We start from the raw sequence: 56,293 nt of genomic DNA on the forward strand, positions 1-56,293 counted from the left end.
CCGCCAGCGGAATGCCGTCGAACAGCGCGCGCATGTCGCCGAGATGGGAAATCGGCACGCCGACCTTGCCGACCTCACCGCGCGCCAGGGGATGGTCGCTGTCGTATCCGGTCTGGGTCGGCAGGTCGAAAGCAACCGAGAGGCCGGTCTGGCCCTTCGCGAGGTTGCCTCGATAAAGCTTGTTGGATTCGGTCGCCGTGGAGTGCCCGGCATAGGTGCGGAACAGCCAGGGTTTGTCGCGGCTCACCATCTTCCCGATCCTCTTTTGCACCTGCTCCATTATGTAGTGTGCGCTGCAACGCTGCCGCCGTCGACGGGAATTTTACCGGCCAAGCCACGGCTTTGCGAACCGCAGGCGGATACCCCCACAAGTTCATGCGCGGGGCATCAAGAGGGGGCTCGCCAGAGCTATTTTCTCTGCTACGCTGCAGCGCGAAATAACGTGGTTCCACAAAAATCCCACAGAGGAAGGAAGAGACGCTATGGGCCAGACTGCAGTCTCGAGCGCGTCAGCCGGCTCTGCGCTGAAGGATCTCTACGAAATCGGCGAGATCCCGCCTCTGGGACACGTCCCGGCCAATATGTATGCCTGGGCCATCCGTCGCGACCGGCACGGTCCGCCCGAGGATTCCTTCAAGGTCGAAGTGGTGCCCACCTGGGCGCTGGGCGAGACCGACGTTCTGGTGCTCGTGATGGCGGCCGGCGTCAATTACAACGGCATCTGGGCCGGCCTCGGACAGCCCATCACGCCGTTTTGACGTGCACAAGGCGCCCTATCATATCGCTGGTTCCGATGCCTCGGGCATCGTCTGGGCGGTGGGTGCGAAGGTCACGCGCTGGAAGGTGGGCGACGAGGTGGTCGTGCACTGTAACCAGGACGATGGCGACGACGAGGAATGCAACGGCGGCGATCCCATGTTCTCGCCGTCCCAGCGCATCTGGGGCTACGAGACCCCGGACGGCTCGTTCGCCCAGTTCTGCCGGGTGCAGGCGCGCCAGCTCATGCCGCGCCCCAAGCATCTCACCTGGGAAGAGAGCGCCTGCTACACCCTGACCATGGCGACCGCCTACCGCATGCTGTTCGGCCATCCCCCGCACACCGTGAAGCCGGGCGACTATGTGCTGGTGTGGGGCGCCTCCGGCGGCCTCGGCGTGTTCGGCGTGCAGCTTGCCGCCGCGTCCGGCGCCCATGTCATCGGCGTGATCTCGGACGAGACGAAGAAGGATTACGTGCTCGGCCTCGGCGCCAAGGGCGTGATCAACCGCAAGGACTTCAAGTGCTGGGGGCAGCTCCCCACGGTCAATTCCCCCGAATACATGGAATGGACCAAGGAAGCGCGGAAGTTCGGCAAGGCGATCTGGGACATTACCGGCAAGCGCGACGTTGACATCGTGTTCGAGCATCCCGGCGAGCAGACCTTCCCGGTCTCCACCCTGGTGGCCAAGCGCGGCGGCATGATCGTGTTCTGCGCCGGCACCACCGGCTTCAACATCACCTTCGACGCCCGCTATGTGTGGATGCGGCAGAAGCGCATCCAGGGGTCGCACTTCGCGCACCTGAAGCAGGCCTCCGGCGCCAACCAGTTCATCATCGACCGGCGGGTTGACCCCTGCATGTCGGAAGTGCTGCCGTGGGACCGCATTCCCCACGCCCACACCAAGATGTGGAAGAACCAGCACCCGCCCGGCAACATGGCCGTCCTGGTGAACGCCCCCCGCGCCGGCCTGCGCACGCTCGAGGACGTCCTGGAAGCCTCCGCCGCGCTCTGAGGCGGGGGAGGGGCTTTCTAGCACAGGGACAAGCGCGCTTTTTTCCCATCGGATCGTCGCGTCATGCGCGATCCGCTCCCTCTCCCGCTTGCGGGGGAGGGGGTGAAAGGCGGGGGAGGGCGGGGCCTGATGGCTGGGGATGTCTCGGTATGCAGCCAGGTTTTGGTTCGACCGACCCCTCGGATTTCACCCTCCCCCCTTGAGGGGGAGGGCAGGGTGGGGGGTATCTTTCCGCCTGGTTCGGCGCGGGTTTTCCTGGCGGCGCCATACCCCCCACCCCAACCCTCCCCCTCAAGGGGGGAGGGGGCAAAAAAGGGGTGAGAGTGCGGGGGGGTGAGAGTGCCGCCGCCATTCCCTCCCCCGCAAGCGGGAGCTCTGCGAAAGGGATCTCGCAAACGCCCTCGGTTCGCTAGATGCAAAGGCCGAGCTGCTTTTACCTCTCCCCGAGGGGGAGAGGTCGGCTGCGAAGCAGCCGGGTGAGGGGGCTCCGACATTTCAGGGCTGGAAAGGGTTGTCCCCCTCACCCCAGCCCTCTCCCCCGCGGGGAGAGGGGGCATGCCGCAGTCACTCGACAAACACCACCAAACCCGCGCCTACCCCTTTCGCAGCGCTCCCGCAAGCGGGAGAGGGGACGAGGCCGCGAAGGCGGCGTCGTTGACTCACTTGGCGGCATGGACAGGGCGGGGGTTCGCAGGCACAAGCGGCGCATGAGTATTGAACCCGCAGTCTGCATCATCGGCGCCGGTCCCGCTGGTCTCATGGCCGCCGAGCGGCTGGCCGAAGCGGGGCACAAGGTGGTCATGCTTGATCGCATGCCCTCGCCCGCGCGCAAGTTTCTGCTGGCCGGCCGCGGCGGGCTGAACCTGACCCACAGCGAGCCGCTGGACAAATTTCTCTCGCGTTATCGGCCGGCGTCGCCGCTCCTTCTGGACGCGGTGCGCGCCTTTCCGCCCGACTCCGCGCGGGCGTTCTCGGCGGAGCTTGGCGAGGAAACATTCGTCGGGTCGAGCGGCCGGGTTTTTCCTCTCAGCTTCAAGGCGTCGCCCCTGCTGCGGGCCTGGCTGCGCCGGCTCAGCGCGAACGGCGTGGAACTGCGCACCCGCCATCTCTGGCGCGGCTGGTCGCCCTCCGGCGCGTTGCTGTTCTCGACGCCCGACGGCGACGTGGAACTGAAGCCAGAGGCGACCGTGCTGGCGCTCGGCGGGGCCTCCTGGCCGCGTCTCGGCAGCGATGGCGGCTGGTCGGACCTGCTGCGCACCTGCGGGGTCGCGCTTGTGCCTTTCGCGCCGGCCAATGTGGGCGTTCGGGTGGCCTGGTCGCAGGTGTTCGCGGACCGCTTCGCGGGCGAGCCGCTGAAGCGCATTTCGCTGGCCTGCGGCGGTGTGGGCGTGAAGGGCGAGGCGATGGTCACGCGGGACGGGCTGGAGGGCGGTGCGGTCTATGCGCTCACCCGGGCGATCCGGCTCGCGATCACATCCGCCGGCCATGCCGACCTTGCCATCGACCTGCGGCCGGACCTGAGCGCGGAACAGATCGCCGCGAAGCTGCGGGCGGTGCCCACCAAGCAGTCCCTGTCGAGCCGGCTGCGCAAGGGCGCCGGTCTGTCGCCCGCGGCCGCCGCGCTGTTGCGGGAGGGAGGCGCCCTGCCTCCCGATACCGATGCCTTGGCGAGGCAGATCAAGGCGGTGAAGCTGCGCGTCACGGAAACCGCCGGCCTGGAGCGCGCCATTTCCACTGCTGGCGGCATTTCCTGGGATGCGCTCGACCGGCGCTTCATGCTGCACGAACTGCCTGGCGTCTACGCCTGCGGGGAGATGCTGGACTGGGAGGCGCCGACCGGGGGCTATCTGCTCCAAGGGTGCTTTGCCACCGGATGGGCGGCAGCGGGCGGCGTGTTGGCGCAGCTTGGTAGCGCCTCAGCCGGAGAAGCCGCCCTCTGAGAGATATGCCTGCTCGTCTGCCGTCATGGTGCGATCCAGGATCGGATTGCGATGGGGGAAACGGCCGAAGCGGGCGATGATGTCGTGGTGCTCCACGGCATATTTCAGGTCGTCCGCCGAGCCGTGCCGCTCATACAGAGACACGCACCGCTGCTGATCCTCAAGCGTCTCCGCGTGCATGAACGGCAGGTAGAAGAAGCTGCGCAGCAGCGGGTCCACCTCGGCGTCGAAGCCCTGGCCCAGCGCGCGGTCGGCCACCGCGCGTGCCGCCGCATCGGTCGCGAAGGCGCGCGGGGTGCCGCGAAAGACGTTGCGGGGCATCTGGTCGAGCAGCAGAACCAGCGCCAGCGCGCCGTCCGGCGTCGCCTCATAATCGGCAAGCACGGTTGCGCCGGCGCCGCGCCGCACCGCGTCCTCGTGCGCGGCAAGCAGACGGTCTTTGATCTGCGCATCGAACGCCGGGTCCGACTTGAACCAGCGGTCGCGACCTGCCGCGAGCCAGAAGGCGAGGATGTCGGAGGGGGAGGGCAAGTGAGCCACGGTATCGCTCATCGGCGTGCCCGTGCCGGGGGGAGTCCCGCAGGCGCGAGGGGATTGTCGGAGAGCGCGGCGGCATCGGGCGTGTCGATCTGCGGCACCCCCAGGAAGGCGCTGAACAGGCGGCGCACCACTGCCGGGTCGAGATCGCGCACGATCATGACGAGGCGGGTGCGATGGTCGTCGTCGGGCCATGCGGCGAGCCGTGCGGGGGGATGCATGATGTGCTGCACGCCATGAAGCACCACCGGCTTGGCCGGGTCGTCGGCGAGCTTCACGATGCCCTTCATGCGCAGCAAATTCGCCCCATAGGTGGCGCGAAGCAGTTCCAGGAACATATCCAGCGTGCCGGTGGAGACGGCGGCGTCAGTCGAGATGCTGAAGGCCTGTATGCGGGCATCGTGACGATTGACGTCCTGCGGGACATCGGTTTCCGCCGCCGCCACCCGCTCCTCCGCGAGCCAGCGCGAAACATCAGGGATCTTGCGCGAGGGGTCGTAGAGCCCGGCCTTGAGCAGCGCCATCGCGTCCGCTTCGCCTTCCGCCGCATCAAGCAGGGGGGCGGCGGGCACCAGCCGCTTCAGGCGGGCTTTCAGGGCGGCAAGGCCGGCGGGGTCGTGCGCCATGAGGTCGGACTTGGCGAGGACGATGCGGTCGGCCACCGCCGCCTGCTTCACCGCCTCCTCCTGCGCGTCGAGGGTCGCCGAACCGTTCACCGCGTCCACCACCGTCACCACGCCGTCGAGCCGGTAGCGCATGACGAGATAGGGGTGGCTCATGAGGGTGAACAGGATGGGCGCGGGATCGGCAAGGCCGGTGGTTTCCACGATCACCCGGTTGAACGGCGGCAGGCGGTTGTTGTCGCGCCCGCGCAGCAGATCTTCCAGCGCCGTGACGAGATCGCCGCGCACGGTGCAGCACAGGCAGCCGCTCGCGAGCAGGACGACGCCGTCCTGCACCTCGCGCACGAACAGATGGTCGAGCCCGATCTCGCCGAATTCGTTGATCAGCACGGCGGTGTCGGCAAGTGCCGGGTCCGCCAGAAGCCGGTTCAGCAGCGTGGTCTTTCCCGCGCCGAGGAAGCCGGTGAGTAGGGTGACGGGAATGGGCTCGGGCGGGCCCCGCCGCTCGGGAGCAGGCGCGGGCGTTTCGATATCGGTCACGAGATCGCCTTCAGGTACGGCTCACAGCGGGGCGCCGTGGAGGCGTGTCACAGCCTTTGCGGCGGGCGCGGCGCGCTGCGGATTTTCCGGCCGGCCTGGAGAATGAGAAAACCGGGCGTGACGCTCACGATGAAGATCACGTAGCCCAGGATAACCGCTGCGGTGCGCGATACCGCAAATCCGAGCACCCTGTGTCCGGCTTCATCTGGGCTTGGGGTCAGGCCCGGCAGGCTGAAATAAAGGCCGACCGCGATCAGCAGCCACCCCAGGGCTATGAGGCCTACACCGAGAGAGGGGTTCCGCCCGGTGAATTGGAATGCCATCGTCTTCCCCTATGGCTGGCGGCAGGAGGCTGGCGGCTGACCAGCCTGGGTCCGGCGTCCGGTCAGGTGCCGGGACGGGTGGGGGGAGGGGGGCCAAAGGTCAGGGGGGCGTCATCCCCGTCCTGGCTCTTGGGCTTCAGCTTCTGCGCCGGTGCTGCGCTCGCCGCTTTGTCGCCGGAGGCGGCGGGCTTCGCCGCAGGCTTCAGCGCCGTCGGGGCCGGCTTCGCGTCCGGTTTGGCACTGGCCGATTTGGCGTCAGCCGGCTTGGTGTCGCTGGACTTCGCATCGGGCTTGGCCGCCGGCTTCGTGGCGGTCTTGGGTGCGTCGGTGCCATTGGGCGTGATGACGGCGGTCTTCTGCTTTGGTTTCGCGTCTGTCTTGGCTTCGCCATCCGGCTTGGCGGCGGGCGGCGGCGCGGGCTTGGCTGCCTGGAGCGCCTCGTCCTGCACCGCCGCGGCGGCATTCGCCGGGCCGACGAACACGCGGATCGGCGGCATGGAGGGCGGCAGGTTTTGCAGCAGCGCCGCGCCTTCGCCCTTGCTGAAGCCGGCGGCGACCGCGGCAGAGACCGCATAAGAGGTCACGCCCTGGCCCTGGTTGTAGAGATTTTCGTCTTCGTTCTCGGCCGCAGCGACCGCGCGCTTGCGGTTGCAGACGTTCATGTCGGTGGGGGCGCCGTCCAGATTTGCGATGCTGTCCAGGGCGGGCGCGGAGGCGCCGAAGATCGACCAGGAGGGCTGGAAGCCCTTCTCGAACAGCAGCGCGGCCTGTTCCGTGCGCGCCACGGCGGACGGGGCGCCGAGGATAACCGCGATCAACCGCTTGCCATTGCGCGAGGCGGTGGCGACGAGGTTGAAGCCGGAGGCGCAGATGAAGCCGGTCTTCATGCCGTCGGCGCCGGGGTAGCGGTCGATCAGGCGGTTGTAGTTGCGCAGCACGATCTTGCCGAGGCGGATCGCGGGAATGCGGAACAGCGCCTCATGCTCGGGGAAATCATAGATCAGGTGACGCGCCAGGACCGCGAGGTCGCGCGCCGTGGTGATCTGGCCGGGGTCCGGCAGGCCGTTGGGGTTTTCATAATGGGTGCCGGTCATGCCGAGCCGCCGGGCGGTGGCGTTCATCTCCTGGATGAAATCGGCATAGGAGCCGCCCACGCCCTCGGCGATGAACACCGCCATGTCGTTGGCGGACTTCACCATCAGCATCTTCAGGGCGTTATCGAGGGTCAGCTTGGTGCCGGCCGCGAAGCCCATCTTGGTGGGCGATTGCGAGGCCGCGAACGGGGAGACCGTGAACAGGGAATCGAGCGTCACCCGGCCTTCCTTGACCGCGTTGAGCGCGACATAGACGGTCATCAGCTTGGTGACGGAAGCGGGATACCAGGGCTTCCCGGCCTCCTGCTGCTCCAGCACCTTTCCGGTCTCGGCTTCCACGAGGAGGATCGGGGTGGCGCGTGCGGCGCCAGCAAGCAGGCCCAGCGACAGCAGTGCCAAGGCAATTCGGTGCAGAAAGCCCATGCGGTGCAGAGCGGCTTTCGCGCGCAGACGGCTCAAGCCCGGCAAAGCTCGCTTCAAAGCTTGCTCCATGAAATGAAAACGCCCCATTTCACTCCTTAACCCTTTTCGCAGGCGCGGAAAAGCCGAAAGGGTTTCACGTCTCGGCTCAGCCTTAACGCTTAGGCTTCAGGTTTCCACGATCGGTCCCGGTGCGCGTGGTGTGTCCACCAGGAACTGGGCGCGGGCAAGGCCGGCGAAACGTCCGTTTCGGGCCACCAGATCGTCGAACGTGCCTTCTTCCACCACCCGCCCGCGCTCGAACACGAGAATCCGGTCGGCATTGCGCACGGTGGCGAGGCGATGGGCAATGACGAAGGTGGTGCGGCCCTTCATCACTTCATCGAGGGCGGCCTGCACTTTGGTCTCGGTGGCGGCGTCGAGCGCGCTGGTGGCTTCGTCCAGAATCAGGATGGGCGGGTCCTTCAGCAGGGCGCGGGCGATGGCGAGGCGCTGGCGTTCGCCGCCCGAAAGCGCCCGGCCGCGCTCGCCCACATTGGCCCTGAGGCCGTCCGGCCGCCCGTCCACCAGTTCCAGCGCCTGGGCGCGCTCCAAAGCGGTGCGCATCTCGGCTTCCGTGGCGTCCGGCCGGCCGACGCGCAGGTTGTCCTCGATGGACCGGTTGAACAGCATGGCCTCCTGGAACACCACACCGATCTGGCGGCGCAGCGAGGAGAGGGTGATATCGCGGATGTCGGTGCCATCGATGGTGATGCGGCCCGACTGCGGGTCGTACACCCGGTGCAAGAGGGCGAGCGCGGTGGACTTGCCGGCTCCGGTCGAACCCACCAGCGCCAGCGTCTCGCCCGGCGTCACCTGGAACGTGACGTCGGCGAGCGCCGAACGCTTGCCGTCATAGGAGAACGACACATCCTCGAACGCCACCGCGCCGACCACCGTGCCGATGTCGCGCGCGCCGGGGCGGTCGCGCACCTGGCCGATGGTGTCCAGAACGTCGAAGAATTCCGCGAGCGCGGGTGCGCTCAGCACCAGCCGGTTCACAAAGCTCACGGTCTGGTCCAGCCGGCCGATCAGCATGGTGGCGAAGGCGACATAGGTCACGATCTCGCCGATGTTGGCGAGCCCGTGCAGGTGCAGCCATGTGCCGATGATGAGGATGGCCAGGATGGTCAAGGTGGTGGCGGCCCGCGTCGCCATGGACACCAGCGCCCACCACGAGAGCACGGGCAACTGCGCCGAAAGAAGCTCGGTCGCGGTCTTGCGCAGCCCCGACACCTCCGCCTCGACGCGGGTGTAGCTCTGGATCAGCGCCACGTTGCCGAGGGCGTCGGTGGCATGTTCCGCGAGGCCGGAGCGGTGCCCCTCGACCACGCGCTGCATGGCTTCGGTCCGCCGCAGCACATAGGTGGTGATGATTGCGAAGGCGAACACCAGCACGATCAGCACGATGCCCAGCCGCCAGTTGATCCAGATCCCAACCGGGACCAGCACCACAAGCGCGACGATGGCCGCGCAATCCTCGCGGAAGAACGACAGCCACATGCTCCACAGCGTGTCCGTGCCCTGGAGCATGATCTTCAGCAGGCGGCCGGAATGGGTCTCGCCGTGAAACGAGAGGGGCAGTTGCAGCACATGCTCGAAATACTCGGTGAGCACGCCGAGCCGGCGGCGATGGGACAGACGATCCGCATAGAGCGAGACCGCGACGCCCGCCGCGATGGAGAACAGGCCGAAGGCGCCCCATGCCAGGAGCAGAGGGGTCAATTCGCCCCATCTCGGCGCCTGGTCCGGCGTCTGGGTGCCCGCAAGCGCATTGATGATCCGACCGAACAGGATCGGCTCGGCGAATTGCGCCAGCGCCAGCAACAGGTTGCCGATCGTGAGCCAAATGCCGAGGCGCCCTTGCGGCCCCAGCATTTGCAGCGCCCGGCGGTAGACACGCAGCAGGCGGCCCACGCTCAGGCCACCTTGTCGGCGATCATCGCCCCGATCGGTATGGCGGAGGTCGCAGCGGGGGAGGGCGCGTTGCAGACGTGCAGCATGCGCGGGCTTTCAAGGAACAGGAAGTCGTGGATCAGCGTGCCGTTCGGCAGCACCGCCTGGGCGCGGATGCCGGCCTCATAGGGCATAAGATCCGCGCGCGTCAGCTCCGGGCAATAGCGCTGGCATTCCGCGAGATAGCCGTCGATCGAGAGCGAGTTGCGCAATTCCTTCACGGTGGCGCCGGGGTGCTGGAACAGCGTGCGCCAGAAGCCGGAGAAGCCCGCCGTATCGAGCACGTCCGACAGGTCGAAGGAGAATTTGGGATACCCCTCCCGCGCCATGCCGACGATGGCGTTGGGGCCGACCGTGACCGTGCCGTCGATCATCCGCGTCATGTGGATGCCCAGGAACGGCAGGGTCGGGTCGGGCACGGGATAGATCAGGCTTTTCACCACGGTGTTGAGGCGCGGCGCCAGACGGAAATATTCGCCCCGGAACGGGATGATGCGATGCTCGATCTTGAGCCCCGCCATGCGCGCCAGCCGGTCCGACTGGAGCCCGGCGCAGGCCACCAGCTTGGCGCCGCGATAGGCGGTTCCGCCCGCCACCACCTCGACTGCGTCCGGGCCTTCCGTGATCGATGACACCTTGGTGCCGAGGAGCAGCGTGCCGCCGGCGGCTTGGAACACCCGGCCCATGGCCTCGCACACCAGGCGATAATTGACGATGCCGCTGGAGGGCACGAACAGGCCGGCAAGGCCGCTGATGCGCGGCTCCCGGCGCTGGAGTTCCGCTTTGTCGAGCCGCTCGACGGGGACGTTGTTCGCCGCCGCCCGCTCGTAAATGGCATCCATGCGGCCGATTTCCGCTTCGTTCACGGCCAGCACGATCTTGCCGCAGACGTCGAAGGGAATGTTGTGTTCGGTGCAGAACGCCTTGGTGGCCTCAGCGCCGCGCCGGCACAACTCGGCCTTGAAGCTGCCGGGCGCGTAATAGATGCCGGCGTGGATCACCCCGCTGTTGTGGCCGGTCTGATGCCGGCCGAGGGAGTCTTCCTTCTCCACAAGCAGGACGCCGGCACCGGGCCGGCGTTCCACGATCTGCATGGCAGTGGCGAGCCCGACGATGCCCCCGCCGATGACGATATAGTCGTAGAGCATCGCGCACCTCCCAGTGCTGCGCCTTTTTGCGCGGCGATCAGACGTCGACGCTGGCTTTCAATGCATTTTCCATGATGAATTCGCGGCGCGGCTCCACCAGATCGCCCATCAGGCGATTGAAGAGATCGTCCGCTGCGTCGAGTTCCTTGATCCGCACCTGGAGCAGCGAGCGGGCGTTGACGTCGAGCGTGGTTTCCCAGAGCTGGCCGGGGTTCATCTCGCCGAGGCCTTTGTAGCGCTGGAGGCTGAAGCCCTTGCGGCCGGCGTCGGTCACGGCGTCGAAGAGGTCCACCGCGCCGAACAAGGGGGTGCTGTCGCTCTTGCGGCGCAGGCTGACGGCGCCGTCGAACACGCCGTCGAGGTCGGTCGCGAGGTTATCGAGACGGCGCGCCTCGGGCGAGGCGAGGAAGGCGGCATCGAGCAGCGCGGTCTCCAGCACGCCACGAACGGTGCGCGAGAAACGCATGCCACTTTGGTCGGCGGTGCCGATCCAGCCGCGCTCGGTATCCTCCGCCAGGGCGTCGAGCCGTGCGGCCACCTTGAGCGCGGCGGCGCTGGCGGCCTCTTCATCGCTAAGGATTCCCGCCTTCAGCGCTCCGGCGAGCGCAGCCTGTTCGGCCACCGCCTTTTTATAGCGCGGATGCAGGCTGTTCAGCGTGCCACGAAGCTGACGGCTGCCTTCCACCACGGCTGCGAGGTCGGCGCCGGTGCGCACTTCGCCAGAAGCGAGGTAGAGGCCGGCATCGTCGAGGCCGGCGGTGATGAGGTAATCCTCAAGCGCCCGCTCGTCCTTGATGTAGCTCTCGGACTTGCCGCGCGTGACTTTGTAGAGCGGCGGCTGGGCGATGTAGAGGTGCCCGTTCTCCACGATCTCCGGCATCTGCCGGAAGAAGAAGGTGAGAAGCAGGGTGCGGATATGGGAGCCGTCCACGTCCGCGTCGGTCATGATGATGATCTTGTGGTAGCGCAGCTTGGCGATGTTGAAATCATCGCGGCCGATGCCGGTGCCGAGCGCGATGATCAGCGTGCCGATCTGCTCTGACGACAGCATCTTGTCGAAGCGCGCGCGCTCCACGTTCAGGATCTTGCCGCGCAGTGGCAGCACCGCCTGGAAGGCGCGGTCGCGGCCCTGCTTGGCGGAGCCGCCGGCCGAGTCGCCCTCGACGATGAAGATTTCCGACTTGGCGGGGTCACGCTCCTGGCAGTCGGCGAGCTTGCCGGGCAGGGAGGCGACATCCAGCGGGTTCTTGCGGCGCGTCAGGTCGCGGGCGCGGCGGGCGGCCTCGCGGGCGGCGGCGGCTTCCGCCACCTTGCCCACCACGGCGCGCGCCTCGGACGGGTTTTCCTCAAGCCAGGTGCTGAGCGCCTCGCCCACCAGGGATTCCACCACGGGGCGGACCTCCGAGGAGACCAGCTTGTCCTTGGTCTGGGACGAGAATTTCGGGTCCGGCACCTTCACGGAGAGAACCGCGGTCAGCCCCTCGCGGCAATCCTCGCCGGAGAGCGTGACCTTCTCCTTCTTGGTGATGCCGGAGGATTCCGCATAGCTCATCACCTGCCGGGTGAGGGCGGCGGCAAAGCCGGTGAAATGGGTGCCGCGATCGCGCTGCGGGATGTTGTTGGTGAAGCAGAGCACGTTCTCGTGGTAGCCGTCGTTCCACGACAGCGCGGCCTCCACGAGGATGCCGTCGCGCTCGGCGCGGATCACCACGGGCTTCGCCAGAACGGCCTGCTTGGAGCGGTCGAGATAGCGCACGAAGGCCTCGACGCCGCCCTCATACATCAGGTCCTCGACCTTGGGCTCGTCGCCGGCCCGCGCGTCGGTGAGGATGATGTGGACGCCCGAGTTCAGGAAGGCGAGTTCGCGCAGGCGGTGCTCAAGGGTCGCGTAGTCGAACTGGATGTGGGTGAAGGTCTGGGGGCTCGGCACGAACGTGACTTTGGTGCCGCGCTTGCCCGGGGCATCGCCGACCACCTTCAGCGGCGCTTCCGCGTCGCCGTGGCGGAAGCGCATGTAATGCTCTTTGTCATTCCGCCAGATGGTGAGATCGAGCGTGGTGGAGAGCGCGTTCACCACCGACACGCCCACGCCATGGAGCCCGCCGGAAACCTTGTAGGAATTCTGGTTGAACTTACCGCCGGCATGAAGCTGGGTCATGATGACCTCGGCGGCGGACACCCCTTCTTCGGAGTGGATGTCGGTGGGAATGCCGCGCCCGTCGTCTGTGACCGTCACCGAGCCGTCCGCGTTCAGCGTGACGGTGACTTCCTTGGCGTAGCCGGCCAGCGCCTCGTCGATGGCGTTGTCCACCACCTCGTAGACCATGTGGTGCAGGCCCGACCCATCATCGGTATCGCCGATATACATGCCCGGCCGCTTGCGCACGGCATCAAGGCCCCTCAGGACCTGGATCGACTGGGCGCCGTAGTCCTCGGGGGATGCAGCCGGTACGGGCTCGACCATGATGGTGTCTCGAATCGTTGAAAGGCTTGAATTCTTATACCGCAAACACGCGGTTATTTGGTGGCGAGCGCAACAGCGTTCAGGCGCCGCCCCGCGCCAGGATGCCAGCTGAAGAGTCTACCAAAATCCATGCCTCCCGTGTGCGCCCGCGCGCACGTACGGTCAACCCCGCGCGGGCGCGGGGCTGTGGTACCGGAACCGCAGATCGACGTTGGGTCTCAGCCGGCTTTGGCGCGCTGGGCGCTGGCGCCGTCCTGCTGGCCGATCTGCTCGAGATGGCTGTGGAGGGAGAGGTGGTCCAGGGTGCTCAGCGGCAGCGCGGCAAAGGCCAGCACCCGGTTGCGGATGTAGTGGAACGCGGTCTCGAAGGCGGTTTCCTTGTCGATGGGCGAGCCTTCGACCAGGGACGGATCCTCGATGCCCCAATGGGCGGTCACGGGCTGGGGATCGCCCGGCCAGACCGGAAGCGGCTCACCGGCCGCCTCGTCGCAAAGGGTGAAGACGAAATCCATTTCCGGCGCGCCGGGGACGGTGAATTCCCGCCAGCTCTTGGAGCGCAGGCCCTCGGTCGCATAGCCGTCGGCTTCCAGGGTCTCGATGGCATAGGGGTTTACCGCGCCGGCCGGGGTCGTGCCGGCGGAATAGGCCCGGAATAATTTGCCCCCGTCCTTGTTCAGGATGGCCTCGGCGATCAGCGAGCGGCCGACATTGCTGTTGCACAGAAACAGAACGTTGTACGGCTCGATATCCTGCGTCGCGCTCAATTCACCCTCCATCAATCCCTTCGGCCTTACGCCGCCCGCGCACACTTCCCACGGGCGACATGACGGGGATGTGACAGGGGATACTGAGGGGCCGCTAGGGGATCGCCACACCCACCGCCATGCAGGCGAGGACCCCGCCCGACAGGCGGTGCATGAACCGGGCGATGCCGGGGGAGTGGATGAAACCCCGCATGCGGTCCGCCAGCAGCACATAGCCCGCCAGGACGCCGGCGAGGATGGTGACCGTTACGGCGCTCATCACACCGAAGGCGGCAAGCGTCATCTCGTCCAGCGCAACAAGGGTGGGCAGGAGCGCGAGATAAAACGCGCCGGTTTCCGGGTTGCCGAGCGAGAGCGCGAGACCGCCTGCGAACAGTCCCAGCCGGTTCGGGGCCAGGGTGGGGCCGGCCGCGCCCGCGATGGCGACCGGCGCAGTCCAGGCGCGATAGGCCAGATATAGGAGATAGCCGGCGCCCAGCAGGCGCATGGCATAAAAGACATGATGGAAATCGGCTGCGAGGGTGGACAGCCCGAGGCTCGCGGCGGCCAGCCAGATCTCGTCCCCCAGCACCTGCCCGGCGATGAATGCGATGGCGCCGCCGCGCCCCTTGGCAAGGGTCCGCGCAATCAGCGCGATGGCGACCGGCCCCGGTATCGCGACTTCGAGGCCGAGCGTCGCGGCAAACAGGATCATGTCATCGGCGTTCATAGCCGGTGCTGTGCCCAGCGCCGCCGGACGGATCAAGCCCGTCGACGGACCTGTACCTGCGTAATGATTGGACCTAAGCCGAAAAGGCTCACATCACATAGACGCGGGTGCCGGTGGGGACGCGCTCATACAGGTCGATGATGTCCTGGTTCAGCAGACGCACGCAGCCGGATGACACCTGCTGGCCGATGCTCAGCGGCTCGGTGGTGCCGTGCAGGCGGAACAGGGTGTCCCGGGGGCCGTCGTAGAGATAGAGCGCGCGCGGGCCGAGCGGGTTTTCGTCTCCGCCGGGCAGTCCGCCGGCATAGGGGCCGTAGCGCTGCGGCTGGAGCCGGATCATGTTGGCGGTCGGCGTCCAGCTCGGCCACTTTTCCTTGCGGGCGATGGTGGCCCAGCCGCGATAGGAATAGCCCTGCTTGCCGACGCCCACGCCGTAGCGCATGGCCTTGCCGTCCTTCATCACGAGATAAAGGAACTTGTTTTCCACATCGACCACGATGGTGCCGGGCGGATTCTTGGTCGGGTAGTTCACGACCTGCCGGAAATACTTCCTGTCGATCTCGGAGGTGTCCACCGCCGGCACCGCGAACGGCTCACCGCTCACCGCGCCATACATGGACATGGGCGAGGGCGACCCATCGGTCTGGCAGGCCGCGAGGAGCAGCGGGGCGCCGAGGATGAGGAGACGGCGGCTAATTCCGGCAGGCTTGAGGCTGTCGCTGGCCATGGGTCCCCGATGTGCAATGCGAATCACTTTATCCATGCGTAGCATGCAGGCCGACGGCACAGGTTGCAGCGGGGCCACACCCCGAGAAAACCCTGATGCAGATCAAACCTTATCGCGAAAACGTGAATCGCGCTGAACCTCAGGGCATGGGCCGGACCTCGCCGGCGCGCACAACGAGCCGTTCCGCGCCTTCCAGCGCCTGAAACGCGGTCTCGTCCGCCCCGGTCATGAAGACCTGCGCGCCGAGCCGGGCAAGCGCCTGGAACAGGCCGGCGCGGCGGTCGGCATCGAGATAGGCAACCACATCGTCCAGCAGCACAACCGGTGCCAGCGCGTGCATGGCCGCCACCAGCCGGGCGTGCGACAGGGACAATCCGATCAGCAGGGATTTCTGCTCCCCGGTGGAGCAGCGCGCCGCCGGCAGGGTCTTGGGGCCGTGCGACACCAGCAGGTCGCACAGGTGCGGGCCTTCCAGCGTGCGCCCCGCCGCCCGGTCGCGCGGGCGGTTGTCGCGCAAGAGCGCGCGGTAGCGGTCCTCCACCTCCAGCGCCGGCCGCGCCGCCAGCAGGCGCTCAATGGCACCGTCCAGCGCGATCTCGGCGAACGGAAAGGGCGAGACATCGTCGCGCGCCGCGGCGATCTCCTGCGACAGCCGGGCCACCGTCTCAAGCCGGGCTGCGGCGACCGCGACGGCGAGTTCCGCCAGTTCATGTTCCAGCGCGTCCAGAACCCTGGCATCGCCGCTGGTCTCAAGCAGGCGGTTGCGCGAGCGCAGCGCCCGCTCCAGCGCGTTGACGCGGGTGCCGTGCTCCCCGTCCACCGCCAGGACCAGGCGATCGAGAAACCGGCGGCGGTCCGAGGGCGGGCCAAGAAACAGCCCGTCCATTTCCGGGGTGAGCCAGACCACTTTCAGGTGTTCGAGGAAGGCGACGGGCGAGGAGGCAGTTTCTCCGTCGATCCGGCTGCGGCGCGGCGAGCCGCCATCCGGGCGGGGCGCATCGATGCCGGTGCCGATCTGGGCGAGGCCCAGCGCGCCCGACACATGCGCGGCGACCGCCCATGAGCCATCGCCCGCCATGTTCGCCACATCCTCCACGCGCGCCCGGCGCAGGCCGCGTCCGGGGGAGAGGAAGGAGATCGCCTCCAGCAGATTGGTTTTTCCCGCGCCGTTCTGCCCGGTGATGACGATCGGCCCTTCGCCGATGGCGATCTGCGCGGCGGGGTAGGAGCGGAAGCGGGTCAGCACGAGCCGGCGGACGCGCGCCGCCGGCAGATGGGGTGCCGGCAAATTAGGTGCCGGGATACCGGGCGCGGCCTTTTTGGCGGGCGTGCTCACTCCCTCGGCTCAGACCCGCATGGGCATGAGCACGTAGAGCGCATCGGTCTTGGTGCTATCGCGCACCAGGGTCGGCGAGCCGGGGTCGGCCAGCTTCAGTTCCGCCGTGTCGCCCTCAAGCTGAGAGGTGATGTCCAGCAGGTACCGGCTGTTGAAGCCGATATCGAGCGGCTCGGAGGCATAGTCGACCTCCAGCTCCTCGGTGGCGCTGCCGGAATCCGGGTTGGTGACGGAGAGCACCAGCTTGCCTTCCGAAAGCGCCAGCTTCACGGCCCGGCCGCGCTCGCTGGAAACGGTGGAGACGCGGTCCACGGCGGCGGCGAAATCCGCCTTGTCGACGATCAGGATCTTGTCGTTGCCGGCGGGGATCACCCGGCCATAGTCCGGGAAGGTGCCGTCGATCAGCTTGGAGGTCAGCACGATGGCGCCCACTGCAACGCGGATCTTGGTGGCGGAAAGCGAAATGGTGACTTCCGCGTCCTTGTCTTCGAGCAGCTTCTGCACCTCGGCCACCGTCTTGCGGGGCACGATGACGCCGGGCAGGCCGGCGGCACCCTCGGGGGCTTCCAGTTCCGCCTGGGCGAGGCGATGGCCGTCGGTTGCCACCGCGCGCAGGGCGGGTTTCCCGAGGCTGCTGGATTCCGTGACGTGCAGATAGATGCCGTTCAGGTAGTAGCGGGTCTCCTCGGTCGAGATCGCGAACTGCGTCTTATCGACGAGGCGCCGGAACTCGGAGGATTTGAGCTTGAAGGTATGGCTGAATTCGCCCGCCGCGAGATCGGGGAAGTCGGCTTCCGGCAAGGTCTGTAGCGTGAAGCGGGCACGCGAGGCGCGCACCAGCAGCGATCCACGCTCGCCGCCGGCCTCAAGCTGCACCTGTGCGCCGTCTGGAAGCTTGCGCACGATGTCGTAGAGCACATGCGCCGGCACCGTGGTGGCTCCCGGCTGGCTGACCTCTGCGGACAGCGTCTCGACCACTTCCAGGTCGAGGTCGGTTGCCTTGAGTTCAAGCCCCTTCTCGCTGGCGCGCATCAGCACGTTGGCGAGGATCGGAATGGTGTTGCGGCGCTCGACGACGCGGTGAACATGGCTGAGCGACTTGAGCAGCTCGGCGCGTTCGACGATGACCTTCATGGCCGGACCCGTGACCCTTCGCTCAGGAAAATCATACGCGGGGACAACGGACGCCGCCCCGGCCCGCCTGCTCGCGCGAAGGCGAACTGCAGGGCCGCCGACATTGCCGCTGGTCCCGGCGCAAAGCAAGTGCGCCTGACGGTGTTTTCCCCGTGGGAGATGGCGGCGGGCCGATCCCTACTCGTTGATGAGGCGCTTCAGGGCTTCGATCTCGTCCGCGAGGGCGCGGTCGGTGGCGATCAGCCCGTCGATCTTGCGCACCGCGTGAAGCACGGTGGTGTGGTCGCGCCCGCCAAAACGCCGGCCGATCTCCGGCAGGGAGCGCAGGGTCAGGATCTTGGCGAGATACATGGCGATCTGGCGCGGCTTCACCACATTCGCGGTGCGGCGCTGGGACAGAAGGTCGGCGCGCGACACATTAAATTGCTTGGCCACCACGCGGAGGATGTCGTCCACGCGCACCCGCTTGGGGTCGCAGGGGCGAACCAGGTCGCGGATCGCGTTCTCGGCCATTTCCAGCGTCACCGGTTCCCCGGTGAGCTTGTTGAAGGCCAGCAGCTTATTCAGCGCGCCGTCGAGGTCGCGCCCGCTCTGGCCGATATTGCGCGCGATCAATTCCAGCACCGGGGGCGGCACGGAGAAGCCGCGATGCTGTTCGGCGAGGGTCTGCGAGCGGGCCTTCAGGATCTGGAGGCGCAGTTCCTCTTCAAGCGGGAACAGCTCCACCACGAGGCCGCCGGCGAGGCGCGAGCGCACCCGGTCGTCCAGCGCGTCCAGCTCGGAGGGCGGCCGGTCGGCGGCCACCATCACCTGGCGCCCGGCATCCATCAGGGCATTGAGCGTGTGGCAGAATTCCTGCTGCATGTTCTTGCCGGTCAGGAATTGCAGGTCGTCGATCAGCAGCGTGTCGATGCTGCGCAGGGCATCCTTGAAGGCGATCGCCGCATGGCTCTTAAGGGCCGCGACGAAGCCGTACATGAAGCGTTCGGCGGTGAGATAGACCACGCGGCGTCCACGGGCCGCCCCGGCCCACGCCGCGGCCTGGAGCAGATGGGTCTTGCCGAGGCCGACCGCCGCATGAAGATAAAGCGGATTGAAAATCGGCCCGGTGCCGGCGGCGGCGTCCGCCACCTGACGCGCTGCGGCGTGCGCCAGGGTGTTGGACTTGCCCACCACATAGGTTTCAAACGTCAGGCGCGGGTCGAGCGGCGAGCCGGCGCCAACGTCGGCGGAGGCACCCGAGGGACCGACCGGGGCGGGGCGCGGCTCCACCGGCTGCTCGACCACCACGGCGCGCGGCTCGCGGGCTTTGAGCGGCTGGCTGCGGATCGCTGCGGATCGCACGGCCACATCCACCTTGCAGGGCTTGCCGGTCTCTTCGCGCCACAGATCGGTGAGGCGCTCGGCGTAATGGCCTTGAATCCAGGACTTCAGGAAGCGGGTCGGCACGGACAGGTGGACGCCGTCCGGCCCCAGCTTGTCGAGTTCCAGCCGGGCAAACCAGGATGAATAGGATTCCTCGCCGATTTCCTCCCGAAGGCGTGCCCGCACGCGCTCCCACTGCTGCGCACCGATGTCAGTCGCGGTCGCGCCAGCGATGGCGGGTCCGAACTTCGCGACGTCCACGGCTTCGGGTTTCAGCATGAGATGTCGACCGCGCGTAGCGGCTCCCAGTTGGAAAAGCACGAACGTCGGCGCCGCGAGGCGCGCGTCCAGTGGCAGAAAGATCGAATGGTCGAAGGGGGGACTGTTGCCGGCGCCCTATAAGGCGGCGCGTGCTCGCTCGTCTCCGCTTTCCGAGCCTGCGTCCTCGCCAGAAGTAGGGGGCGGGGTGCAAACGAAAGCGCCGCATTCTGCGCCGATGCTTGAAGTCATAGCCGCCCCATCTACCGCGAACATTTCGTCCGACGGATCATTCTTTGAAAGATTATTGTGGTTTGAAACGCGATATCCCGAACGCTTACAAGTTCAAGGACAGAACTGGATCAGCAGACTTAGAGCAGAGCGCGCCTGAGGAGGCGGTACAATACAGAGGGAATATGAAAAAATTACGCATATCATACACCCTCCCCTGCCCACGAAGAGTCGTGAAACCTTCAATCTGTTGATGAAGTCGGGGGCAACCCCCGAAGTGAGATTGAACATACACAGGCGGTGAGGGCCGCGCAACGCCTTTCCCCGGCGCTCAGAATTGCGGGGGCAAGGGCGCCGTCCCGCACATTCCACACAGGTTTTACATCAGCCGGCAAACCTCTGAAGGGACAATGAGATTCAAGGGTTCCCTGAGGATGTATGGCACCCTTAGGATTTTTGTCCTGGGGTAATTTAATACCAAATAACCTGCATCGTATTTTGGCGATTTTGCCCTTGGCCCATAACCCTTTCCAGGGCCTCGGTTTTTCCTGCTCGGCGGAAATGCCTGTTTTCCCCTGCGTCCCACGCCTCAGCCGGGTTCAGTCCCTTGACGGCGGTATTGGAAGGCGTCAGGCCCCCATTTGGGGAATCGCCGGCGCTGAACGCCAAAGGCTGTTGCAAAAGTGCCACATTTGCTGTCGCGCGGCCGTTCAAGGCCGGTCGCCTCTGCGCTGGAAGGCGCGCGCGGGGTTGAGGCAGGTGCCGTAGGGGCATGTTGTCGAGAGGAGGGGAGGGCGGGGTCGTTCCCGCCGTGGTCCCCCTGGCGCGCTCCCCCTGGCCCCCCGGCCGCCGGCGGAATTATCCCGGAACACGGCACCAAAACGCAAGAAAGGGCCCGGCGCGAGCCGGACCCTTTGCTTGACTTAAACTGAATGCTCTAAAGCTTTGCTCAGGCGCTCAGCTTGCGGAGCTGGCTCACAAGGCGCGACACCTTGCGGGACGCCGTGTTCTTGTGAAGCACGCCCTTGGTCACGGCACGCATGATCTCCGGCTCGAAAGCCTTGAACGCGGCAGCGGCGGCAGCGGCGTCGCCCGTGGAGACGGCATCATCGAACTTGCGAAGGTAGGTGCGCACACGCGAACGGCGCGACCGGTTGACCTCGGTGCGACGCTCGATTTTCCGCGCCGCCTTTTTGGCGGAAGGCGTATTGGCCATCGGCCGTCCTCTATCTGTATGTCGCGCGCGAACTGTCCCGGATCGGTAGGCTGCGCAGCAGTGAATGGCTATATGTGCCGGCAAGCGGAGCCGCCAGCGAAGTGGGGGGCTTATAGGCGGCGGCGCTCGCCGCGTCAACAGTCCTGGCGCTCTCGGTGTATGCTCCGGGCGCGGGTAGGGCTTGCGACGCCGTGTTCCCTGGACGCAGGGCGGCGGGCTCGCTTATGTGCATTCACTGTTTATATAAGGTGACGCGCGCTCGGAAGGCCGCGTGCCCAAGAACCCGAGGGAGTAGGCATGAGCGAAGTTTCAGTGGCCGAACGGCCCGTGACTGACAGCCTTGTCACCGTCTTCGGCGGCTCGGGGTTCCTCGGCCGCTACGTGGTGCGCGCGCTCGCCAAGCGCGGCTACCGGATTCGCGTGCCCGTGCGCCGCCCGGATCTCGCCGGATTTCTTCAGCCGCTCGGCTATGTCGGGCAGATTCAGGTTACCCAGGCGAATGTGCGCTATCCCGATTCGGTGATGGCGGCGGTTGTCGATTCTGATGCGGTGGTGAACCTCGTCGGCATTCTCGCGCCCGGCGGACGCCAGAGCTTCGATGCCGTGCACGCTTTCGGCGCCAAGGCGATCTCCATCGCCGCAGCCGAAGTGAACGCCGCGCTGGTGCATATTTCCGCCATTGGCGCGGACCCGGACTCCGCGGTCGGCTATCTCAGAACCAAGGGCGAAGGCGAGATCGCGGCGCGTGAGGCGGTGCCTTCCGCCATTATCATGCGCCCCTCGGTGGTGTTCGGGCCGGAAGATCAGTTCTTCAACCGGTTCGCCGGTCTCTCCCGCTTCCTGCCGGCGCTGCCGCTGATCGGCGGCGGGCACACCCGCTTCCAGCCGGTGTTCGTGGGCGATGTGGCGGCTGCCGTGCAGCGCGCGGTCGAGGGCAAGGCGAAGGCGGCGGCCACCTATGAACTGGGTGGTCCCGAGGTGCGGACCTTCAAGGAATTGATGGAGCTGATGCTGCGCGAGATCGGCCGCAAGCGGCCGCTCGTGGACCTGCCGTTCGGCCTCGCCGATTTCGAGGCGCGCTTTTTGGAGAAGCTGCCTAAGCCGCTCTTGACCCGCGACCAGGTCGCCATGCTGCGCGTCGACACGGTGGTGAGCGCGACCGCCATCGCCGAGGGCCGGACCCTCGAGGGGCTCGGCATCTCCCCCGCGTCGCTGGCAAGCGTGCTGCCGAGCTATCTTTGGCGATTCCGTAAGGCAGGCCAGTTTACCCGCGTCGAAACCTGAAGACGGGCGCCTCCGGCGCCAACGTGTCCCACATGCGCGCGCGCCGACGATATCCTATATAAGCGTCGGAAAGCGGCATTGCCGGGAACGCTATCGGAACGCCATGGGCCTCGACGTCAAGATCTGCGGTGTGAACACACCCGAAGCGCTCGAAGCGGCGCTGGAGGCGGGCGCGGATTTCGTCGGCTTCGTGCATTTCCCCAAAAGCCCGCGCCATCTCTCCATACCGGCGATGGGCGCGCTTGCTTCGATGGTGGGCGGCCGCGCCGGCAAGGTCATCCTTACGGTCGATGCCGACGATGCGCAGCTGCGCGCTCTGGTGGATGCGGTCTCGCCCGATCTCCTGCAACTTCACGGCAGCGAAAGCCCCGAGCGGGTGGCCGCCATCCGCGCAATGTTCGGCGTGCCTGTCATGAAGGCGCTGCCGGTGCGCACGGCCTCGGATCTCGCGGATGTCCCGGCGTTCGCCGCCGTGGCCGACCGCCTGTTGTTCGACGCCAAGCCCGATCCCGGCGCGCTGCTGCCGGGTGGAAACGGACGGGTGTTCGACTGGAACCTGCTGCACGGCCTTGACCCGGGTCTGCCGGTCATGCTTTCCGGTGGGCTCGATCCCTCGAACGTCGCGCAGGCGCTTGCCAGCGTGAATGTCGGGGGGGTCGATGTTTCATCCGGGGTGGAAAGTGCGCCCGGAGTGAAATCGCCCGAGAAGATTTTCGGCTTCGTCCGCGCGGCGCGGGCGGCCCTATCCCAGACGCCTCAAAGCCCCACCTCCATCTTGGAAGGCCACGCTTCGTGACTGTGTTGAACTCCTTCCGCAACGGACCTGACGAAGGCGGCCATTTCGGCAACCACGGCGGGCGCTTCGTCGCCGAGACGCTGATGCCGCTGATCCTGCGGCTGGAGGATGCCTACGAGGCCGCGAAGATCGATCCGGCCTTCAAGGCCGAGATGGATTATTTCCTCACCCATTATGTCGGCAGGCCCTCGCCGCTCTATTTCGCCGAGCGGCTGACCGAGCACCTGGGCGGCGCCAAGATCTATCTGAAGCGAGAGGAGCTGAACCACACCGGCTCGCACAAGGTGAACAATGTTCTCGGCCAGATCCTGCTCGCCCGTCGCATGGGCAAGGAGCGGATCATCGCCGAGACCGGGGCGGGCCAGCATGGCGTCGCCACCGCGACGCTGTGCGCGCGGTTCGGCCTGAAGTGCGTGGTCTATATGGGCGCGGTTGACGTGGAGCGGCAGAAGCCCAACGTGTTCCGCATGAACATGCTCGGCGCCACCGTGGTGCCCGTCACCTCCGGCTCCCGCACCCTCAAGGACGCCATGAACGAGGCGCTGCGCGACTGGGTGACAAACGTGCACGACACCTTCTATTGCATCGGCACGGTGGCGGGGCCGCATCCCTATCCCGCGATGGTCCGCGACTTCCAGTCGATCATCGGCAAGGAAACCCGCGCGCAACTGTTCGAGGCCGAGGGCAGGGGGCCCGACAGCCTGATCGCGGCGGTTGGCGGCGGCTCGAACGCCCTGGGCCTGTTCCACGAATTCCTGGATGACGAGGGCGTCGAGATCTTCGGCGTCGAAGCTGCCGGCCACGGCGTGTCGACCGGCCAGCATGCCGCCTCCATCACCGGCGGTCGGCCGGGCGTGCTCCATGGCAATCGCACCTATTTGCTCATGGACGGCGACGGACAGATCGCCGAGGCCCACTCGATTTCCGCCGGGCTCGATTATCCCGGCATCGGCCCCGAGCATTCCTATCTGCACGATGTTGGCCGGGTGACCTACATCCCCTGCACCGACAACGAGGCTCTGGAGGGCTTCCAGCTCCTCTCCAAGCTCGAAGGCATCATTCCGGCACTGGAATGCGCCCACGCCATCGGTAAGGTGATGGAGATCGCCCCCGAGAAGCCGAAGGACCACATCATGGTGGTCAATCTCTCGGGCCGTGGCGACAAGGACATCTTTACCGTGGCCGAGCATCTTGGGGGGATGGCATGAAATATCGGGTGGCAGGCGCGCTCCTGCTCGGGGCGGGCTGCATCGGGGCGATTGCCCCGGCTTTCGCCGACCCCGCCGGGCTGAAGCTGACTTTCGGCAAGGTCGTCACCGATCCCGCAGGGGCATTCGTGAGCGTGCAGGTCGCAAACACCGGGACGCTGACCTTGAGCCAGATCGTGGTGACCTGCCAGTTCTTCGCCGGCAAGACGGCTCTGGGCTCGTCCTATACCACGCTGTTCTCGTCCTTCCCCGGCATCACCGGACAGGACCAGGTGCGCCTCATTGGCGCCACCACCGCCAACAAGGCCACCTGCGCCATCACCACCCCCGCCAGCTGATGACTTAAGCCTTTTCCACCTCTCCCCGAGGGGGAGAGGTCGGCTGCGAAGCAGCCGGGTGAGGGGGCTCCAGCGTTTCAGGACTTGAGAGGGTAGTCCCCCCCACCCTAGCCCTCTCCCCCGTGGGGAGAGGGAACAGGTTGTGCTAGCGACCCGGAAGCTCAAGTTCGAGGCGGATCAGTTCAAGGACACCCTCCAGATTGTCGTAGATGTCCTGGTTCGAGATACGCATGATCCTGAGGCGTTTTTGCTCAAGGAAACGGGTACGTACCTGATCTCGCCGTACATCCTCCACCTCGGAGTGCGTCACGCCGTCCACTTCGACCACGAGCGATCCGGCAAGGCAGATGAAGTCCACGACATAAGGGCCGACCGGGTATTGGCGGCGGAATTTCCATCCCAAAAGCCGTCGTCCGCGCAACGCGCGCCACAGCACAGCTTCGGCCGAGGTCTGGCGGCTGCGCAGGGCTTGTGCTTTTGTCCGTGTAGCTTCTATCGCCTTGCGCCGCTTCGCCGGCCTTTCCCATTCAAACGCAAATAGATTACACGGCCTCCATGACCACTCGCATCACCACCCGTTTTGCAGATCTTGCCGCCGCTGGGCGGCCGGGTCTTGTGACCTTCATCACCGCCGGGGATCCGGACGGGGCGACCTCGCTCGCCATCCTGAAATCCTTGCCGGGCGCCGGGGCGGATGTGATTGAGCTGGGGGTGCCGTTCACCGACCCCATGGCGGATGGTCCTGCCATCCAGGCGGCCGGCCTGCGCGCGCTCAAGGCCGGGCAGACGCTGGAGAAGACGCTGCAATTGGTGCGCGACTTCCGCACCGGGGACGATGCCACGCCGATCGTGCTGATGGGCTATTTCAACCCGATCTATGTCTATGGCGTCGAGCGTTTCCTGGCGAACGCCAAGTCCGTCGGCGTTGATGGACTGATCGTCGTCGACCTGCCGCCGGAAGAGGACGACGAATTGTGCCTGCCGGCGTTGGCTGCCGGGCTCGATTTCATCCGCCTCGCCACGCCCACCACCGACGATGCGCGCCTGCCGGCGGTGCTGAAGCACACGGCGGGCTTTGTCTATTACGTCTCGATCACCGGCATCACCGGCTCGGCGACCCCCGATGCCGACCTCGTCGCGGCGGCGGTCAAGCGCATCAAGACCCACACCTCGCTGCCGGTGGCGGTGGGCTTCGGCGTGAAGACGCCGGCGCAGGCAGCGGAAATCGCCGCCGGGGCGGATGCGGTGGTGGTGGGCTCCGCGCTGGTGGAGACGGTGCGGGTGTCTCTCGACGAGACCGGCGCTGCGACCGCGCGCACCTGCTCGGATGTGGTGAGCCTGGTGCGCAGCCTTTCTGAAGCCGTGCGCGGCGTCACCCGCACCGCCTGATCGCCCAACGCGGCGCAGTCACCCCTTCTTCGCCTGCGCGATCAGGGTTTCCATCGCCGCAACCGCCGCACTGCCGGTCAGCGCGCCCTCCCACAGGCGCGCGGCGAGTGTCTCGTACATCTGAAGGGCCTGCGCATCGGAACTGATGACGGCAACCCCATAGCGCAGGTTCAGCGGCGCTCCGAGGCGGAACGGGCTCGTCACAACCAGCTTCTGCCCGCCGCGCCGCAGGATCTGGAACCCGGAGGTCGGCAGGGAGCGGGCGGTGACGGCGATCTGGACCCCCATGGGCGGCTTTTCGATCAAGCGGCACAGGTGTTCGATCTCGCGTGCCGCCACCTGTCGCGGTCCGGCGGTGCGCGGGCGGGCATCCGGGGCCGCGTCGAGGCCGGAGGCAAGATAGACCGCCACTTCCGACAAGGGCACGACATTGACGAAGCCGCCCTGCCGGCGCCCCTGCGCGATCTTGCGCTTGCGCAACGCATCCCGCAGGCGGCGGTTCTCCGGCGGTGTGAGGGAATCCACCTCGTCGGCGCGGGAGATGGCCAGGAACAGCGCCTCGTCATAGGCGGCGCTGGAGAGCACATAGGCGAGCGGGCCGAACACTGTCGTGATGTGGTCGGCATCCTCTTCGAGCACCTGAAGGCGCTCAAAGAAATCCACCGCGCGGGGCAGATACTCCTGACCCAGGCCCAGCAGCGCGCTCAGCGACGTGCCGTAGAGCCGCGCCAGACGATCCAGCACGTCGAGCTTCACGATCCCGCCGCCCTCGTAGCGATAGAGCAGCGCGCGGGAGAGGCGGGCGCTGCGCGCCGCCTCCTCGACGGTGAGGCCCGACACCGCGCGATGATGGCGCAGGCGCCGGCCCACTTCGGCCAATTCGGTCATTACGAGAGCATCCGATTGCCTAAGGAGGCAGCAGCCTATCTCAAAAATGAGACGCGTGTTTCTTAAAGGAGAATAGCATCTAAATTAGCTGTCGATGCAGGCCGAGCGGTCTCCTAGCCTTGGTTCTGGACGGAGACCACGACATGCCTTTTGTGACCATCGACGGACGGCGCGTGCACTATGCCCATCGCGCGGGAGGGCCACGCACCATCGTGTTTCTGCACGGCGGCTTCGGCAGTTCATCGCAGCTCTGGTCCAATGCCATGGAGGCGCTGCCGGCCGAGTGGTCGGCCTATGCTATCGACAATTTCATCCACTCCGAGGCGCCGCCCGAGGGCTACAATGTCGCCGCCTTCGCCAAGCGCCTCGCCGGCTTCGTCGCGGCACTGGGGCTCGACCGGCCGGTGGTCGCCGGCCATTCTATGGGCGGGGTGGTGAGCCAGATTTCTGCGCTGGATTATCCGGAAGCGGTGGGCGGGCTCGTGCTGGTCTGTAGCGGTGCGACCATGGCGAACAACAAGGTTGCCAGGCCGCTGCTCGCGAAGCTGGAGACCGAGGGACACCGGCCGGGGGCGCTGCGCGCCATGAGCGAAAGCTGGTTTCGCTGGCCGCAGGGACCCTTCTTCGAGCGGTATGTGGAACTGGCGCAGACGGCGCCGCTCCAGGCCATGATCGACGCCCAGATCTCGCTCATCGAGGCAGACGTGAAGGCGCGCCTGGGCGAAATCCGTGTGCCGACGCTGGTGATGTTCGGGCCCTACGATACCGGGCGGACCATGGAACATGCCCTGATGCTGAAAGACGGCATCGCCGGCGCGCGGCTCGCGGTGCTCGAGGAGAGCGGCCACACGCCCATGGCCGATACGCCAGACGCCTTCAATGCCGCCCTCTCGCAATTCCTCGCTTCAATCCCCGCGCGCGATATCGCAGCCTAAGCTCCAGGAGATCGCCATGACTGTATCTCAGCTTTCCCTCGCTCAGCTTTTCCGCCACGCGCTTCCTCTCGCGTTCGTGGCCACCCTCCTGGCGCAACCGGCCGCCGCCGACGTGCTCGACGAGGTGAAATCCTCAGGCGTCCTCAAGGTGGCGGTGGTGCTGGACTATCCCCCGTTCGGCTCAATGCGCGCCGACATGAAGCCGGAAGGCTACGACATCGAGGTCGCCGGACTCCTCGCCAAGAGCCTGGGTGTGAAGGCGGAGCTGGTGCCGGTGACGAGTGCAAACAAAATTCCCTATATCCAGAGCCGCAAGGCGGACGTGCTGCTGAACATCGGCGCCAATCCCGAGCGCGCCAAGGTGGTGGACTTCTCCGCGCCCTATGCGCCCTATTTCATCGGTGTCTTCGGACCCGCCGACATCAAGGTCGCCTCCATCGAGGACCTGAAGGGAAAGACCATCGGCACGACGCGCGGTTCGTTCGAGGAAATGATCCTCACCAAGACCGCGCCGGAGGGCACCGACATCAAGCGCTATGAGGACAATGGCACCACCATTTCCGCCTTCCTCTCGGGCCAGACTCAACTGGTGGCGCTCGGGAATATCGTCGCCGCCAACATCGTCTCGCAAAAGCCGACGCGGATGCCGGAGCAGAAACTGCTGCTGCTGAATTCACCGGTACGTGCGGCGGTGCTGAAGGGGGAGGGGCCGTTGCTCGAAAAGGTCAATGCCGCCATCGCCCAGCTCAAGGCCGACGGCACGCTGCCGGGCATGGCAGAGCGCTGGCTGAAGCAGCCGCTGCCCGCCGGCTTCTGATCGATCGACATACAAAAAAGCCGCCCCGGAGGGCGGCTTTTTCTATCGAGCGGGCTTCGCTCAGAGGTTGCGGTTGACGGTGTCCTTCACCGCATCCTTGGCCTCGCCAACGGCCTTCTGGCCCTTGCCCTTCAGTTCCTGAACCTTGCCCTCGACTTCGAGCCGATCGTTGCCGACCGCCTTGCCGATACCCTGCTTGGCATTGCCAACGGCCTCGTTCGCGGTGCCCTTGATCTTATCAGCGGTGCTGCCCATGGGAACGTGTCCTTTCCAAAGCGGCCCAGAGTGGCCTCTCAGGTAAACAACCGCGCTGCCCGCGACCGGTTCCGCGTGAGTGCCGAAATCGCGCATGCCGCAGCGGCGGAAACGCCCGCCGGAGCGGGCGCGTCCGGCGCGCGTCAGACCAGTGCGGCGTCGAGCGTGATCTCGGCCTTCAGGAGCTTGGAGACCGGGCAGCCGGCCTTGGCCTTGCCCGCGAGTTCCTGGAACGCGGCATCGTCCACGCCGGGGATTTTGGCGCGCAGCGTCAGGGCGACGGCGGTGATGGCGAAACCATCCGCCTGCTTCACCAGGGTGACGTCGGCCTTGGTGTCCATGTGCTCGGCGGTGAAGCCGGCTTCGCCGAGGATCAGCGAGAGCGCCATGGTGAAGCAGCCGGCGTGGGCGGCGCCGATCAGTTCCTCGGGATTGGTGCCGGGCCTGCCCTCGAAGCGGCTGGCGAAGCCGTAGGGATAGGCATCGAGCGCGCCGCTCTTGGTGGAGATGGCACCCTTGCCGTCCTTGATGCCGCCGGACCAGACCGCAGAGCCGAAAGTGGTCATGAGATATTCCTTTTCTTGAAACCCGGACCCAACGGCGCGGGGATCGCCGCGCGCCGGTGGGTCTCAGACTATGCCGCGAACGCTGCGGCCACGCGACAAAGACGCTTAACGTGACCGCGAGGTTCATTTTATCGAGCCGTCAGCCACGCCTTCGCCAGCGCGACGTCGTTTTCGGTGAGCCCGTGGCCGGCCCGTAGCGTGCGGTGTTCCACCTCGGCGCCCGCTTCCTGAAGCCGCGCCGCGAGGCGCTCCGCATTTGCCGGGGGTATGATGGGGTCGGCATTGCCGGAGAGGATCAGCACCGGCTTGCCGGCAAGATCATGGGCGGGCGCCTCCTCCAGCGGCACCATGGCACGCAGCAGGACCGCCCCCGCCAAGACCTCGGGCCGGCGATACAGGATGGCGGCGGCAATGTTGGCGCCGTTTGAGAAGCCGACCGCGATCGGCGCGGGGCCGCCGCATGTCTCGCGCGTGGCGGCGATGAAGTCCGCCAGTTCGTCGGCGCGGCGGCGCACGTCCTCGGCGTCGAACACGCCTTCCGCGAGGCGGCGGAAGAAGCGCGGCATGCCGTGTTCGAGCACCTGCCCGCGCGGCGAGATCAGCGCCGCGCCCGGCGAGAGCATGCGGCCGAGCGGCAGGAGATCGTTCTCGTCTCCGCCGGTGCCGTGCAGCAGCAGAAGCGGCGCGCGGCCCTGAACCGTGGCGGGTTCATAGCGATGGACGAAGCTGGATGCGGTGAGCGTGGTCATGATGGGTCTCCGTGCGCGCTGCGAGGCGCGCGAAATGCGTGGAGTGCTCCCTCCCGATGATGTGTTGTTCCCTCTCCCGCTTGCGGGGGAGGGGTAGGGAGGGGGAAATGGTGCGAAGTGGTTGAGTGCAGGGCTTTTTTCTTAAGGCTCCCAGCCCCCTCCACAGCCCTCCCCCGCAGGCGGGAGAGGGGGCGACCGAGCGATGGCGACGGTGCCAGGGAGGTAGGTTGGGGCGTCGCCTCAACCGAGCACAGGAAGCACGCGCTCGATCTCGTCGCGCTTGCTTTCCAGCCCCGCCGGCAGCTTCAGCGACTGGCCGAGGGTGTCGGCCGGCTCGTCCACGGCGAAGCCGGGGATGTCGGTCGCGATCTCGAACAGGACGCCGTTGGGCTCGCGGAAATAGACCGAGCGGAAATAGTTGCGGTCTTTCTGCTCGGTGGTGTGGATGGCGTGGTTTTCCGCCAGCTTTCGCACCATCTCCATTTCGGCGGCATCGTCCGCCGCGCGGAACGCCACATGGTGCACGCTGCCCCCGCCGGCCCGGCCCTTCAGGAAATCGCCGGCAACCCGGAGGTCGACCACGCCGCCCATGGCGGCATTCGAGGTGAAGCGCACATAGGCGCCCTCGCGTGCCGCCTCCGCATAGCCGAGCACATCGGTGAGGATCGCGCCCGTGGGTGCCGCATCCTTCACCAGCAGGCTCACGCCGTGGAAGCCGCGGATGGCATAGTCCGCCGGAATATCCGCGACGCTCCAGGCGGGCTCCGCTTCCGCACCGGGAACTCCGACCAAGGCAAGGCGCATGCCGTCCGGATCGGTGAAGGCGAGGACCGTCTCGCCGAAGCGGCGCACCGGCGACGTGTGCCGCACGCCCTTCTCGACGAAGCGCTGCGTCCAGTAGCCTATGGCGCCTTCCGGCACGCGGAACGTGGTTTCCTGGGTCTCGCCGACACCGAGCCGGCCCGGCGCCACATGCTCCCAGGGGAAGAAGGTGATGATCGAACCGGGCTGGCCGGCCTCGTCTCCGTAATAGAGGTGGTAGGTGCCGGGATCGTCGAAATTGACCGTCTTCTTCACCAGGCGCAGCCCCAGGGTGCCGACATAGAATTCGACATTGCGACGGGCGGGGCCGGAAATCGCGGTGACGTGGTGGATGCCGTTGGTGGTCATTTTCAAATCCTCCAAATCGAAGGGAAATCTTCTAAGGATTGATTTAAGGAAAGCTCATCGGTTTCGCTACGGTATTAGGATTGCGTGAATGCAATGTGGATTGGCGCTCTTGCGCTTTTCCTCGTCGCCACGCCGCGCGCGCTCGGCGCGGGTTACGGCATTGCCGGAGCCTTTTGCTGCTCCGGCAATGCCCCCGGCGCATGGCCGCGCCGCCAGCCCTACGCTTGAAAAGATTTCGCTTTGTCTGAATTCGCTCTAAGACAGGCGCCAGAAGATAATTGCGCAGGCTGGGCCTGCAACAGACGTAAAAGGTCGAGAAGTCATGCCTGCCTATCGTTCCCGCACCTCCACCCACGGCCGCAACATGGCCGGAGCCCGTGGCCTTTGGCGCGCCACGGGGATGAAGGACGGTGATTTCGGCAAGCCGATCATCGCGGTGGTGAACTCCTTCACCCAGTTCGTGCCGGGCCATGTTCACCTGAAGGATCTCGGCCAGCTCGTGGCGCGTGAGATCGAGAAGGCCGGCGGCGTCGCCAAGGAGTTCAACACCATCGCGGTGGATGACGGCATCGCCATGGGCCACGACGGAATGCTCTATTCCCTGCCGTCGCGCGAGATCATTGCCGACAGCGTGGAATACATGGTCAACGCCCATTGCGCGGACGCCATGGTCTGCATCTCCAATTGCGACAAGATCACCCCCGGCATGCTGATGGCCGCCATGCGGCTGAACATCCCGGCGGTGTTCGTCTCCGGCGGGCCCATGGAGGCCGGCAAGGTCATTCTCTCCAACGGCGAGACCAAGTCGGTGGACCTGATCGACGCCATGGTCGCCGCCGCCGACAGCCGCGTGTCGGACGAGGACGTGAAGGTGATGGAACGCTCCGCGTGCCCCACCTGCGGCTCATGCTCGGGCATGTTCACGGCCAATTCCATGAACTGCCTCACCGAGGCGCTCGGCCTCGCGCTGCCGGGCAACGGCTCGGTGCTCGCCACCCATTCGGATCGCGAGCGCCTGTTCGTCGAGGCGGGACATCTCATCGTCGATCTTGCCCGCCGCTATTACGAGCAGGAGGACTCCAATGTCCTGCCGCGCAACATCGCGTCGTTCAAGGCGTTCGAGAACGCCATGACCCTCGACATTTCCATGGGCGGCTCCACCAACACGGTGCTGCATCTGCTGGCCGCCGCCAACGAGGGCGAGGTGGATTTCACCATGTCCGATATCGACCGGCTGTCCCGCAAGGTGCCGGTGCTGTGCAAGGTGGCGCCCGCCGTCGCCAACATCCACATGGAAGACGTGCACCGCGCCGGCGGCATCATGGCGATCCTCGGGGAACTGGACCGCGCCGGCCTGATCCATAATGACCTGCCGACCGTCCACGCCCCGACCATGTCCGATGCGCTGGACCGCTGGGACGTGGTGCGCAGCAAGAGCGAGACGGTGCACAACTTCTATCGCGCCGCGCCGGGCGGGGTGCCGACCCAGGTGGCGTTCAGCCAGTCGCGCCGGTGGGACGACCTCGATGTCGACCGCGAGACGGGCGTGATCCGCAACCTCGAACACGCCTATTCCACCGATGGCGGCCTCGCCGTGCTTTACGGCAACATCGCGGAAGAGGGCTGCATCGTGAAGACCGCGGGGGTGGACGCCTCCAACCTCACCTTCACCGGCCCGGCACGCATCTTCGAGAGCCAGGACGCGGCTGTGGAAGCCATTCTCGCCAAAGGCAAGGTGGTGGCCGGCGACCTCGTGCTGATCCGCTATGAGGGACCGCGCGGCGGGCCCGGCATGCAGGAAATGCTGTATCCGACCTCCTATCTGAAGTCGAAGGGCCTGGGGAAGCAGTGCGCGCTGATCACCGACGGGCGCTTCTCCGGCGGCTCGTCGGGCCTGTCCATCGGCCACATCTCCCCCGAGGCGGCCGAGGGTGGGGCGATCGGCCTGGTGGAAGAAGGCGACATCATCGAGATCGACATCCCGAACCGGCGCATCCACCTTCAGGTGTCGGAAGAGGTGATGGCGCATCGCCGTGCGGCCATGGAAGCCAAGGGCGATGCCGCCTGGCAGCCCGCGCCCCGCAAGCGGGCGGTGTCCCAGGCGCTTCTGGCCTACGCCGCGATGACGACCTCCGCGTCGCGCGGCGCAGTACGCGACGTGAAGGCGCTGAAGCGCTGAGCCTCGCGCCGCGCGGGTCCGCGCGGCATCCTGTTCTCAGAACCGTGAAAGGCGTGCCATGAGCCGGCTTCCAATGATTGCGCGCGACCAACTCGGCGATCTCGAACCTCTGTTCGCGCGGGTCGAGCGCCAGGGAGGAACGGTGCCGAACGCTTGGCGCATGATGGCGCATGTTCCGGACATCCTGCGCGCGTTCTGCGATCTCGCCTATGTGACGCTGCGGGTCGAGCGGCAGGTGCCTGCGGTGCTGAAATGGCTGGTGGCGCATGTCGCCAGCCGCGCCGCCGGCTGCCGCTATTGCATGCTCCACGCTGTCGCCAATGCCGACGGCCTGCCGCTGGCGGAAGGCGACCGCGAGAAGATCGAGGCTGTTTGGGAGTTCGAAACCAGCCCCTTGTTCTGCGAGGCCGAGCGCGCGGCGCTGCGGGTCGCGCTGGGCGCGGCCATGGTGCCGAACGCGGTCGAGGATGACGCATTCGAGGCGCTGAAGGCGCACTATTCCACCGAGCAGATCGTGGAGATCGTTGCGGTCATCTCCCTGTTCGGATTTCTCAACCGTTGGAACGATACGCTTCAGTCCGAACTGGAGGAAAAGCCCCTGGCCTATGCGGCAGAGCATCACCTCGACCAGCGCGGCTGGTCGCTGGGCGCCCACGGCCGAACGGACTAATCGCGCTTCTCGAGGAAGCGCGCCAACGGGCCTTCTCCCTCAATGGCTCATCGACAGGTGAGGCGCCCGTCCACATTGGCGATGTCGCGGCCGGGTCCGCACCAGCTTGCTGCCGTGTTGGAATCCACCCAGCGGCCGCGCGAGTCCTGACAGGTCGCCTTCAGCCATCCCGCGACCATGCGGATGTCGCGGCATGAGGACATATAGGAGCCGTTGGGCGGACGCTCGCTACCGAAAGCCGGCGCGGCTCCCTGCGCGGGCGCGGTCTTGCACACCAGCCGCCCGTCTTCATTGGCAATGTCGTTTCCTGGCGCGCACCAGCTGATCGCGGTATTCGCCTCGACCCAGCGGCCCGAGCGGTCCTGGCAGCTCGCCTTTAGCCAGCCCGCAACCTCGCGCACGTCGCGGCAGGAGGAGAGATAGCTGCCGGCGGGAACCTGCTGCGCAGCCGCGGGAAGGATCGACAGGCCGAGCAGCGCGACCGCTAAAGCAAAGAGTTTCACGCACCCACGCATCGTCACCTCCAAAGCCGATGACGCAATATCCGATCGACCCGCCACACCGCAACGCGGCCCAGAAGCGCAAGCTCGCCGCCGGGCCCATCGACAGCCCATGCCCGCTTCGCTACAAGCCGACACGGCTCAACGCAAAGACGCATCCATGACCATCCGCCTGCATAAGGGCGACCTGCCGGACAGCTTCCGTCCGGCATCGGTCGTCGCCATCGACACCGAGACCCTCGGCCTGAACCCGCATCGCGACCGGCTCTGCCTGGTGCAGTTGTCCAATGGCGATGGTACCGCCGACCTGGTCCAGGTCCCGCGCGGCGCCTCGGCGGCGAGCGCGCCGAACCTGGTGCGCATGCTGGCGGACCCCAATGTGGTGAAGCTGTTCCATTTCGCGCGGTTCGACGTGGCGGTGCTCGGCCATACCTTCGGCGTCGCCGTCGCGCCGGTGTTCTGCACCAAGATCGCCTCCCGCCTGACCCGCACCTATACCGACCGGCACGGCCTGAAGGATCTGGTGAAGGAACTGGTCGGCGTCGATCTCTCCAAGCAGCAGCAGAGTTCGGACTGGGCGGCCGAAGACCTGACCGAGGCCCAACTCCAGTACGCCGCCTCGGATGTCCTCTATCTGCATGCCTGCAAGGACAAGCTGGAGGCCATGCTGGCGCGGGACGGGCGCGCGGCGCTGGCGCGGTCCTGCTTCGATTTCCTCCCCACCCGCGCGATGCTGGATCTCTCCGGCTGGGCGGAAGAGGATATTTTCGCCCATTCCTGATTCCCACCGCGCGACTTGCGCGGGACATCCCTCCGGCCCATCTTGAAGGGCGCGGGATGTCGCGCGCCTTAGGGGAAGAATGAGCCAACCCGTATCTTCCACCGACACTGAACGGCGCGATGCTTCCGCGATCTTCAGTGCGCGCGAGGCGCCCAATTTCGTCCGTGCCCACAGGCATAGCGGACGCGTGCGGCTGGTGAAGCGCCTGTTGCCCGTGATGCTTGTCGGGGCGTTCGCGGCGATGGTGATCGTGCCTCTGCTGCATCAGATGGGCTTGAAGCTGGAATTGCCGTTCGAGATCGGCGGGCTGCATCTCTCCGGCACGCGGCTCACCATGGAAGTGCCCAAGCTCTCCGGCTTCACCGACGACGGGCGCGCCTATCGCGTCAACGCCGCGACCGCATCCCAGGATCTGGCCAAGACCGATGTGCTGGACCTGACGGATATCGACGCCCAGATCGAGCTGGCCAACAAGGGCTGGGCCAACGTGAAGTCGGCGACCGGTTCGGTCGATACCAAGAGCCAGATCATCCGGCTGGTGAACGGCGTTTACCTCACCGTCAATGGCGGGTATGCCGGGCGCCTGAAGGATGCTGAAGTGGATGCGAAGGCCGGAACTCTGGTCACCGACAACCCGGTTCTGCTCACCTATCGCGACGGCAAACTGGTGGCCGACCGCATGATGGTCTCCGATCGGGGTAACCGGGTACTCTTCGAGGGCAATGTGCAGTTGGATTTCCGCAGCGCCGATTTCTCCGACAAGCAGGGCGCCGCCGCTGCCCCGGCGCAGACCACCCCGGCTCCATCGGCTGCACCTCAGCCTTCAGGCCAGCCGCCGTCCGTCCAGCCTGCACCGAACCAATCCTCGCCCGCCCAATCCGCGCCGGCCACCAAGGGAGCCATGCGATGACCTCTCGCCTCGCCGCCGCCGGGCGCGCCGCTGCCCTGTTCAGCGTCTTCCTTCTGGCCGGCGCCGCGCCAAGTGTCGCGCAGCAGGCGGGGGCGCCGAGCGTGCCGAACGCGCTCCAAGGCTTCGCCAAGAACCGCGACCAGCCGGTGCGCATCAATTCCAATTCGCTTGAGGTGCGGGACAAGGACAAGACCGCGCTGTTCGCCGGCAATGTGGTGGTGGTGCAGGGTGACACAACCATGCGCAGCCCCGAGCTTCTGGTGTTCTACGAAGGCAGCGCCACGCCCACCGACAACCAGCCGCAGAGTTCGTCCTCCATCAAGCGCCTGGAGGCGCGCGGCGGCGTCGTGGTCCAGACCAAGGACCAGACCGCGACCGGGGAGACCGGCACGTTCGACATGAAAAGCAACACCGTGGTCATGACCGGAAAGCCGGTGGTGCTGACCCAGGGGCCGAATGTGATCCGCGGCCAGAAACTCACCGTTGACCTTGTCACGGGAGTGTCGAGGATAGAGGGTGGACGGGTCGAGAGCGTGATCGTGCCCGGCAGCGTGAAACCGGGCGATCAGCCGGCGGCGCCAAAGCGTTGATGCTGTCATCCATAAGCGGGCGTATCGTCGCGGCACGGCCGTTTTTCCCCGCGGCCTGAATTTTGCATGTTGCAAAGCTTGCCTTCAGGGAGGAAAACTAGGCCCTTCCGGCTGCAACCCGCGCGGATGGAGCTTTCAGCCTCCAAACGTTCTGAGCGGTTTGCGTCCGGCCTCATTCGAGGCGGCCTAAGATTCAGGCGTTCTGACTGAATTGGTGTCCGCCCCTGCGGGAAATCCCGACCGGAGGCGTCGCGTTGAACGTCCTAGCCATGTTCGGCTCCAAATCCTCGCGTCCCGCATCGGCAGCGGCTTCCGTCGATCCCGCCTGGGATGCGGAGCAGGACGGCGATGTCGCGAACCCGGATCTGGGTGGTCGCGAGCCGCGCGTCGACCAGTCGGAAGTGGCTCTGGCCGCCTACGATCTCGCAAAGAGCTATGGTGGGCGCAAGGTGGTGCGCGGCGTCAGCCTCAATGTGCGACGCGGCGAGGCGGTCGGCCTGCTCGGCCCCAATGGCGCCGGCAAGACCACCGTCTTCTACATGATCACCGGCCTGGTGAAGGCCGACGCGGGCCGCATCGAGCTTGAGGGCCATGATGTGACCTCCATGCCCATGTATCAGCGCGCTCGGCTCGGCATCGGCTACCTCCCCCAGGAGGCCTCGATCTTCCGTGGCCTGTCGGTGGAGGACAACATCCTCGCCGTGCTGGAAGTCACCGAACCGAACCGCCGCAAGCGGCGCGAAGAGGTCGACGCGCTGCTGGAGGAGTTCAAGATCACCCATGTGCGTAAATCGCCGTCCATAGCCCTGTCGGGCGGCGAGCGGCGGCGCGTGGAAATCGCCCGCGCCCTCGCAAGCCGGCCGTCCTTCATGCTGCTGGACGAGCCGTTCGCCGGCATCGACCCGATCGCGGTGGGCGACATCCAGGCGCTGGTGCGCCATCTGACCACGCGCGGCATCGGGGTTCTCATCACCGACCACAATGTCCGCGAGACCCTTGGCCTGATCGACCGCGCCTACATCATCCATTCGGGCGCCGTGCTGATGGAGGGCGACCGCGACTCCGTCGTCAACAGCGCGGACGTTCGCCGGCTCTACCTCGGCGAAGAGTTCCGCCTATGAGGGCCACCCGTCCACGCTACCGGGGGGGCACCGCCTGATGTCGCTCGCCCCGCGCATGGAATTCCGCCAGACCCAGTCTCTGGTGATGACGCCGCAGCTGATGCAGGCCATCAAGCTGCTTCAGCTCTCAAATCTCGAACTGGTCGCGTACGTCGAAGCGGAACTGGAGCGCAACCCGCTGCTGGAACGCGCGGCGGAAGAAGGCAGCGCGGACGCGCCGGACAGTCTTGAGATCCTTCCCACGCCCGAGCCTGAAGCCGTGCGCGAGGGCGACTGGCTGGTGGAGGATGCGGAACCAAGCCGCGCGTCCATGGAGGCCCGCCTCGACACCGACCTCGGCAACATTTTCCCCGACGATGTGCCTGTCGACCGGCCCGGCGCGGGTGGTCCGGGCGGCGGCACCGTCAGTGACTGGGGCGGCGGGGGCGAGCGGAGCGAGGACTACAATCCCGAAGCCTTCCTCGCCACCCAGACCACCCTTGCGGACCATCTGGAAGCCCAGTTGTCTCTGGCCGAGACCGATCCGGTGCGCCGCATCATCGGCCTCAACCTGATCGGCCTGATCGACGAGACGGGGTATTTCACCGGCGACCTCGCGGTGCTGGCGGACATGCTCCAGGTCAGCGTCGCGGAGGTGGAGGAGGTGCTGCGCCTCATCCAGACCTTCGAGCCCACCGGTGTCGGCGCGCGAACGCTGTCCGAATGCCTGGCGATCCAATTGCGCGAGCGCGACCGCTGCGATCCCGCCATGCAGGCCCTGCTGGCCCATCTCGATCTGCTGGCGCGCCATGACCGAAATGCGCTGCGCCGGGTTTGTGGTGTGGATGCGGAGGATCTCGCCGAGATGATCTCCGAGGTCCGCCGGCTGGACCCAAAGCCCGGCCTCGTGTTCAGCGGCGGCGTGGTGCATCCGCTGGTGCCCGACGTGTTCGTGAGGCCCGGACCGGAGAACACCTGGCTGGTGGAGCTGAACTCCGAGACTTTGCCGCGCGTGCTGGTGAACCAGACCTATCACGCCACCGTCGTGCGGGCCGTTCGGTCGCCCAAGGAAAAGAGCTTCCTGGCCGATTGCCTGCAAAGCGCAAGCTGGCTCACCCGTTCGCTGGACCAGCGGGCGCGCACCATCCTGAAGGTGGCGAGCGAGATCGTGCGTCAGCAGGAAGGGTTCCTGGACCATGGGGTGCGCCATCTGCGGCCGCTCAACCTGCGCACCGTGGCGGATGCCATCGGCATGCATGAATCCACCGTCTCGCGCGTCACCTCCAACAAATACATCTCCACCCCGCGCGGCGTGCTAGAACTGAAGTTCTTCTTCTCCTCCTCCATCGCCTCCTCAGGCGGCGGCGAGGCGCATTCCGCCGAGGCGGTGCGTCACCGCATCAAGGGTCTGATCGACGCCGAGAATGTCGATGAAATCCTCTCCGACGACACGCTGGTCCAGAAGCTGAAGACCGACGGCATCGATATCGCCCGCCGCACGGTGGCGAAGTATCGCGAGAGCATGAACATCGCCTCCTCGGTCCAGCGCCGCCGCGAGAAACAGGCGATCCGCGCCGACGCCACCTCGATGGCGTGATGGTGCTGGCCAAGTGAGCGCTTAGCGCGAACTTTTCAGACCGGCAGCGTGCCGTTCGCTTCCAGGACCGCGCCCGCCAGATACAGCGAGCCGCAGATCAGCACGCGCGGTGCCGGCACGGTGGGGAATGCTGACAGGCTATCCAGTGCGGCGCCGACATCGCGCGCGGTGGAGGCGGACATGCCGAGCGCGGCGGCGGCGGCGGCCACTTCGGCGCTCGCCAAGGCTTCATGATCGCCGGGGATCGGCACCGCGATCACCTCGCCCGCCAGCCCCGCGAAGGATGCCAGGAAGCCGGTGACATCCTTGGTGCCCAGCATGCCGATGATCAGCACCAGCGGCCGGGGATAACGCTCCTCAAGCTCCACCAGTGCACTCGCCACCACGGCGCCGCCGGCGGCGTTGTGCCCGCCGTCCAGCCAGAGTTCCGCGCCCTGAGGCGCCCGCTCTGCCAGTGGTCCGGGCGGCAGGCGCTGCATGCGCGCGGGCCATTCGGCGGCCCGGATGCCGGCTTCGATCGATGCGCCGGGAAGCCGCAGGCTGGGCACCGCCCGCAGCGCCGCGACCGCAAGCCCGGCATTGCCGAGCTGATGTGCGCCCATGAGGCGGGGACGGGGCAGGTCGAGAAGACCGTCCTCGTCGGAATAAACCAGGCGGCCGGCCTCCTCATGGACGGTCCATTGCTGGCCGCGCGCGAACAGGGGCGCCAGATGGCGCGCTGCAGCGCGCTCGATCACCGCCATGGCTTCGGACGGCTGCTCGCCCACCACCACCGGAACGCGGCGCTTGATGATGCCGGCCTTCTCGGCGGCGATCAGTGCCACGGTGGCGCCGAGGAATTCCACATGGTCGACGGAGACGGGCGTTATCACGCTGACCAGCGGCGTCTCGACCACATTGGTGGCATCGAGCCGACCTCCCAGCCCCACCTCAAGCAGCAGCACGTCGGCCGGCACCTCGGCAAACAGCAGCAGGGCGGCGGCGGTGGTGATCTCGAACAAAGTGATCGGCGCGCCGTCGTTTGCCGCCCCGACCCGGTCGAGGGCATCCGAAAGCGCGGCATCGTCCACCAGCGTGCCGGCGAGGCGAATGCGCTCGTTGAAGCGCACCAGATGAGGCGAGGTATAGACGTGGACCCGGCGGCCCGCCGCCTCCAGCGTGGCGCGCATGAAGGCGATGGTGGAACCCTTGCCGTTGGTGCCGGCCACATGCACCACCGGCGGCAACCGTCGCTCGGGATGTCCAAGGGCCGCGAGCAAACGATGCACGCGGCCGAGCGACAGGTCGATGCGCTTGGGATGAAGCGCCGAAAGCCGCTCCAGGATCGCGTCGGGGGCGCTGGAAGATGCGGGACGCGCCATGCTGTCGAAGATGCTTTCTAAGCCGCCGTCGGACGCGGGAGGAGGGCCTTGGGCGGAACCGCCGGGGCCTTCACCATCAGGCGGCAGAGGCGGCCAAGGGTTTCGCGCATCTGGTGGCGGTGGATCACCATGTCGATCATGCCATGGTCGCGCAGATATTCCGCCCGCTGGAAGCCCTCGGGCAGCTTCTCGCGGATGGTCTGCTCGATGACGCGCGGGCCGGCGAAGCCGATCAGCGCGCCGGGCTCGGCAATGTGGACATCCCCGAGCATGGCGTAGGAGGCGGTGACGCCGCCCGTGGTCGGGTTGGTCATCACCACCACGTAAGGCTTCTTTGCCTCACGCAGTTCCTGGATCGCCACCGTGGTGCGCGGCATCTGCATGAGGGAGAGGATGCCCTCCTGCATGCGCGCGCCTCCTGAAGCGACGAAGATGATGAAGGGTGTGCCCTTGGCGGCGGCGGTCTGGAGGCCGGTCACAACGGCCTCGCCTGCGGCCATGCCGAGCGAACCGCCCATGAAGTTAAAATCCTGCACCGCGATCGTCACGGGCAGGCCCTCCAGCAGGCCGGTGGCGACCTTCACGGCGTCCGTCATGCCGGTCTTGGTGCGGGCATCCTTCAGGCGGTCGGCATAGCGGCGCTCGTCGCGGAACTTCAGCGGGTCGGTGGTCACGTCCGGCAGCGCCACCTCTTCATAGGCGGCGTCATCGAAGGTGATCTTCAGGCGCGAGGCGGCATCCATGCGCATGTGATAGCCGGAGCCGGGAATGACGTAGAGATTGGCTTCCAGATCCTTGTGGAAGACCATCTGCCCGGTCTCGGGGCACTTGACCCACAAATTTTCCGGGACCTCGCGGCGGGCGAGGAAGTCGCGGATCTTGGGGCGGACAACGTTGGAGATCCAGTTCAACAGGCAGCTCCTGAAATACGGCCACCTTTGTAATCGCTGCGAGGCGCCGAAGGAAGCCGTCTTCGCTGCAGTGCAAATGCGGCGGGGGCATGTCTGACACCGTAAATGAGGGGACCCGTAAACGCGAAACCCTCCCCATGGGAATGGGAAGGGCTTCGTTTGCGGAGGTCTCGGGCGCTACGCGGCGGCGAGGCTGCTCTGCCGCTGTGGCGCGGCGGCGATGAGTTCGTGGACGAACTGAAGCTTCCTCACCACCGGCTCGGACAGGATGAAGGGGTAGAGGTCCGGCTGTCCCATGGAGCGGTTGACGCTGTTGAGCGCCACGGTGAGCGGCACCCAGGCGTCAACCAGATCCTGCGCATCGCGCGCCTGATAGGGGTCGAAGTTGAGTTCGACCTGGAGGTGGGCCAGGGAATGCATGCGCGGCTGCACGCGGATGCCGAAGGAGGCGGCGGTCTCCATCGCGTCCGCCATATGGAAATAATGCGCCCAGGTCTCGGCGAAATCCTCCCAGGGGTGGGCGGTCGCATAGGACGAGATGAAGGAGGATTGCCAGTCGACCGGAGGGCCGTTCTGGTAATGCTTCTGGAGCGCCTCATTGTAATCGGCGCGCTCGTCGCCGAACACCTCGCGGCAACGCTCCAGGGGCCCGCCGTCGCCATCGACCAGCAGATCCCAGAAATAATGCCCGAGTTCGTGCCGGAAATGGCCGATGAGCGTTCGGTAGGGCTCGCCCATGGCGGTGCGGCGCTTCTCGCGCTCAGCATCATCCGCCTCGGCGATGTTCAGCGTGATGAGGCCCTCGTCGTGCCCGGTCAGCACATGGTCTCCCCCGACCGTCTGGCTGTCGGCGAGAAAGTCGAAGGCGAGGCCGTGCTCCGGGTCCTCGATCCGGTCGTACACCGGCAACTGCCAGCGCATGATGGAATAGAAGACATGGCGCTTAGCCAGTTCCACCTTCTGCCACAGGCCAAGATTCTGCGGCTCGGTCAGGTCGGGCACGGTGCGGTTGTGCCGGCAGGCCTGGCAGAACGCATTGCCGCCTTCCGGCACCAGCCAGTTGCACACGTCATGCTCCGCATTGGTGCAGAACACGTAAGGCCGGGAGGGTTCAGCCAGCGCCTTGAAGGCGGCGCCGGCCGGCTCCACAGCACTCATGATGCAACGGTCCGGAAGGAAGCCGAGGCGATATCCGCAGCTCACGCATGCCCGGTTGTCGAAATGCACCGGGTTTTTACAATTCTGGCATTCAAAGAGCTTCATGTCCGCTCGCACATATTGGGTCGCACGCCAGCGCGTGCACGGCGTTAATACGATTGTGCAGCCAAACGGTTCCCGTATGCACACGCATGGCGCCCATGCGGAGCAATTTTTGCGCGATCGGGTTCGACAGGAGGGCTGCAGGCACATGCACCAAATCGCCATCGTCGGGCTGGGAATGGCCCACGCGCCGCATCTGGCGAGCCTGCGCGAACTCGCCAAGCGGGTCTCGATTGCCGCCTGTTACGCGCCGAGTGCGGAACGCCGGGCGGCGTTTTCAGCGGTAAACCCGGACCTGAACGTCACCGGCGATCTCGACGCCATCCTGGCCGATACCACCATCGACATGGTGTTGCTGCTGACCCCGCCGCGCACCCATCTCGACCTCGTCACGCGGTGCGCCAAGGCGGGTAAGCATGTGCTGCTGGAAAAGCCGGTGGAGGTGGACCTGCCGCGCGCCACCGCGGCGGTGGAGGCGATGGAGCGTGCCGGCCGCACGCTGGCCATCATGCTTCAGCATCGCTTCCGGCCCACCTCGCTGAAAGTGGCGAAGATGATGGGGGAGGGTGCGTTCGGGCCGTTGATTTCCGGCTCCGCTTCGGTGCGCTGGTGGCGCCCGGCGGATTATTATGCCCAGCCCGGCCGGGGCACCATCGCCCGCGACGGCGGCGGGGTTCTGCTGACCCAAGCAATCCACACGCTTGACCTGTTCCTGAGCCTGACGGGGCCGGTGGCGCGGGTTGCCGCCCTCACCGTCACGTCGCCGCTGCGGCCCATCGACAGCGAGGACATGGCTGCGGCGGCGGTGGCGTTCCGCAATGGCGCCATCGGCACCATTGATGCCACCACCGTCGCATACCCCGGTTTTCCCGAACGGCTGGAACTTGCCTGCGAGAGAGCGACGACCATCATCGCCGCCGACACGCTGGACATCTATTGGAAGGACGGCCGCCATGTGCGCGAAGAGGGCGCGCAAGGGGGCGGCGGCGGGGCCGACCCGATGGCGTTCTCCCACGAGGCGCACAAGGCGCTGATGGCCGACTTCCTCGACGCGGTGGACGAGGGCCGGGCGCCGCGCGCCAGCGGGCGCTCGGCGCTGGGTGTCCAGGCTCTGATCGACGCGATCCTCGCCTCCTCGGCAAGCGGCGCGCCGGTCGATTTGCCCGAAGCGGATGCCTGATGCGAATCAGAGCGCCTGGGCGGCGGCAAGCACAGCGTCGGCGTGGCCCTCGACCTTCACTTTCGGCCAGGTCGTGGCCACGGTTCCGCTACCGTCAATGAGCAGGGTGGCGCGCTCTATCCCCATGTATTTTCGCCCATACATGCTCTTCTCCACCCAGACGCCATAGGCTTCGAGCATGGTCCGGGTCTCGTCCGAGGCGAGCGGGAAATCCAGGTCGTATTTCGCCTTGAACTTGTCCTGAGCCTTCACCGGATCCGCGGAGACGCCGAGGATGCTGGCGCCGGCGGCATCGAAAGCGGCCCGCAAGGCGTTGAAGGCCATGGCCTCTTTCGTGCAGCCTGGGGTGTCGGCCTTGGGATAGAAGTAGATGACCAGCTTGCGGCCCTTGAAGTCTTCCAGGGACACATTGCCGCCGCCATCGCGGGGCAGCGAGAAGGGGGGAGCTTTGGAGCCTTCTGCGGGAAATTGCGACATCTGCCTTCCTTTCGACGTGTCTGCGGACTACCGGCAGGCTTACGCCCTTGCCTGATGCCAGGGATGATACATTCTGCGCCGCTTGGAAAGCCGGCGCGGGGGCGCCTTTGCGCAGCCGGAGGACGACTGAGGGATGAGGGACGAGACGGCTGAGCCCAAGCCGGCACGGCATGCGCGGCCTGGGCGCCTTCGGGGTATCGCCGGGGCGCTGGTTCCCCGTGGCCGGTTCGCCAAGGTCGTCGTATGGTCGCTCGTCTCTTTGGTGGCGCTGGCAGGCATCGGTGCGCTCGCGCTTTATGGCCTGATCGCGAGCGGTACCGTCACCGCCAACCTTGCTACGCCCTATATTGAGCGCGCCCTTGAGGAGCGCCTGGGTGGCAAATACGACGTCATCATCGGTTCCACCTCGGTCGAGACCATGAGCCACGGCGGCACCGTGGTGATCGTGCACGACATCAAGGTGGTCGGGTCGGCGGGCGAACTGATTGCCGCCGCGCCGAGCGCCGAGGTGGAGCTTGAAGGCAGCCTTCTCACCCTTTCGCCTCGCGCGCGACGCGTCGACCTGATCGGCGCGGAGATGACGGTGAAGATCGCGGCCTCGGGCGTTGTGGCAGTCGCCACCGGTAAGGGCGCCACGCCGCTGACCTCGACACCCGTCCCGGCGCGCGATGCGAAGCCCGCGCCCGGCGTTACTTCGGACGTCGCCGCCGTTGCCGAGGCGGAGCGGGACCGCACCGATCCCCTGACCCTGAGGGCGCTGGCGGGTTGGTTGAACGAACTGGAGAACGGCGGCCTGGACGGCGGCGCGCTTCAGGATGTGGGGCTGAAGAACGGCACGCTGAAGGTCGAGAACGAGTCCAGCGGCAAGAGCTATGCGTTCCAGCACATCTCCATCCGCATGTCCCGCCCGGAAATGGGGGGCGCGATTCTGAGCTTTGCGTTCCAGGGGCCGAGCGCGACGGCGACGCTGGTTGCCACCATCGGGCCCGTCAGGGAGCGCGAGCGCACCTTCGACATGGTGCTGAAGGATGTGGCGACCCGCGATCTGGTGCAGGCGTTCACGCAGGACTGGCGGCGCTTCTACATGGACCTGCCGCTCGGCGCGCGCCTGAAGGCGCGTCTCGCCACCGACGGGCGGGTGCTGGCGGCGAAGATGGATGTCGAGTTCGGCGCCGGCCAGATCGGCAACGGCGAGGACCCGCTTGAGCGTTTCACCGTCGATTACCTGCGCCTCGGCCTGACCCTGGACCCGGTGCGGCGGATCATCGTGATCGATCCGCTTGCGGCGGGGAAGAACGCCAACAAGGTGGCGCTTCAGGGCGAGATCAACATTCCAGCCTCCGCCAGCGAGGTGTGGACCTACAATTTGCGTCAGCAGCAGATCATCCTGGCGGGGCCGGAAATGCCCGATCCGCCTCTGGTGATCGACCAGATGCGCGTCAACGGGCGCTACCAGCCCGCCGACAAGCGGCTGACGTTTGAAAACGGCATGCTCTCCGGCGTCGGCGGAAGCCTCAGCTTCAGCGGCATGGCGGATTTCGGCGTGCCTTTGCCGATCATTAAGCTCGAAGCATCGGGTGGCAAGATGCCCTCGTCCACGGTGCGGCGCTTCTGGCCAGTCTCGATCGCCCCGCCGGCACGCGATTATGTGCTCCAGAACGTGACGGGCGGCACCATCGAGAGCACCAAGCTGAAGGTGAACATGCCGCTGGAGCTGATCGGGCAGAAGGAGGTTCCGCTGCCCGACGATGCGGTGCACCTGGAAATCTCCGGCACCGGCTTCACGCTCCAGGCGATGAAGGGCCTGCCACCGATCCGCGATGTCAAGCTCGCCGTGGTGGTGACCGGGCGCAGTGTGCGCGCCGACATGCCGGAAGGGGTGGTCATCACGCCCCAGAACCGCAAGCTCACCATGTCGGACGGCACCTTCCTCATGGCGGACTATTTCCCGCGTGAGCCGCGTGCCCAGATCCAGGTGAAGATCAACGGCCCGGCCGATGCCGGCATCGAACTGTTGGGCACAGAAGCCCTGAAGGGGCCAACCGGCACCGCCTATGATCCCTCGACCACGCGCGGCAAGCTTTCCGCCCTGGTTCAGATCAACATTCACTTCCGCCGCGTACAGGATCCCAAGGACACCGACTATTCGGTGGAAGCGACGCTGACCGATTTCGGCGTTGACGCGGTGTTTGCGAACCAGCGGCTGGAAGGCGCGACGGTGATTGCATTCGCGACCCCCGCCGGCATCCTGCTGCGCGGCGATGGCAGGATCGCCGGGGCGCCCGCCAGCTTTGAATATGAGAAGAAAAAAGATGTCGCGGACGCCAATGTGAAGGTGAACGCCACCCTGGATGATGCCTCTCGCGCCAAGCTGGGCATCAATCTGCCGGCCGTCACCGGCCCGGTGCTGGTGCGCTTGGTCGGCACCACGGACAATGTGATCACCAAGGCCAATATCGAGCTGGACCTGACGGGCGCGCGCATCGCCGATCTGGTGCCCGGCCTCACCAAGCCGCCGGGCAAGCCGCTGAAGGCGCGCTTCACCTCCACCGATGCCGGCAAAACGGTGAAGCTCAACGATCTGGTGCTGGAGGGCTCCGGCTCGCTGATCAGGGGGGCCGTCGAGATCGCTGATTCCGGCGACGTGCTCTCGGCCAATTTTCCGACCTTCCAGCTGAGCGACGGCGACAAGGCGAGCCTCACCGCCACCCGCTCCGGCGATGTGCTCAAGGTGCGCATCACCGGAGAAGTGGTGGACGCGCGGGGCATCATGAAAAGCCTCGTCGGCACGCCGGCTTCGGCACCGCAGAGGGGGCCTAAGCCCCGCAACCAGGACGTCGACGTCGAGGCAGTCATCGGCGCGCTCACCGGCAACAATGGCGAGGTGCTGCGCCAGTTCGACCTGACAGTGGGGCGGCGCGGCATCGAGATGCGCAATTTCACCCTGACCGCGCGGGCCGGGCGCGACGGGACCCTGAGCGGCGACATACGGCCGGTGAATGGCCGCAACGCGCTCATGATCACCACCTCGGATGCCGGCGCGGTGATGCGCTTCCTCGACATCTACGCCAAGATCGACGGCGGCGAGATGTGGGTCTCGGTGGACCCGCCACGCGGCGACACCAGCCCGCAGGAAGGTACGATCAACCTGCGTGACTTCGTGGTGCGCGGCGAAAGCGGACTCGACATTCTGGCCTCGGCCGCGCGCGATTCCTCCGGCCGCGCCGAACCGGGCACGGCGGCGTTCCAGAAAGCGCAGACCAAGTTCACCCGTACGCCGGGCAGCATAACCGTCCGCGAGGGCGCCATCTGGGGGCCGGTCGCCGGCGCCACCGTGGACGGGGTCGTTGATTTCGCCGCCGAGCGCATCGCGTTGCGCGGCACTTATGTGCCGGCCTACGGCCTCAACAACCTGTTCTCCAAGCTGCCGCTGATCGGCATGCTGCTGGGTGGCGGCCCGAACGAGGGGCTGCTGGGCGTGACGTTCGAGATCGTCGGCCCCTTGAGCGGTCCGCGCCTCACCATCAATCCGCTGTCGGCCGTGGCGCCGGGCTTTTTGCGCAAGATGTTCGAGTTCCGCGACACCTCCATCGCGCCTCCGCCCGCCCGCTAGGCGGCCGGCAGGAACCTAAACCGTGCGCGGGCGTTATTCCTGATATCAATTAAGAATCAGGAGTTTACCTCATGCGCCGCGTTCTATTCGCCCTTGCCGCCACGTCCCTTCTGGTGGCTCCGGTGCTTCCCGCCATGGCGCAAACGGCGGTCACGACGGAAACCTTCGTCGCAGCAAAGCCGACGGACGTGCTCAGCTATAATCTCATCGGCCTCAACGTGAAGAACACGCAGAATGAGACGGTCGGCGAGATCAAGGACATCATCCTCTCGCAGGGCGACGTCACCGGTTATGTTCTCTCGGTCGGCGGTTTCCTGGGTATGGGCGAGCACTATGTGATCGTGCGCCCGTCTTCTGTGAAGATCGCCTATTCCGAAAACGACAAGAAGTGGTCGGCGACCATGAACTCGACCAAGGAGCAGGTGAAAGCCGCGCCCCAGTTCAAGTATGAAGGCCGCTGGAAGCGTTGAGGCGTCCTCGCCTAAAACAGAAAAGGCTCCCGCGAGGGAGCCTTTTTTGCATCTTACGGAGGCTCAGAGCGGGCGCAGGAGGACGTGCTTCTTCTTGCCAAGCGAGAGCTTGATGACGCCTTCCGGCGTCAGATCGCACTGTGTCAGCACCAGCTTCTCGTCGGTGACCGTGGCGTCGTTCACCTTCAGCCCGCCGCCCTTGACCTGGCGGCGCGCCTCGCTGGTGGAGGCCACCAGCCCGGCGGTGACGAAAGCGGTGTTGGCGGCAATCCCTGTCGCAAGTTCGGCGGCCGGTATCTCGATGCTCGGCAGGTTCACCGCGAGCGCGCCGTCCTCGAAGGTGGTGCGGGCGGTTGCCTTGGCCTCGTCCGCTGCGGCGCGGCCGTGCAGCAGGGCGGTCGCCTCGGTGGCGAGGATGTCCTTGGCCTCGTTGATCTCCTGGCCCTGGAGGGCGCCGAGACGCGCGATTTCATCTAGGGGCAGTTCCGTGAACAGCTTCAGGAACCGCTCAACGTCGGCATCGCCGGTGTTGCGCCAGTACTGCCAATACTCATAGGGGCTCAGCAGGTCGGCATCGAGCCACACCGCGCCGCCCGCCGTCTTGCCCATCTTGGCGCCGGAGGAGGTGGTGAGCAGCGGCGTGGTGAGGGCGTGAAGCTCCGCGCCGCGCATGCGCCGGCCCAGTTCCATGCCGTTGACGATGTTGCCCCACTGATCCGAGCCGCCCATCTGCAGAATGCAGCCGTGGCGCGCGTTCAGCTCGACGAAATCGTAGGCCTGGAGGATCATGTAGTTGAATTCGAGGAAAGTGAGCGGCTGCTCACGCTCCAGCCGGAGCTTCACCGAATCGAAGGTCAGCATGCGATTGATGGTGAAGTGCGGCCCCACCTCGCGCAGGAGCGGGATGTATTTCAGCTCGTCCAGCCAGGTCGCGTTGTTTTCCATCACCGCGCCGGCGGAGAAATCCAGGAAGCGCGCGAACACCCGGCGGATCGAGGCGATGTTGTCCTCGATCTGCTGGTCGGTCAGCATCCGGCGCGCTTCGTCCTTCCCGGACGGATCGCCGATCTTGGTGGTGCCGCCGCCCATCAGCGCGATCGGCCGGTGGCCGGTGCGCTGAAGCGTGCGCAGCATCATGATGGACAGCAAATGCCCCGCATGTAGGCTGGATGCGGTGGCGTCAAAGCCGATATAAGCGGTGATCGGCCCGGCCGACGCCTTTTGGTCCAAGCCCTCCGGGTCGGAGCACTGGTGGATGTAGCCACGCTCTTGGAGCGTGCGCAGAAGGTCGGAACGGAACGCGCTCATCGTCGGGCTCAAATGTCGAAGCTGGGGGAAGGGCGCTTGCTGACTAAGCCATTCGAGGATGTCGCGCCACGTTTATGTGCGTGGAGCATCGCCGTGTTCGCCCGCAACGAGCGCCCGACGCTGATTTCCTGCCTCAAGCATATCGCCCGCGCGGTGGATGGGCGCGACGCCCATGTCAGCGTGATCCTGAACGGAAGCTCGGATGGATCGGCCCTGGCGCTCAAGGCTGCCGCGCCCGAGATCGGCGTGCCGTTCAGCGTCTATGAGATTGATTATGCGGACAAATCCAACGCCATCAATCAAGTTGTCCACCACCTGAGGCGCACAGCGGAAATCTGCTTTTTCGTCGACGCCTACGCGATGATCACCCCGGATTCACTGATCGATCTTGCTGAGACGCTCGCCGCCAATCCGCGCGCCATGGCGGCGGCTGCCGTGCCGAGCGCGGGCCGCAGCGCGGATGCCATGCGCGCGGAAATGATGATCAACCCCGGCATTCACGGCTCGCTGTTCGCGTTGCGCGGCGAATTTGTTGCCCGCATGGCCGAGCAGGACTTTCGCATTCCGGTGGGTCTCTACCGGGGCGACGGGCTGATCGGTTCGGCGCTGATGCACAACCTCGACGCCCTGGGCACGCCCTGGACCAAGCATCACATCGCCATCGCCCCCAAGGCAACATGGAGTTTCCGCCCGCTCTCGCCCTGGAACAGCGCCGACCGCAAGCGCCAGTGGAACCGCCTGCTGCGGCAAGGGCGGGGCGAGCTTGAGGACATGGCGATCAAACGGCTGATCTATCTCGGCAATTACGAGGCTTTGCCGGAATTCGCGAGCGAGCTGGTGCGCGACCTCCTGCGCAACGATCGCGCGGAGGCGCTGCGCTGCCTGCGCCGCCGGCCGCTGGGCGTGATGGCGCTGCGCGAGGCGTTCGCGGCCAAGGATCCGGCGCCGGGCGATCTGGTGCCGCGCCTCGTGGTGTCCTCCGAAGGCGGAACGGTCTGAGGTGCGCGCGCTCGGCCTGATGAGCGGGACGTCCATGGACGGCATTGATGCCGCCCTCATCGACACCGATGGGGAGCATGTGGACTGGCTCGGGCCGTCAGCGACCTTTCCATTCGATGCCGAGATGCGGCGGCTTCTGGTGCAGGCCATGGAGGATGCGCGCGGCCTCAACGCCCGCGACGCCCGCCCCGGCGCGCTGGGCGAGGCGGAGCGCCGCATCACGGATCTGCACGCGCAGGCGGTGATCGCGCTGCTGGCGCAGATGCGGCTTTCCCCTTGTGATATCGACGTGGTGGGTTTTCACGGCCAGACCGTGTTTCACCGTCCGGATGCCGGCCTCACCGTGCAGATCGGCCTCGGCGCGGAACTGGCACGGGCGCTCGGGACGCGGGTGGTGGCGGATTTCCGGGCCGCCGACGTGGCCGCGGGCGGGGAGGGGGCGCCGCTGGTGCCTGTCTTCCACCAGGCACTGGCCCGTTCCCTCCACCTGCCGCGCCCGCTGGCGGTGCTCAATGTCGGCGGGGTCGCCAATGTGACGATCCTGGAGGAGGGCGCGGACCCGATCGCCTGCGACACCGGGCCCGGCAATGCGCTGATCGATGATTTCGTGCTTTCCCGCATCGGGGTGGCGTTCGATGCCGACGGCGCGCTTGCCGCGACCGGAGAGGTGGACGAAGCGGCAGTTGCGTCTGCGCTCGATCACCCCTTTTTCCGGTTGCCGCCGCCCAAGTCCCTCGACCGCAACGCCTTCCGCGACCATGTGGCCGCGCGCGTCCGGCCGGAGCGCCTGTCGACGCCGGATGGTGCGGCGACCCTCACCGCCCTTACCGCCGCTACGGTGCACGCCGTCGTGGAATTCCTGCCCCGTCCGCCGGCGGCCTGGGTGGTGGCGGGCGGCGGGGCCCGCAATCCGACGCTCTTGGCCATGCTGCGCGCCCGGCTGGGACGCCCCGTGATGTCGGCGGATGCGGTGGGGTGGTCGGCGGATGGCCTTGAGGCCCATGCCTTCGGCTTCCTGGCGGTGCGGACCCTTCTCGGGCTCCCCCTCACTTTCCCAACCACCACGCGCGCCCCCGCGCCGTTGTGCGGGGGGCTGATTTTCGAGGGCCGTTGACGCCGGTCCGATGCGCGGCCAATAGGTTCGCTGGACTGACGATGCTGTGCCGCGGCGGCGGCGGGGGGACGCGATGAACAATAAGATGCACCGTGACATCGGGCTGGTGGGTCTGACCTTCGTGGCGGTCAGCGGCATCATCGGCTCAGGCTGGCTGTTCGCGCCCCTGCTCGCGGCCCAGCATGCCGGCCCGGCGGCGCTTGTCGCCTGGGGAATCGGCGGCGGCGCCATGCTGCTGCTGGCGCTCACCTTCGCCGAAATCTCCGCCATGTTGCCGGTGCCCGGCGGTGTTGCCCGCGTACCGCTGTTCAGCCACGGCAATCTCGTCTGCACCATGATGGGGTGGAGCGGCTGGATCGGCTACACCACGCAGGCGCCGATCGAGGTGGAGGCTATGCTGCGCTACCTCGGCCCCCATTCGGACTGGCTGTATCGCAACGGGCCGGGTTCGGACCTTTCGTTCGCCGGTATCTGTGTGGCGATGGGGTTTCTGCTGCTGTTCGTCATCATCAACGCCGTGGGCGTGAAATTCTTCGCCTATGTGAACAGCTCCATCACTTGGGCGAAGATCGCCATTCCCCTGGTGCTGGTGGTTACGCTGCTGGTGTCTCGCTTCGAGGTCAGCAACTTCACCGATCATGGCGGGTTCGCGCCGTTTCACTGGTCCGGCATCCTCAGCGCCGTGTCGTCCGGTGGCGTGATCTTTTCCTACATCGGTTTCCGCCACGCGGTGGACATGGCCGGTGAGGTGCGCAATCCCGGCTTCAACATTCCGGTGGCGTTGATCCTCTCGCTCTTCATCTGCTTCCTCATCTATGGCGGTCTGCAACTCGCCTTCATCGGTGCGCTGGAACCAAGCGAACTGGTGAATGGCTGGGCGCGCCTGTCGCTTTCCAGCGATTTCGGCCCACTCGGGGCGGTGGCGAGCGCGCTCGGGCTGATGTGGCTGGTGAGCCTGTTGAATGTGGGCGCCGTGGTCGGCCCCATGGGCGGCGCGCTGGTGGCGACCGGCTCCTGCGCCCGGCTCGGCTTCGCTCTGGCGGAGAATGGGCTTTTCCCGAAGCTGATCGCGCGCCTCTCCAGCCGGGGCGTGCCGCTCTCCGCGCTGATCATGAACCTGTGCGTGGCGGTGTTCACCTTCTTCCTCCTCCCGTTCGAGGAGGTGGTGAAGCTGAACTCCTCCGCCATCATGGTGTCGTTCATCGTCGGCCCGGTGGCAGTGGTGGCGCTGCGCCACCTTCTGCCGAAGGCGCGCCGGCCGATCGTGCTTCCGGCGGTTCATGTCATCGCCTGCGCGGCGTTCGTCATCACGACCCTGATCATCCTGTGGTCGGGCTGGGCGACGGTGTGGCGGCTGGGCATCTGCCTGACACTCGGCGCGATCCTGTTCTTCACCTACGCGCTGAAGCACATCAAAGGCACGCCGGACTATGCGCAGGCGGTGTGGCTTGCCCCCTACTTTGCAGGGATAGGGCTGATTTCGGCGCTCAGCACTTTCGGCGGGGCCGGGATTTTGAGAGGAGGGCTGGACTCGGCCCTCATCGTCATCCTGTCGGTCGGCGTGTTCTTCTATGCCATCCGCTGCCGGCTGCCGCAGGACAAGTTCCGGGTCTATATCTCCGACGAGATACTGGCCGAGCAGGAAATCGGCGACCACGGCATCGCCCGGGCGCGCAAAGCGCTGGACCAAATACCCTGATAAAAAAAGCGGGCGTCCGGCTTTTCGCCGCCGCCCGCTACTGACATCTATGTGGGTGTCAGGCCGCGCTTTCCTTGCGGGTGCCGGGCAGGCGCTTGTCGAGGTAGGTGCCGATGGTGCCCATCAATTCGTCGACCTTGCCGTCGAAGAAGTGGTTGGCGCCCGGAATGATCTGCTGCTCGATCACGATGCCCTTCTGGGTCTTCAGCTTTTCCACCAGGGTGGCAACGGCCGTGGTGGGCACCACCGCATCCTTGTCGCCGTGCACGAACAGGCCGGACGAGGGGCAGGGGGCGAGGAAGGAGAAGTCGTAAAGGCTCGCGGGAGCGGCCACCGAGATGAAGCCCTCCACTTCCGGACGGCGCATCAGGAGCTGCATGCCGATCCAGGCGCCGAACGAGACGCCGGCGATCCAGCAGGCGCGCGCGTCGGGGTTCACGGATTGTGCCCAATCCAGCGCGGCGGCTGCGTCGGACAACTCACCGGTGCCGTGGTCGAACGAGCCCTGGCTGCGGCCGACACCCCGGAAATTGAAGCGCAGCACCGAGAAGCCCCGGTTCACGAACTGATAATACAGGTTGTAGACGACCGGATTGTTCATCGTGCCGCCGAACTGCGGATGCGGATGAAGAATGATCGCGATGGGGGAATTGCGCGTCTTGGCGGGCTGATAGCGGCCTTCAAGCCGCCCCTTCTCGCCAGTGAAGATGACTTCGGGCATGGGACGTCCGCGACCTCTTGGGCGGCTCCGGCAAAGTCGGAAGGTGCGTCTCGGCCGAGCCGAGCAGTCATAACACCCGCGAGACGCCCACCCGTAGGCGCCTTGACTTGGCCGGAGGGGCCGCCTAACGATTTAGAATAATTCTAATTTTCCTCGTCAGGGCGCACAAGGTTATCGTCGCTGCATGACGCGGAACGGGTGAAGTTTGACGTATGACCGAGATCAGGCGCAATTGCAAGCTTGGGCGCCGGCAGGCTGGGGCCGGGCCGGTAACGCCCGCCTCGGAGCCGACGCTGGAGGTTTGCGCCATGAGGTTTGCGTCATGACCGATCCCATGTCTTCCCGCCGCCCTCAGCGGGTTTTCCTCGATCACAACGCAACGTCTCCGCTGCGCCCGCAGGCGCGCGAAACGATGGTGGAGGCACTGGGCGAGCCGGGAAACGCCTCCTCGGTCCATGCGGACGGGCGCGCCGCCCGGGCGCGGTTGGAGCGGGCGCGGGTCCAGGTGGCCGAGCTTGCGGGGGCGCCGAAGGCCGGCGTGGTGTTCACCTCCGGCGCCACGGAGGCCAACGCCCTGGTTCTGCATCCGGAACTGGACATCGCGGGCCGCCCTGTGACGTGCGACGTGCTGCTGCTGAGCGCCGCCGAGCACCCGTCCGTGCTGCGCGGCCATCGGTTTTCGGCGGAAGCGGTGGAGGTGCTGCCGGTGGATGCGCACGGGCGCATCGATATGACCCATCTCGAAGCGGCCCTCATGCGGCATGCGGGAGAAGGCCGCCGGGCCCTGCTGTCGGTGATGCTGGCGAACAATGAGACCGGACTCATCCAGCCGGTTGCCGAGGCGGCGCGCCTTGCGGCTGTTCACAATGCGGTTGTCCATTGCGATGCGGTCCAGGCGGCCGGGCGTCTGTCCCTCGACATGGAGGCGCTCGGCGTCGATTTTCTCACCCTGTCCTCCCACAAGATCGGCGGCCCCCAGGGGGCGGGCGCCCTGGTGGCGCGCCATCCCGACAGCCGGCCCCGCGCGGCGCTGATCGCCGGCGGCGGGCAGGAGCGGGGACGACGCGCCGGAACGGAGAATGTCGCGGCGATCGCAGGTTTCGGTTCAGCGGCGCAGGTGAGCGGCGCGGACATGGTGCGCGAATCGGCCCGGTTGCAGGGGTTGCGCGCGCGTCTCGAAAAGGGGATTGTGGAACGCTTCCAGGGCGCGCTGGTCGTGGGTGCGGGCGCGCAGCGTCTGCCGAACACGTCCAGCGTGATTTTTGCCGGATTAAAGGCTGAAACCCTGGTTATCGCACTCGATCTCGCCCATATCTCGGTGAGTGCGGGGTCTGCCTGCTCTTCGGGCAAGGTCGGACCTTCGCATGTGCTCGCGGCCATGGGCTTCGCGAGCGATGCAGCAAGCGGAGCCGTGCGGCTCTCGCTCGGCTGGTCGAGCAGCGAAGAGGATGTGGATTTGGCGCTCGCGGCCCTCGGCCGCGCGGTGCCGCGGCTTCGAAGCCACCCGGTACGGGCGGCATAGAGCGCATGGCGGTCGGCCTGCTCAGCGGGTCGCCCAAGATGGGCTTATGGGATTTACGGAACTTGACCCGCGGGCCTTGACCCCGCGCGGGAGAGGAGACGAGAAGATGCCTGCAGTTCAGGAGACGGTCGATCTTGCCCGATCGATCGATGTCGATCAGTACAAGTACGGGTTCGTTACCGACATCGAGAGCGAGAAGGCCCCGAAGGGCCTGTCCGAAGACACCGTCCGCTATATCTCCGCGAAGAAGAACGAACCGGAGTGGATGCTGCAGTGGCGCCTCGACGCCTATCAGCGTTGGCTGACCATGGAGGAGCCCACCTGGGCTCGGGTCAGCTATCC

Annotated in this window: 52 protein-coding genes and 1 pseudogene (1 of these 53 cut by a window edge); 24 read left to right on the forward strand and 29 right to left on the reverse strand. The window is 66.4% G+C overall.

What is annotated here, in order from left to right:
- A partial coding sequence (locus tag ADADO0_RS12445; RefSeq protein ID WP_511305476.1) for a methylmalonyl-CoA mutase family protein occupies positions 1–250 on the reverse strand: 250 nt, incomplete at its 3' end.
- Positions 251–482: 232 nt separating this feature from the next.
- On the opposite strand from ADADO0_RS12445, the pseudogene ccrA reads away from it, so the two are divergent.
- Both ccrA and ADADO0_RS12455 read left to right on the forward strand, forming a co-directional pair.
- Positions 483–1,770, forward strand: a pseudogene (ccrA, locus tag ADADO0_RS12450) (crotonyl-CoA carboxylase/reductase).
- A gap of 707 nt (positions 1,771–2,477) precedes the next feature.
- The gene (locus ADADO0_RS12455; RefSeq protein WP_511305477.1) at positions 2,478–3,710 is read left to right on the forward strand and encodes a BaiN/RdsA family NAD(P)/FAD-dependent oxidoreductase; all 1,233 of its coding nucleotides are present in this window, start codon (positions 2,478–2,480) and stop codon (positions 3,708–3,710) included.
- On the opposite strand, the gene ADADO0_RS12460 is transcribed toward ADADO0_RS12455, so the two are convergent.
- From ADADO0_RS12460 to rpsT, 15 genes are all read right to left on the reverse strand, one after another.
- A complete protein-coding gene (locus tag ADADO0_RS12460) occupies positions 3,687–4,262 on the reverse strand; it encodes a DUF924 family protein (RefSeq protein ID WP_511305478.1) in 576 nt (191 codons plus the stop codon). The genes ADADO0_RS12455 and ADADO0_RS12460 overlap by 24 nt on opposite strands.
- Positions 4,259–5,410, reverse strand: coding sequence for a CobW family GTP-binding protein (locus ADADO0_RS12465; RefSeq protein WP_511305479.1), 1,152 nt, complete (start codon positions 5,408–5,410; stop codon positions 4,259–4,261). Before ADADO0_RS12465 ends, ADADO0_RS12460 begins: the two co-directional genes overlap by 4 nt.
- A 47-nt stretch (positions 5,411–5,457) precedes the next feature.
- The gene (locus tag ADADO0_RS12470) at positions 5,458–5,733 is read right to left on the reverse strand and encodes a hypothetical protein (RefSeq protein ID WP_511305480.1); all 276 of its coding nucleotides are present in this window, start codon (positions 5,731–5,733) and stop codon (positions 5,458–5,460) included.
- A 62-nt stretch (positions 5,734–5,795) separates the two neighbouring features.
- Entirely contained in the window at positions 5,796–7,286 is a 1,491-nt protein-coding gene (locus ADADO0_RS12475; RefSeq protein WP_511305481.1) for a D-alanyl-D-alanine carboxypeptidase family protein, read from the reverse strand.
- A gap of 129 nt (positions 7,287–7,415) precedes the next feature.
- On the reverse strand, positions 7,416–9,203 hold the full coding sequence (locus ADADO0_RS12480) for a glucan ABC transporter ATP-binding protein/ permease (protein WP_511305483.1): 1,788 nt from the start codon (positions 9,201–9,203) through the stop codon (positions 7,416–7,418).
- 2 nt (positions 9,204–9,205) lie between these two features.
- The gene (lhgD, locus tag ADADO0_RS12485; protein WP_511305485.1) at positions 9,206–10,390 is read right to left on the reverse strand and encodes an L-2-hydroxyglutarate dehydrogenase; all 1,185 of its coding nucleotides are present in this window, start codon (positions 10,388–10,390) and stop codon (positions 9,206–9,208) included.
- Between the two features lie 37 nt (positions 10,391–10,427).
- The gene (gyrB, locus tag ADADO0_RS12490) at positions 10,428–12,854 is read right to left on the reverse strand and encodes a DNA topoisomerase (ATP-hydrolyzing) subunit B (RefSeq protein ID WP_511305487.1); all 2,427 of its coding nucleotides are present in this window, start codon (positions 12,852–12,854) and stop codon (positions 10,428–10,430) included.
- Positions 12,855–13,072: 218 nt separating this feature from the next.
- On the reverse strand, positions 13,073–13,618 hold the full coding sequence (locus tag ADADO0_RS12495; protein ID WP_511305488.1) for an arsenate reductase ArsC: 546 nt from the start codon (positions 13,616–13,618) through the stop codon (positions 13,073–13,075).
- A 94-nt stretch (positions 13,619–13,712) separates the two neighbouring features.
- Positions 13,713–14,327: a LysE family translocator gene (locus ADADO0_RS12500; protein ID WP_511305489.1), complete on the reverse strand. Its 615-nt coding sequence runs from the start codon at positions 14,325–14,327 to the stop codon at positions 13,713–13,715.
- 88 nt (positions 14,328–14,415) lie between these two features.
- Positions 14,416–15,054, reverse strand: a complete 639-nt coding sequence (locus ADADO0_RS12505; protein WP_511305490.1) for a L,D-transpeptidase — start codon at positions 15,052–15,054, stop codon at positions 14,416–14,418.
- A 139-nt stretch (positions 15,055–15,193) separates the two neighbouring features.
- Positions 15,194–16,327 (reverse strand): DNA replication/repair protein RecF, encoded by a 1,134-nt coding sequence (recF, locus tag ADADO0_RS12510; RefSeq protein WP_511305902.1) that lies wholly within the window; start codon positions 16,325–16,327, stop codon positions 15,194–15,196.
- Between the two features lie 72 nt (positions 16,328–16,399).
- Positions 16,400–17,524: a DNA polymerase III subunit beta gene (gene dnaN / locus ADADO0_RS12515; protein WP_511305491.1), complete on the reverse strand. Its 1,125-nt coding sequence runs from the start codon at positions 17,522–17,524 to the stop codon at positions 16,400–16,402.
- A 177-nt stretch (positions 17,525–17,701) separates the two neighbouring features.
- On the reverse strand, positions 17,702–19,168 hold the full coding sequence (dnaA, locus tag ADADO0_RS12520) for a chromosomal replication initiator protein DnaA (protein ID WP_511305492.1): 1,467 nt from the start codon (positions 19,166–19,168) through the stop codon (positions 17,702–17,704).
- A 681-nt stretch (positions 19,169–19,849) separates the two neighbouring features.
- On the reverse strand, positions 19,850–20,092 hold the full coding sequence (locus tag ADADO0_RS12525) for a hypothetical protein (protein WP_511305493.1): 243 nt from the start codon (positions 20,090–20,092) through the stop codon (positions 19,850–19,852).
- A gap of 235 nt (positions 20,093–20,327) precedes the next feature.
- Complete coding sequence (rpsT, locus tag ADADO0_RS12530) at positions 20,328–20,594, reverse strand: 30S ribosomal protein S20 (RefSeq protein WP_511305494.1); 267 nt, start codon at positions 20,592–20,594, stop codon at positions 20,328–20,330.
- Between the two features lie 297 nt (positions 20,595–20,891).
- On the opposite strand from rpsT, the gene ADADO0_RS12535 reads away from it, so the two are divergent.
- The 4 genes from ADADO0_RS12535 to ADADO0_RS12550 all read left to right on the forward strand — a co-directional run bounded on the left by ADADO0_RS12535 (position 20,892) and on the right by ADADO0_RS12550 (position 24,220).
- Positions 20,892–21,878, forward strand: coding sequence for a complex I NDUFA9 subunit family protein (locus ADADO0_RS12535; RefSeq protein WP_511305495.1), 987 nt, complete (start codon positions 20,892–20,894; stop codon positions 21,876–21,878).
- A gap of 103 nt (positions 21,879–21,981) precedes the next feature.
- The gene (locus ADADO0_RS12540; protein ID WP_511305496.1) at positions 21,982–22,674 is read left to right on the forward strand and encodes a phosphoribosylanthranilate isomerase; all 693 of its coding nucleotides are present in this window, start codon (positions 21,982–21,984) and stop codon (positions 22,672–22,674) included.
- Positions 22,671–23,882, forward strand: a complete 1,212-nt coding sequence (gene trpB / locus ADADO0_RS12545) for a tryptophan synthase subunit beta (protein ID WP_511305497.1) — start codon at positions 22,671–22,673, stop codon at positions 23,880–23,882. The genes ADADO0_RS12540 and trpB overlap by 4 nt, the downstream gene beginning before the upstream one ends.
- Complete coding sequence (locus ADADO0_RS12550; RefSeq protein ID WP_511305498.1) at positions 23,879–24,220, forward strand: hypothetical protein; 342 nt, start codon at positions 23,879–23,881, stop codon at positions 24,218–24,220. Before trpB ends, ADADO0_RS12550 begins: the two co-directional genes overlap by 4 nt.
- A 145-nt stretch (positions 24,221–24,365) precedes the next feature.
- Here ADADO0_RS12550 and ADADO0_RS12555 read toward each other — a convergent pair whose 3' ends face one another.
- On the reverse strand, positions 24,366–24,716 hold the full coding sequence (locus tag ADADO0_RS12555) for an endonuclease domain-containing protein (protein WP_511305903.1): 351 nt from the start codon (positions 24,714–24,716) through the stop codon (positions 24,366–24,368).
- Between the two features lie 59 nt (positions 24,717–24,775).
- Here ADADO0_RS12555 and trpA point away from each other — a divergent pair, with 59 nt between their 5' ends.
- On the forward strand, positions 24,776–25,609 hold the full coding sequence (trpA, locus tag ADADO0_RS12560) for a tryptophan synthase subunit alpha (protein ID WP_511305499.1): 834 nt from the start codon (positions 24,776–24,778) through the stop codon (positions 25,607–25,609).
- Positions 25,610–25,627: 18 nt separating this feature from the next.
- Here trpA and ADADO0_RS12565 read toward each other — a convergent pair whose 3' ends face one another.
- Positions 25,628–26,497: a helix-turn-helix domain-containing protein gene (locus ADADO0_RS12565; protein ID WP_511305500.1), complete on the reverse strand. Its 870-nt coding sequence runs from the start codon at positions 26,495–26,497 to the stop codon at positions 25,628–25,630.
- Positions 26,498–26,640: 143 nt separating this feature from the next.
- On the opposite strand from ADADO0_RS12565, the gene ADADO0_RS12570 reads away from it, so the two are divergent.
- Together ADADO0_RS12570 and ADADO0_RS12575 are read left to right on the forward strand one after the other, a co-directional pair.
- The gene (locus ADADO0_RS12570) at positions 26,641–27,432 is read left to right on the forward strand and encodes an alpha/beta fold hydrolase (protein WP_511305501.1); all 792 of its coding nucleotides are present in this window, start codon (positions 26,641–26,643) and stop codon (positions 27,430–27,432) included.
- 16 nt (positions 27,433–27,448) lie between these two features.
- Positions 27,449–28,249, forward strand: coding sequence for a transporter substrate-binding domain-containing protein (locus tag ADADO0_RS12575; RefSeq protein WP_511305502.1), 801 nt, complete (start codon positions 27,449–27,451; stop codon positions 28,247–28,249).
- A gap of 60 nt (positions 28,250–28,309) precedes the next feature.
- On the opposite strand, the gene ADADO0_RS12580 is transcribed toward ADADO0_RS12575, so the two are convergent.
- The 4 genes from ADADO0_RS12580 to ADADO0_RS12595 all read right to left on the reverse strand — a co-directional run bounded on the left by ADADO0_RS12580 (position 28,310) and on the right by ADADO0_RS12595 (position 30,989).
- Entirely contained in the window at positions 28,310–28,504 is a 195-nt protein-coding gene (locus tag ADADO0_RS12580) for a CsbD family protein (protein WP_511305503.1), read from the reverse strand.
- Between the two features lie 143 nt (positions 28,505–28,647).
- Positions 28,648–29,070, reverse strand: a complete 423-nt coding sequence (locus ADADO0_RS12585; protein WP_511305504.1) for an OsmC family protein — start codon at positions 29,068–29,070, stop codon at positions 28,648–28,650.
- Positions 29,071–29,198: 128 nt separating this feature from the next.
- Complete coding sequence (locus ADADO0_RS12590; RefSeq protein ID WP_511305505.1) at positions 29,199–29,819, reverse strand: alpha/beta hydrolase; 621 nt, start codon at positions 29,817–29,819, stop codon at positions 29,199–29,201.
- A 240-nt stretch (positions 29,820–30,059) separates the two neighbouring features.
- Positions 30,060–30,989, reverse strand: coding sequence for a ring-cleaving dioxygenase (locus ADADO0_RS12595; RefSeq protein WP_511305506.1), 930 nt, complete (start codon positions 30,987–30,989; stop codon positions 30,060–30,062).
- Between the two features lie 322 nt (positions 30,990–31,311).
- Between ADADO0_RS12595 and ilvD the strand changes: the two genes are divergently transcribed.
- The gene (ilvD, locus tag ADADO0_RS12600; RefSeq protein WP_511305507.1) at positions 31,312–33,168 is read left to right on the forward strand and encodes a dihydroxy-acid dehydratase; all 1,857 of its coding nucleotides are present in this window, start codon (positions 31,312–31,314) and stop codon (positions 33,166–33,168) included.
- Between the two features lie 58 nt (positions 33,169–33,226).
- Positions 33,227–33,838 carry a carboxymuconolactone decarboxylase family protein gene (locus ADADO0_RS12605; RefSeq protein ID WP_511305508.1) on the forward strand — a complete coding sequence of 204 codons (612 nt, stop codon included), beginning with the start codon at positions 33,227–33,229 and terminating at the stop codon, positions 33,836–33,838.
- A gap of 47 nt (positions 33,839–33,885) precedes the next feature.
- Here the strand turns inward: ADADO0_RS12605 and ADADO0_RS12610 are convergent, their stop codons facing one another.
- Positions 33,886–34,341, reverse strand: coding sequence for a CVNH domain-containing protein (locus tag ADADO0_RS12610; protein WP_511305509.1), 456 nt, complete (start codon positions 34,339–34,341; stop codon positions 33,886–33,888).
- 157 nt (positions 34,342–34,498) lie between these two features.
- On the opposite strand from ADADO0_RS12610, the gene ADADO0_RS12615 reads away from it, so the two are divergent.
- The 5 genes from ADADO0_RS12615 to rpoN all read left to right on the forward strand — a co-directional run bounded on the left by ADADO0_RS12615 (position 34,499) and on the right by rpoN (position 39,316).
- Entirely contained in the window at positions 34,499–35,119 is a 621-nt protein-coding gene (locus ADADO0_RS12615; RefSeq protein ID WP_511305510.1) for a ribonuclease D, read from the forward strand.
- A 79-nt stretch (positions 35,120–35,198) separates the two neighbouring features.
- Positions 35,199–36,029, forward strand: a complete 831-nt coding sequence (locus ADADO0_RS12620; protein ID WP_511305511.1) for a hypothetical protein — start codon at positions 35,199–35,201, stop codon at positions 36,027–36,029.
- Complete coding sequence (locus ADADO0_RS12625) at positions 36,026–36,619, forward strand: LptA/OstA family protein (protein WP_511305512.1); 594 nt, start codon at positions 36,026–36,028, stop codon at positions 36,617–36,619. Before ADADO0_RS12620 ends, ADADO0_RS12625 begins: the two co-directional genes overlap by 4 nt.
- A gap of 254 nt (positions 36,620–36,873) precedes the next feature.
- Complete coding sequence (lptB, locus tag ADADO0_RS12630) at positions 36,874–37,740, forward strand: LPS export ABC transporter ATP-binding protein (protein WP_511305513.1); 867 nt, start codon at positions 36,874–36,876, stop codon at positions 37,738–37,740.
- Positions 37,741–37,777: 37 nt separating this feature from the next.
- Entirely contained in the window at positions 37,778–39,316 is a 1,539-nt protein-coding gene (gene rpoN, locus ADADO0_RS12635) for an RNA polymerase factor sigma-54 (protein WP_511305514.1), read from the forward strand.
- 35 nt (positions 39,317–39,351) lie between these two features.
- Here rpoN and ADADO0_RS12640 read toward each other — a convergent pair whose 3' ends face one another.
- The 3 genes from ADADO0_RS12640 to ADADO0_RS12650 all read right to left on the reverse strand — a co-directional run bounded on the left by ADADO0_RS12640 (position 39,352) and on the right by ADADO0_RS12650 (position 42,851).
- Positions 39,352–40,677 carry a bifunctional folylpolyglutamate synthase/dihydrofolate synthase gene (locus tag ADADO0_RS12640; protein WP_511305515.1) on the reverse strand — a complete coding sequence of 442 codons (1,326 nt, stop codon included), beginning with the start codon at positions 40,675–40,677 and terminating at the stop codon, positions 39,352–39,354.
- Positions 40,678–40,694: 17 nt separating this feature from the next.
- Positions 40,695–41,588, reverse strand: a complete 894-nt coding sequence (accD, locus tag ADADO0_RS12645) for an acetyl-CoA carboxylase, carboxyltransferase subunit beta (RefSeq protein WP_511305516.1) — start codon at positions 41,586–41,588, stop codon at positions 40,695–40,697.
- A gap of 177 nt (positions 41,589–41,765) precedes the next feature.
- Positions 41,766–42,851, reverse strand: coding sequence for a zinc-binding metallopeptidase family protein (locus ADADO0_RS12650; RefSeq protein WP_511305517.1), 1,086 nt, complete (start codon positions 42,849–42,851; stop codon positions 41,766–41,768).
- Positions 42,852–42,996: 145 nt separating this feature from the next.
- On the opposite strand from ADADO0_RS12650, the gene ADADO0_RS12655 reads away from it, so the two are divergent.
- Positions 42,997–44,028 carry a Gfo/Idh/MocA family protein gene (locus tag ADADO0_RS12655; RefSeq protein ID WP_511305518.1) on the forward strand — a complete coding sequence of 344 codons (1,032 nt, stop codon included), beginning with the start codon at positions 42,997–42,999 and terminating at the stop codon, positions 44,026–44,028.
- 6 nt (positions 44,029–44,034) lie between these two features.
- Here ADADO0_RS12655 and ADADO0_RS12660 read toward each other — a convergent pair whose 3' ends face one another.
- Positions 44,035–44,505 carry a peroxiredoxin gene (locus ADADO0_RS12660; RefSeq protein ID WP_511305519.1) on the reverse strand — a complete coding sequence of 157 codons (471 nt, stop codon included), beginning with the start codon at positions 44,503–44,505 and terminating at the stop codon, positions 44,035–44,037.
- A 133-nt stretch (positions 44,506–44,638) separates the two neighbouring features.
- Here ADADO0_RS12660 and ADADO0_RS12665 point away from each other — a divergent pair, with 133 nt between their 5' ends.
- Both ADADO0_RS12665 and ADADO0_RS12670 read left to right on the forward strand, forming a co-directional pair.
- Positions 44,639–48,118 carry a YhdP family protein gene (locus ADADO0_RS12665; protein WP_511305520.1) on the forward strand — a complete coding sequence of 1,160 codons (3,480 nt, stop codon included), beginning with the start codon at positions 44,639–44,641 and terminating at the stop codon, positions 48,116–48,118.
- Positions 48,119–48,189: 71 nt separating this feature from the next.
- Positions 48,190–48,588, forward strand: coding sequence for a PRC-barrel domain-containing protein (locus tag ADADO0_RS12670; protein ID WP_511305521.1), 399 nt, complete (start codon positions 48,190–48,192; stop codon positions 48,586–48,588).
- 63 nt (positions 48,589–48,651) lie between these two features.
- On the opposite strand, the gene tyrS is transcribed toward ADADO0_RS12670, so the two are convergent.
- Complete coding sequence (tyrS, locus tag ADADO0_RS12675) at positions 48,652–49,896, reverse strand: tyrosine--tRNA ligase (RefSeq protein WP_511305522.1); 1,245 nt, start codon at positions 49,894–49,896, stop codon at positions 48,652–48,654.
- Between the two features lie 36 nt (positions 49,897–49,932).
- On the opposite strand from tyrS, the gene ADADO0_RS12680 reads away from it, so the two are divergent.
- From ADADO0_RS12680 to ADADO0_RS12690, 3 genes are all read left to right on the forward strand, one after another.
- On the forward strand, positions 49,933–50,895 hold the full coding sequence (locus ADADO0_RS12680) for a glycosyltransferase family A protein (protein WP_511305523.1): 963 nt from the start codon (positions 49,933–49,935) through the stop codon (positions 50,893–50,895).
- A 1-nt stretch (position 50,896) separates the two neighbouring features.
- Positions 50,897–52,009 (forward strand): anhydro-N-acetylmuramic acid kinase, encoded by a 1,113-nt coding sequence (locus ADADO0_RS12685; RefSeq protein ID WP_511305524.1) that lies wholly within the window; start codon positions 50,897–50,899, stop codon positions 52,007–52,009.
- A gap of 73 nt (positions 52,010–52,082) precedes the next feature.
- Complete coding sequence (locus ADADO0_RS12690; protein WP_511305525.1) at positions 52,083–53,708, forward strand: APC family permease; 1,626 nt, start codon at positions 52,083–52,085, stop codon at positions 53,706–53,708.
- A gap of 58 nt (positions 53,709–53,766) precedes the next feature.
- Here the strand turns inward: ADADO0_RS12690 and ADADO0_RS12695 are convergent, their stop codons facing one another.
- Entirely contained in the window at positions 53,767–54,429 is a 663-nt protein-coding gene (locus ADADO0_RS12695) for an alpha/beta hydrolase (RefSeq protein WP_511305526.1), read from the reverse strand.
- Positions 54,430–54,751: 322 nt separating this feature from the next.
- On the opposite strand from ADADO0_RS12695, the gene ADADO0_RS12700 reads away from it, so the two are divergent.
- Both ADADO0_RS12700 and sufB read left to right on the forward strand, forming a co-directional pair.
- Positions 54,752–55,951, forward strand: coding sequence for a cysteine desulfurase family protein (locus tag ADADO0_RS12700; protein WP_511305527.1), 1,200 nt, complete (start codon positions 54,752–54,754; stop codon positions 55,949–55,951).
- A 106-nt stretch (positions 55,952–56,057) separates the two neighbouring features.
- Positions 56,058–56,293 carry the start of a Fe-S cluster assembly protein SufB gene (gene sufB, locus ADADO0_RS12705; protein WP_511305528.1) on the forward strand. Its footprint extends 1,237 nt past the window's final position, so the window shows 236 of its 1,473 coding nt (coding positions 1–236); the start codon lies at positions 56,058–56,060; the stop codon falls past the right edge of the window.

Source organism: Aquabacter sp., assembly GCF_965279295.1.
Taxonomy (GTDB): domain Bacteria; phylum Pseudomonadota; class Alphaproteobacteria; order Rhizobiales; family Xanthobacteraceae; genus Aquabacter.

Bases quoted from the DNA above. Each gene is read 5' to 3' on its own strand.
- ADADO0_RS12565 (WP_511305500.1), bottom strand. From the start codon at position 26,497: ATGACCGAATTGGCCGAAGTGGGCCGGCGCCTGCGCCATCATCGCGCG.
- ADADO0_RS12470 (WP_511305480.1), bottom strand. From the start codon at position 5,733: ATGGCATTCCAATTCACCGGGCGGAACCCCTCTCTCGGTGTAGGCCTC.
- rpsT (WP_511305494.1), bottom strand. From the start codon at position 20,594: ATGGCCAATACGCCTTCCGCCAAAAAGGCGGCGCGGAAAATCGAGCGT.
- ADADO0_RS12575 (WP_511305502.1), top strand. From the start codon at position 27,449: ATGACTGTATCTCAGCTTTCCCTCGCTCAGCTTTTCCGCCACGCGCTT.
- ADADO0_RS12585 (WP_511305504.1), bottom strand. From the start codon at position 29,070: ATGACCACTTTCGGCTCTGCGGTCTGGTCCGGCGGCATCAAGGACGGC.
- ADADO0_RS12655 (WP_511305518.1), top strand. From the start codon at position 42,997: ATGCACCAAATCGCCATCGTCGGGCTGGGAATGGCCCACGCGCCGCAT.
- ADADO0_RS12690 (WP_511305525.1), top strand. From the start codon at position 52,083: ATGAACAATAAGATGCACCGTGACATCGGGCTGGTGGGTCTGACCTTC.
- ADADO0_RS12580 (WP_511305503.1), bottom strand. From the start codon at position 28,504: ATGGGCAGCACCGCTGATAAGATCAAGGGCACCGCGAACGAGGCCGTT.
- ADADO0_RS12695 (WP_511305526.1), bottom strand. From the start codon at position 54,429: ATGCCCGAAGTCATCTTCACTGGCGAGAAGGGGCGGCTTGAAGGCCGC.
- ADADO0_RS12670 (WP_511305521.1), top strand. From the start codon at position 48,190: ATGCGCCGCGTTCTATTCGCCCTTGCCGCCACGTCCCTTCTGGTGGCT.
- ADADO0_RS12615 (WP_511305510.1), top strand. From the start codon at position 34,499: ATGACCATCCGCCTGCATAAGGGCGACCTGCCGGACAGCTTCCGTCCG.
- ADADO0_RS12590 (WP_511305505.1), bottom strand. From the start codon at position 29,819: ATGACCACGCTCACCGCATCCAGCTTCGTCCATCGCTATGAACCCGCC.
- gyrB (WP_511305487.1), bottom strand. From the start codon at position 12,854: ATGGTCGAGCCCGTACCGGCTGCATCCCCCGAGGACTACGGCGCCCAG.
- lhgD (WP_511305485.1), bottom strand. From the start codon at position 10,390: ATGCTCTACGACTATATCGTCATCGGCGGGGGCATCGTCGGGCTCGCC.
- ADADO0_RS12535 (WP_511305495.1), top strand. From the start codon at position 20,892: ATGAGCGAAGTTTCAGTGGCCGAACGGCCCGTGACTGACAGCCTTGTC.
- ADADO0_RS12700 (WP_511305527.1), top strand. From the start codon at position 54,752: ATGACCGATCCCATGTCTTCCCGCCGCCCTCAGCGGGTTTTCCTCGAT.
- ADADO0_RS12650 (WP_511305517.1), bottom strand. From the start codon at position 42,851: ATGAAGCTCTTTGAATGCCAGAATTGTAAAAACCCGGTGCATTTCGAC.
- trpA (WP_511305499.1), top strand. From the start codon at position 24,776: ATGACCACTCGCATCACCACCCGTTTTGCAGATCTTGCCGCCGCTGGG.
- ADADO0_RS12665 (WP_511305520.1), top strand. From the start codon at position 44,639: ATGAGGGACGAGACGGCTGAGCCCAAGCCGGCACGGCATGCGCGGCCT.
- ADADO0_RS12570 (WP_511305501.1), top strand. From the start codon at position 26,641: ATGCCTTTTGTGACCATCGACGGACGGCGCGTGCACTATGCCCATCGC.
- ADADO0_RS12460 (WP_511305478.1), bottom strand. From the start codon at position 4,262: ATGAGCGATACCGTGGCTCACTTGCCCTCCCCCTCCGACATCCTCGCC.
- tyrS (WP_511305522.1), bottom strand. From the start codon at position 49,896: ATGAGCGCGTTCCGTTCCGACCTTCTGCGCACGCTCCAAGAGCGTGGC.
- ADADO0_RS12605 (WP_511305508.1), top strand. From the start codon at position 33,227: ATGAGCCGGCTTCCAATGATTGCGCGCGACCAACTCGGCGATCTCGAA.
- ADADO0_RS12620 (WP_511305511.1), top strand. From the start codon at position 35,199: ATGAGCCAACCCGTATCTTCCACCGACACTGAACGGCGCGATGCTTCC.
- ilvD (WP_511305507.1), top strand. From the start codon at position 31,312: ATGCCTGCCTATCGTTCCCGCACCTCCACCCACGGCCGCAACATGGCC.
- ADADO0_RS12640 (WP_511305515.1), bottom strand. From the start codon at position 40,677: ATGGCGCGTCCCGCATCTTCCAGCGCCCCCGACGCGATCCTGGAGCGG.
- ADADO0_RS12625 (WP_511305512.1), top strand. From the start codon at position 36,026: ATGACCTCTCGCCTCGCCGCCGCCGGGCGCGCCGCTGCCCTGTTCAGC.
- ADADO0_RS12505 (WP_511305490.1), bottom strand. From the start codon at position 15,054: ATGGCCAGCGACAGCCTCAAGCCTGCCGGAATTAGCCGCCGTCTCCTC.
- dnaA (WP_511305492.1), bottom strand. From the start codon at position 19,168: ATGCTGAAACCCGAAGCCGTGGACGTCGCGAAGTTCGGACCCGCCATC.
- ADADO0_RS12540 (WP_511305496.1), top strand. From the start codon at position 21,982: ATGGGCCTCGACGTCAAGATCTGCGGTGTGAACACACCCGAAGCGCTC.
- ADADO0_RS12455 (WP_511305477.1), top strand. From the start codon at position 2,478: ATGAGTATTGAACCCGCAGTCTGCATCATCGGCGCCGGTCCCGCTGGT.
- rpoN (WP_511305514.1), top strand. From the start codon at position 37,778: ATGTCGCTCGCCCCGCGCATGGAATTCCGCCAGACCCAGTCTCTGGTG.
- ADADO0_RS12500 (WP_511305489.1), bottom strand. From the start codon at position 14,327: ATGAACGCCGATGACATGATCCTGTTTGCCGCGACGCTCGGCCTCGAA.
- dnaN (WP_511305491.1), bottom strand. From the start codon at position 17,524: ATGAAGGTCATCGTCGAACGCGCCGAGCTGCTCAAGTCGCTCAGCCAT.
- ADADO0_RS12595 (WP_511305506.1), bottom strand. From the start codon at position 30,989: ATGACCACCAACGGCATCCACCACGTCACCGCGATTTCCGGCCCCGCC.
- ADADO0_RS12550 (WP_511305498.1), top strand. From the start codon at position 23,879: ATGAAATATCGGGTGGCAGGCGCGCTCCTGCTCGGGGCGGGCTGCATC.
- ADADO0_RS12660 (WP_511305519.1), bottom strand. From the start codon at position 44,505: ATGTCGCAATTTCCCGCAGAAGGCTCCAAAGCTCCCCCCTTCTCGCTG.